The sequence below is a fragment of the Variovorax sp. P5_A3 genome, assembly GCF_056400665.1.
This window is the reverse complement of sequence record NZ_JBFUKW010000036.1, coordinates 1-51,030: the sequence shown is the minus strand read 5'-3', so window position 1 is coordinate 51,030 and position 51,030 is coordinate 1. Positions and strand designations below refer to the sequence as shown.

44 protein-coding genes are annotated in these 51,030 nt (G+C 65.8%); 27 read left to right on the top strand and 17 right to left on the bottom strand.

What is annotated here, in order from left to right:
* Nucleotides 1–77: 77 nt before the first annotated feature.
* Genes AC1D3B_RS33150 through fahA form a run of 4 tightly spaced genes read left to right on the top strand, consistent with a single transcriptional unit; the run spans nucleotide 78 to nucleotide 4,546 of the window.
* Entirely contained in the window at nucleotides 78–1,757 is a 1,680-nt protein-coding gene (locus tag AC1D3B_RS33150; RefSeq protein ID WP_478194924.1) for an FAD-dependent oxidoreductase, read from the top strand.
* Between the two features lie 4 nt (nucleotides 1,758–1,761).
* Entirely contained in the window at nucleotides 1,762–1,953 is a 192-nt protein-coding gene (locus tag AC1D3B_RS33145) for a DUF2783 domain-containing protein (RefSeq protein ID WP_478194923.1), read from the top strand.
* 20 nt (nucleotides 1,954–1,973) lie between these two features.
* Nucleotides 1,974–3,275 (top strand): homogentisate 1,2-dioxygenase, encoded by a 1,302-nt coding sequence (hmgA, locus tag AC1D3B_RS33140; protein WP_478194922.1) that lies wholly within the window; start codon nucleotides 1,974–1,976, stop codon nucleotides 3,273–3,275.
* Nucleotides 3,272–4,546, top strand: a complete 1,275-nt coding sequence (gene fahA, locus AC1D3B_RS33135; RefSeq protein WP_478194921.1) for a fumarylacetoacetase — start codon at nucleotides 3,272–3,274, stop codon at nucleotides 4,544–4,546. The genes hmgA and fahA overlap by 4 nt, the downstream gene beginning before the upstream one ends.
* A 42-nt stretch (nucleotides 4,547–4,588) precedes the next feature.
* Here the strand turns inward: fahA and AC1D3B_RS33130 are convergent, their stop codons facing one another.
* Together AC1D3B_RS33130 and AC1D3B_RS33125 are read right to left on the bottom strand one after the other, a co-directional pair.
* Entirely contained in the window at nucleotides 4,589–5,035 is a 447-nt protein-coding gene (locus tag AC1D3B_RS33130) for an acyl-CoA thioesterase (RefSeq protein ID WP_478194920.1), read from the bottom strand.
* A gap of 44 nt (nucleotides 5,036–5,079) precedes the next feature.
* On the bottom strand, nucleotides 5,080–5,994 hold the full coding sequence (locus AC1D3B_RS33125; RefSeq protein WP_478194919.1) for a LysR family transcriptional regulator: 915 nt from the start codon (nucleotides 5,992–5,994) through the stop codon (nucleotides 5,080–5,082).
* A gap of 132 nt (nucleotides 5,995–6,126) precedes the next feature.
* Here AC1D3B_RS33125 and gtdA point away from each other — a divergent pair, with 132 nt between their 5' ends.
* The 6 genes from gtdA to AC1D3B_RS33095 all read left to right on the top strand — a co-directional run bounded on the left by gtdA (nucleotide 6,127) and on the right by AC1D3B_RS33095 (nucleotide 12,782).
* On the top strand, nucleotides 6,127–7,197 hold the full coding sequence (gtdA, locus tag AC1D3B_RS33120) for a gentisate 1,2-dioxygenase (protein WP_478194918.1): 1,071 nt from the start codon (nucleotides 6,127–6,129) through the stop codon (nucleotides 7,195–7,197).
* A 78-nt stretch (nucleotides 7,198–7,275) separates the two neighbouring features.
* Nucleotides 7,276–7,980, top strand: a complete 705-nt coding sequence (locus AC1D3B_RS33115; RefSeq protein ID WP_478194917.1) for a fumarylacetoacetate hydrolase family protein — start codon at nucleotides 7,276–7,278, stop codon at nucleotides 7,978–7,980.
* 25 nt (nucleotides 7,981–8,005) lie between these two features.
* Entirely contained in the window at nucleotides 8,006–9,226 is a 1,221-nt protein-coding gene (locus AC1D3B_RS33110; RefSeq protein WP_478194916.1) for a 3-hydroxybenzoate 6-monooxygenase, read from the top strand.
* A 48-nt stretch (nucleotides 9,227–9,274) separates the two neighbouring features.
* Nucleotides 9,275–10,258, top strand: a complete 984-nt coding sequence (locus AC1D3B_RS33105) for a Bug family tripartite tricarboxylate transporter substrate binding protein (RefSeq protein WP_478194915.1) — start codon at nucleotides 9,275–9,277, stop codon at nucleotides 10,256–10,258.
* 76 nt (nucleotides 10,259–10,334) lie between these two features.
* The gene (locus AC1D3B_RS33100) at nucleotides 10,335–11,309 is read left to right on the top strand and encodes a Bug family tripartite tricarboxylate transporter substrate binding protein (protein WP_478194914.1); all 975 of its coding nucleotides are present in this window, start codon (nucleotides 10,335–10,337) and stop codon (nucleotides 11,307–11,309) included.
* Nucleotides 11,310–11,435: 126 nt separating this feature from the next.
* Complete coding sequence (locus AC1D3B_RS33095; RefSeq protein WP_478194913.1) at nucleotides 11,436–12,782, top strand: FAD-dependent oxidoreductase; 1,347 nt, start codon at nucleotides 11,436–11,438, stop codon at nucleotides 12,780–12,782.
* A gap of 12 nt (nucleotides 12,783–12,794) precedes the next feature.
* Here the strand turns inward: AC1D3B_RS33095 and AC1D3B_RS33090 are convergent, their stop codons facing one another.
* Nucleotides 12,795–13,685: a hypothetical protein gene (locus tag AC1D3B_RS33090; RefSeq protein WP_478194912.1), complete on the bottom strand. Its 891-nt coding sequence runs from the start codon at nucleotides 13,683–13,685 to the stop codon at nucleotides 12,795–12,797.
* 177 nt (nucleotides 13,686–13,862) lie between these two features.
* Between AC1D3B_RS33090 and AC1D3B_RS33085 the strand changes: the two genes are divergently transcribed.
* A complete protein-coding gene (locus AC1D3B_RS33085; protein ID WP_478194911.1) occupies nucleotides 13,863–14,780 on the top strand; it encodes an acyl-CoA thioesterase in 918 nt (305 codons plus the stop codon).
* 30 nt (nucleotides 14,781–14,810) lie between these two features.
* On the top strand, nucleotides 14,811–15,923 hold the full coding sequence (locus AC1D3B_RS33080) for an NADH:flavin oxidoreductase/NADH oxidase (RefSeq protein ID WP_478194910.1): 1,113 nt from the start codon (nucleotides 14,811–14,813) through the stop codon (nucleotides 15,921–15,923).
* A 9-nt stretch (nucleotides 15,924–15,932) separates the two neighbouring features.
* Here the strand turns inward: AC1D3B_RS33080 and atpE are convergent, their stop codons facing one another.
* Nucleotides 15,933–16,175 carry a F0F1 ATP synthase subunit C gene (gene atpE / locus AC1D3B_RS33075; RefSeq protein ID WP_478127401.1) on the bottom strand — a complete coding sequence of 81 codons (243 nt, stop codon included), beginning with the start codon at nucleotides 16,173–16,175 and terminating at the stop codon, nucleotides 15,933–15,935.
* A gap of 247 nt (nucleotides 16,176–16,422) precedes the next feature.
* Between atpE and AC1D3B_RS33070 the strand changes: the two genes are divergently transcribed.
* Both AC1D3B_RS33070 and AC1D3B_RS33065 read left to right on the top strand, forming a co-directional pair.
* Nucleotides 16,423–17,064, top strand: a complete 642-nt coding sequence (locus AC1D3B_RS33070; protein ID WP_478194909.1) for a toll/interleukin-1 receptor domain-containing protein — start codon at nucleotides 16,423–16,425, stop codon at nucleotides 17,062–17,064.
* A 6-nt stretch (nucleotides 17,065–17,070) separates the two neighbouring features.
* Nucleotides 17,071–19,203, top strand: a complete 2,133-nt coding sequence (locus AC1D3B_RS33065; RefSeq protein ID WP_478194908.1) for a KGGVGR-motif variant AAA ATPase — start codon at nucleotides 17,071–17,073, stop codon at nucleotides 19,201–19,203.
* A gap of 20 nt (nucleotides 19,204–19,223) precedes the next feature.
* Here the strand turns inward: AC1D3B_RS33065 and uvrA are convergent, their stop codons facing one another.
* Nucleotides 19,224–22,277 (bottom strand): excinuclease ABC subunit UvrA, encoded by a 3,054-nt coding sequence (gene uvrA / locus AC1D3B_RS33060; protein WP_478194907.1) that lies wholly within the window; start codon nucleotides 22,275–22,277, stop codon nucleotides 19,224–19,226.
* Nucleotides 22,278–22,323: 46 nt separating this feature from the next.
* Nucleotides 22,324–23,694 carry a chloride channel protein gene (locus AC1D3B_RS33055; protein ID WP_478194906.1) on the bottom strand — a complete coding sequence of 457 codons (1,371 nt, stop codon included), beginning with the start codon at nucleotides 23,692–23,694 and terminating at the stop codon, nucleotides 22,324–22,326.
* A gap of 292 nt (nucleotides 23,695–23,986) precedes the next feature.
* Here AC1D3B_RS33055 and AC1D3B_RS33050 point away from each other — a divergent pair, with 292 nt between their 5' ends.
* The gene (locus tag AC1D3B_RS33050) at nucleotides 23,987–24,616 is read left to right on the top strand and encodes a response regulator (protein WP_478194905.1); all 630 of its coding nucleotides are present in this window, start codon (nucleotides 23,987–23,989) and stop codon (nucleotides 24,614–24,616) included.
* A gap of 142 nt (nucleotides 24,617–24,758) precedes the next feature.
* Complete coding sequence (locus AC1D3B_RS33045) at nucleotides 24,759–25,400, top strand: response regulator (protein WP_478194904.1); 642 nt, start codon at nucleotides 24,759–24,761, stop codon at nucleotides 25,398–25,400.
* Between the two features lie 8 nt (nucleotides 25,401–25,408).
* Here the strand turns inward: AC1D3B_RS33045 and AC1D3B_RS33040 are convergent, their stop codons facing one another.
* The gene (locus AC1D3B_RS33040; RefSeq protein WP_478194903.1) at nucleotides 25,409–28,435 is read right to left on the bottom strand and encodes an ATP-binding protein; all 3,027 of its coding nucleotides are present in this window, start codon (nucleotides 28,433–28,435) and stop codon (nucleotides 25,409–25,411) included.
* A gap of 232 nt (nucleotides 28,436–28,667) precedes the next feature.
* Between AC1D3B_RS33040 and AC1D3B_RS33035 the strand changes: the two genes are divergently transcribed.
* Both AC1D3B_RS33035 and ydiK read left to right on the top strand, forming a co-directional pair.
* Nucleotides 28,668–29,096 carry a LapA family protein gene (locus AC1D3B_RS33035; RefSeq protein WP_478194902.1) on the top strand — a complete coding sequence of 143 codons (429 nt, stop codon included), beginning with the start codon at nucleotides 28,668–28,670 and terminating at the stop codon, nucleotides 29,094–29,096.
* Nucleotides 29,097–29,158: 62 nt separating this feature from the next.
* Nucleotides 29,159–30,229 carry an AI-2E family transporter YdiK gene (gene ydiK / locus AC1D3B_RS33030; protein ID WP_478194901.1) on the top strand — a complete coding sequence of 357 codons (1,071 nt, stop codon included), beginning with the start codon at nucleotides 29,159–29,161 and terminating at the stop codon, nucleotides 30,227–30,229.
* Between the two features lie 91 nt (nucleotides 30,230–30,320).
* On the opposite strand, the gene AC1D3B_RS33025 is transcribed toward ydiK, so the two are convergent.
* Together AC1D3B_RS33025 and AC1D3B_RS33020 are read right to left on the bottom strand one after the other, a co-directional pair.
* Complete coding sequence (locus AC1D3B_RS33025) at nucleotides 30,321–30,977, bottom strand: ChrR family anti-sigma-E factor (protein WP_478194900.1); 657 nt, start codon at nucleotides 30,975–30,977, stop codon at nucleotides 30,321–30,323.
* Nucleotides 30,974–31,903 carry a sigma-70 family RNA polymerase sigma factor gene (locus AC1D3B_RS33020; RefSeq protein ID WP_478194899.1) on the bottom strand — a complete coding sequence of 310 codons (930 nt, stop codon included), beginning with the start codon at nucleotides 31,901–31,903 and terminating at the stop codon, nucleotides 30,974–30,976. Before AC1D3B_RS33020 ends, AC1D3B_RS33025 begins: the two co-directional genes overlap by 4 nt.
* Between AC1D3B_RS33020 and ssb the strand changes: the two genes are divergently transcribed.
* Together ssb and AC1D3B_RS33010 are read left to right on the top strand one after the other, a co-directional pair.
* Entirely contained in the window at nucleotides 31,897–32,400 is a 504-nt protein-coding gene (gene ssb, locus AC1D3B_RS33015; protein ID WP_478194898.1) for a single-stranded DNA-binding protein, read from the top strand. The genes AC1D3B_RS33020 and ssb overlap by 7 nt on opposite strands.
* Before the next feature lie 376 nt (nucleotides 32,401–32,776).
* Nucleotides 32,777–33,418, top strand: coding sequence for a response regulator (locus AC1D3B_RS33010; RefSeq protein WP_478194897.1), 642 nt, complete (start codon nucleotides 32,777–32,779; stop codon nucleotides 33,416–33,418).
* Here the strand turns inward: AC1D3B_RS33010 and AC1D3B_RS33005 are convergent.
* Nucleotides 33,388–35,913 carry an ATP-binding protein gene (locus AC1D3B_RS33005; protein ID WP_478194896.1) on the bottom strand — a complete coding sequence of 842 codons (2,526 nt, stop codon included), beginning with the start codon at nucleotides 35,911–35,913 and terminating at the stop codon, nucleotides 33,388–33,390. The genes AC1D3B_RS33010 and AC1D3B_RS33005 overlap by 31 nt on opposite strands.
* Before the next feature lie 204 nt (nucleotides 35,914–36,117).
* Nucleotides 36,118–36,573 carry an outer membrane lipoprotein gene (locus tag AC1D3B_RS33000; RefSeq protein ID WP_478194895.1) on the bottom strand — a complete coding sequence of 152 codons (456 nt, stop codon included), beginning with the start codon at nucleotides 36,571–36,573 and terminating at the stop codon, nucleotides 36,118–36,120.
* 377 nt (nucleotides 36,574–36,950) lie between these two features.
* On the opposite strand from AC1D3B_RS33000, the gene AC1D3B_RS32995 reads away from it, so the two are divergent.
* On the top strand, nucleotides 36,951–37,178 hold the full coding sequence (locus AC1D3B_RS32995; protein ID WP_478194894.1) for a LapA family protein: 228 nt from the start codon (nucleotides 36,951–36,953) through the stop codon (nucleotides 37,176–37,178).
* A gap of 48 nt (nucleotides 37,179–37,226) precedes the next feature.
* Entirely contained in the window at nucleotides 37,227–37,604 is a 378-nt protein-coding gene (locus AC1D3B_RS32990) for an SHOCT domain-containing protein (protein WP_478194893.1), read from the top strand.
* A 19-nt stretch (nucleotides 37,605–37,623) separates the two neighbouring features.
* Here AC1D3B_RS32990 and AC1D3B_RS32985 read toward each other — a convergent pair whose 3' ends face one another.
* On the bottom strand, nucleotides 37,624–39,192 hold the full coding sequence (locus AC1D3B_RS32985; protein WP_478194892.1) for a phospholipase D family protein: 1,569 nt from the start codon (nucleotides 39,190–39,192) through the stop codon (nucleotides 37,624–37,626).
* A gap of 75 nt (nucleotides 39,193–39,267) precedes the next feature.
* Between AC1D3B_RS32985 and AC1D3B_RS32980 the strand changes: the two genes are divergently transcribed.
* On the top strand, nucleotides 39,268–40,266 hold the full coding sequence (locus tag AC1D3B_RS32980; protein WP_478194891.1) for an LLM class flavin-dependent oxidoreductase: 999 nt from the start codon (nucleotides 39,268–39,270) through the stop codon (nucleotides 40,264–40,266).
* Here the strand turns inward: AC1D3B_RS32980 and AC1D3B_RS32975 are convergent.
* Both AC1D3B_RS32975 and AC1D3B_RS32970 read right to left on the bottom strand, forming a co-directional pair.
* Complete coding sequence (locus AC1D3B_RS32975; protein WP_478194890.1) at nucleotides 40,178–41,788, bottom strand: WS/DGAT/MGAT family O-acyltransferase; 1,611 nt, start codon at nucleotides 41,786–41,788, stop codon at nucleotides 40,178–40,180. The genes AC1D3B_RS32980 and AC1D3B_RS32975 overlap by 89 nt on opposite strands.
* Nucleotides 41,785–43,521 (bottom strand): long-chain-fatty-acid--CoA ligase, encoded by a 1,737-nt coding sequence (locus tag AC1D3B_RS32970; protein WP_478194889.1) that lies wholly within the window; start codon nucleotides 43,519–43,521, stop codon nucleotides 41,785–41,787. Before AC1D3B_RS32970 ends, AC1D3B_RS32975 begins: the two co-directional genes overlap by 4 nt.
* Nucleotides 43,522–43,640: 119 nt before the next feature.
* Between AC1D3B_RS32970 and mnmA the strand changes: the two genes are divergently transcribed.
* Nucleotides 43,641–44,756, top strand: coding sequence for a tRNA 2-thiouridine(34) synthase MnmA (gene mnmA, locus AC1D3B_RS32965; RefSeq protein WP_478194888.1), 1,116 nt, complete (start codon nucleotides 43,641–43,643; stop codon nucleotides 44,754–44,756).
* A gap of 107 nt (nucleotides 44,757–44,863) precedes the next feature.
* Here the strand turns inward: mnmA and AC1D3B_RS32960 are convergent, their stop codons facing one another.
* Genes AC1D3B_RS32960 through AC1D3B_RS32950 form a run of 3 tightly spaced genes read right to left on the bottom strand, consistent with a single transcriptional unit; the run spans nucleotide 44,864 to nucleotide 48,479 of the window.
* On the bottom strand, nucleotides 44,864–45,325 hold the full coding sequence (locus tag AC1D3B_RS32960; protein WP_478194887.1) for an NUDIX hydrolase: 462 nt from the start codon (nucleotides 45,323–45,325) through the stop codon (nucleotides 44,864–44,866).
* 2 nt (nucleotides 45,326–45,327) lie between these two features.
* Nucleotides 45,328–47,754 carry a CHASE2 domain-containing protein gene (locus AC1D3B_RS32955; protein ID WP_478194886.1) on the bottom strand — a complete coding sequence of 809 codons (2,427 nt, stop codon included), beginning with the start codon at nucleotides 47,752–47,754 and terminating at the stop codon, nucleotides 45,328–45,330.
* A complete protein-coding gene (locus AC1D3B_RS32950; RefSeq protein WP_478194885.1) occupies nucleotides 47,751–48,479 on the bottom strand; it encodes a response regulator transcription factor in 729 nt (242 codons plus the stop codon). The genes AC1D3B_RS32955 and AC1D3B_RS32950 overlap by 4 nt, the downstream gene beginning before the upstream one ends.
* A 269-nt stretch (nucleotides 48,480–48,748) precedes the next feature.
* Between AC1D3B_RS32950 and AC1D3B_RS32945 the strand changes: the two genes are divergently transcribed.
* The 3 genes from AC1D3B_RS32945 to AC1D3B_RS32935 all read left to right on the top strand — a co-directional run.
* Nucleotides 48,749–49,879, top strand: a complete 1,131-nt coding sequence (locus AC1D3B_RS32945) for a Re/Si-specific NAD(P)(+) transhydrogenase subunit alpha (RefSeq protein ID WP_478194884.1) — start codon at nucleotides 48,749–48,751, stop codon at nucleotides 49,877–49,879.
* A gap of 41 nt (nucleotides 49,880–49,920) precedes the next feature.
* Nucleotides 49,921–50,253, top strand: a complete 333-nt coding sequence (locus AC1D3B_RS32940; protein WP_478194883.1) for an NAD(P) transhydrogenase subunit alpha part 2 — start codon at nucleotides 49,921–49,923, stop codon at nucleotides 50,251–50,253.
* A gap of 2 nt (nucleotides 50,254–50,255) precedes the next feature.
* Nucleotides 50,256–51,030 (top strand): NAD(P)(+) transhydrogenase (Re/Si-specific) subunit beta (locus AC1D3B_RS32935; RefSeq protein ID WP_478194882.1); only part of this gene is annotated, 775 nt, incomplete at its 3' end.

The following is a 51,030-nucleotide window of genomic DNA, read 5'->3' as shown; positions in this document are numbered from 1 at the left end:
GCTCGATGGTGGCGCTGCGTGCCCCCATCCCGGCCTTCCCCCAGAGGGGGAAGGAGAAAGACAAGGAGACGGAGACCGTGGAAACACTTGCATCAGGCACGGCGCAGCCCGACTACCAGTCGCTGCGCTTCGACTACCGCCGCCACGCGGACCAGGACGCCGCATCGCCGGCCCGCCATCCCGTCGTGGTCGTCGGCGCGGGCCCGGTGGGCCTCGCGCTCGCGATCGACCTCGCGCAACGGCACATCCCGGTGGTGCTGCTCGACAACGACTGCACGCTCTCGACCGGCTCGCGCGCCATCTGCTTTGCCAAGCGCACGCTGGAAGTCTTCGACCGCCTCGGCTGCGCCGACCGCATGGTGGCCAAGGGCGTCTCGTGGAAGGTCGGCAGGGTGTTCTTCCGCGACGAGCAGGTCTATGACTTCGACCTGCTGCCGGAGGCCGGGCACGAGCGGCCGGCCTTCATCAACCTGCAGCAGTACTACGTCGAGGGCTACTTGTCCGAGCGCGCGGCCGAACTGCCGCTGATCGACCTGCGTTGGAACAACAAGGTGGTCGGCGTCGAGCAGGCCGCGGACCACGCCCTGCTGACCATCGAGACGCCCCAAGGCAACTACCAGATCGCCGGCGACTATGTCGCCGCCTGCGACGGCTCACGCTCCAACCTGCGGCAGTTGCTAGGGCAGGAAGCGAAGGGCCGCGTGTTCCGCGACCGCTTCCTGATCGCCGACGTGACCATGGACGCCGACCTGCCGACCGAGCGTCGCTTCTGGTTCGATCCGTCCTTCCATCCTGGCCAGAGCGTGCTCCTGCACAAGCAGGCCGACGGCATGTGGCGCGTCGACTTCCAGCTCGGCTGGGACGCCGATCCGGTGGAAGAGCGCAAGCACGAGAACATCATTCCGCGCGTGCGGGCCTTGCTCGACAGCATCGGCCACGAGGAGGTGCAGTTCAAGATCGGCTGGGCCAGCGTCTACACCTTTGCCTGCCAGCGCATGGAACACTTCCGCCACGGGCGCGTGCTGTTCGCGGGTGACTCGGCGCACGGCGTGTCGCCCTTCGGCGCACGCGGCGCGAACTCCGGCGTGCAGGATGCCGACAACCTCGCGTGGAAACTCGCCGCCGTGCTCCGGCACGAAGCGCCCGACGCGCTGCTCGACAGCTACGCGAGCGAACGTGAATACGCGGCCGACGAGAACATCCGCCACTCGACCCGCGCCACCGACTTCATCACGCCCAAGAGCGAAGTCAGCCGCCTCTTCCGCGACGCGGTGCTCGAACTCTCCAAGCGCCACGCTTTCGCGCGCGCCCTGGTGAACAGCGGCCGCTTGTCGATCCCGAGCACGCTGCATGGCTCTTCGCTGAACACGGCCGATGTCGATGCCTTCGCCGGCCCGGTGGTGCCCGGCGCACCGGCCACCGACGCGCCGGTCATGCGCGACGACGGCAGCGCCGGCTGGCTGCTGCGCGAACTCTGCGCGGCGCCATCCGAAGGCAGGACGTGCTTCACCGCCGCAGTCTTCGGCGAAGGCGGTGCCGCGGAGCGCAGCCTGCGCGCGCTGGCACAAGCCGACGTGCCGCTGCACATCGTGCGTGTCGCCGCCACCGGCGAGGGCGAGCTCGCCGCGAAGCGCTACGACGCGCAGCCCGGCACCGTCTACCTGCTGCGCCCCGACCAGCACGTGTGCGCGCGCTGGCGGAATCCCACCCCCGAAGCCGTGCGCGCGGCGCGCGACCGTGCGCTGGCAAAGGCATGAAGCGATGGACCTGATCACCACCCCCAACCTCGACGCGCCCGACGATTTCTACGAGGCGCTGATCGAAGCGCACCAGGGCCTGTCGACCGAAGAGAGCCACGCCTTCAACGCGCGCCTGGTGCTCGTGCTGGCCAACCACATCGGCACGACCGCTGTGCTGCGCCAGGCTTTCGAGGCCGCCGCGCCATCCCGCTGAAATCCAAGAGAGAGGACACCATGACGAATGCATCCGCCGATCTCCGCTACCAGAGCGGCTTCGGCAACGAGTACGCCACCGAGGCCGTCCCCGGCGCCTTGCCGCAGGGCCGCAACAGCCCGCAGCGCGCGCCCTTCGACCTGTATCCGGAACTGATCTCGGGCACCGCCTTCACCGCGCCGCGCCACGAGAACCGACGCACCTGGATGTACCGGCGCCAGCCCTCGGTGGTGTCCGGCCGCTACAAGGCCTATGCGCAGGCAAACTGGAAGACCGGCGCCGATCGCGAGATCGCGCTGCCGCCCGAGCCGCTGCGCTGGGCGCCGATTCCGCTGGACAACGCCGACGTCGATTTCATCGATGGCGTCCATACGCTGGCCGCCAACGGTGATGCCGAGGCGCAGACCGGCGTCGCTGCGCACGTCTATCTTGCGAGCCGGTCGATGGAGCGCCGCGCAGTGGTCAATGCCGACGGCGAGATGCTCTTCGTGCCGCAGCAGGGCCGGCTGGTGATCACCACCGAGATGGGTGTGCTCGAAGTCAAGCCCGGCGAGATCGCGCTGGTGCCGCGCGGCGTGGTGTTCAAGGTTGCCTTGCCCGACGGTCTGTCCCGCGGCTACCTCTGCGAGAACTACGGCGCGCAGTTTCGTCTGCCGGAGTTGGGTCCGATCGGTTCCAACGGCCTGGCCAACTCGCGCGACTTCCAGGCCCCGGTGGCAGCACTCGAGGATGCGAGCGTCGGCTACGAGCTGGTCAAGAAGGCGAGCGGACGCTTCTGGTCGGCGCCAACGAAGCATTCGCCCTTCAACGTCGTCGCATGGCACGGCAACCTGTCGCCGGTGAAGTACGACACGGCGCATTTCATGACCATCGGCTCGATCAGCTTCGACCATCCGGACCCGTCGATCTTCACCGTGCTCACCTCGCCGAGCGACACGCCCGGCACGGCCAACTGCGACTTCGTGATCTTTCCGCCGCGCTGGCTGGTGATGGAAGACACCTTCCGTCCGCCCTGGTACCACCGCAACCTCATGAGCGAATTCATGGGGCTGGTCTACGGCGAATACGACGCCAAGCCCGGCGGCTTCAAGCCCGGGGGCGCGAGCCTGCACAACTGCATGGTGCCGCACGGCCCGGACGAGGAAGCCTTCGACAAAGCGAGCCACAGCGACCTCAAGCCGCAAAAGCTCGACAACACGCTGGCCTTCATGTTCGAGAGCCGCTACCGCTTCATCCCCACCGAGTTCGCGATGCAAAGCCCCGCGCTCGACGACAACTATGCCGACTGCTGGGCCGGCCTCAAAGACAAATACAAGCCATGAACACATTGAACGCAACCCACGACCCCAAGCTGCGCAGTTGGGTGGCCTCGGCCAACGAAGCTGGCAACGACTTCCCGATCCAGAACCTGCCATTCGGCCGCTTCAGGCCCGCCGGAAGCAGCGAAGCCTTCCGCATCGGTGTCGCCATCGGTGATCAGGTGCTTGACCTGAAGGCCACGGGGCTCATCGATACCGACGACATGAACGTGCTGCTGGCGCAGAACACCGCCGAATGGCGAGCGCTGCGTGCCGCCATCTCTGAAGGCTTGCGCGAAGGCAGCGCCCAGCAGGCGGCCTGGAGCAAGGCCCTGTTCGCACAGTCAGCCGTCGACCTGACCGTCCCCTGCCGCATCGGCGACTACACCGACTTCTACACCGGCATCCACCACGCCACCACCGTCGGCAAGCTCTTCCGCCCGGACCAGCCGCTGATGCCCAACTACAAGTGGGTGCCGATCGGCTACCACGGTCGCGCATCGTCGATCGCCGCAAGCGGCCAGCGCTTCAAGCGCCCCCAGGGCCAGACCAAGGCGCCAGATGCCGAATCGCCGAGCTTCGGGCCTTCGAAGCGGCTGGACTACGAGCTGGAGCTGGGCTTCGTCGTCGGGCAGGGCAATGCGCTCGGCGAGCCGATCGCGATCGGCGATGCCGAACAGCACCTGTTCGGCGTGACGCTGCTCAACGACTGGTCGGCGCGCGACCTGCAGGCCTGGGAGTACCAGCCGCTCGGCCCCTTCCTGTCGAAGAACTTCGCGAGCACGCTGTCGCCCTGGATCGTGACGATGGAGGCGCTCGCGCCTTTCAGGGCGAAGTTCGAGCGCCCGGCCGGTGACCCCCAGCCTCTGCCCTACCTCGATTCGCCCGCCAACCGCGAAGCCGGCGCGCTCGACACCACCCTCGAAGTCTGGCTGCAGACCGCGAAGATGCGCGAAGCCGGCGAGGGCGCCGTGCGCCTCACGCGCGGCAACACCACGCAGGCGGCCTACTGGACGGCCGCGCAGCTGGTCACGCACCACACCGTGAACGGCTGCAACCTGCAACCGGGCGACCTGCTCGGCTCCGGCACGCTGTCGGGCCCGAAGGCGGACGAAGCCGGCTCGCTGCTCGAACTCACGATGGGCGGCAAGCAGCCGATCACTTTGCCCAACGGCGAGCGCCGCACCTTTCTGGAAGACGGCGACACCCTGAGCCTGCGCGGCTACTGCGAGCGCGACGGGGCGGTGCGCATCGGGCTGGGCGAAGTCAGCGGGACGGTCCTGCCCGCTGCCTGAGGAAGCGCGGCTCGCCAGGTCGCATTGCTTTTTGTTCCCCGTTCAGCCGGCGGCGGCCGCCCGGGAAGCTTCCAGGTGCGCCCGCGCCCGTTCGGCCAGCGCCATTTCACCCGGCGTGCCGGGCGTGAAGCTGTCGACGGGCAGCGTGCGCCCGTGCGAATCGACCGAGACGAAGACGACCAGGCACTCGGTGGTCTTCTGCATCTCGCCGCCCTTCATGTCGCCGCTGCGCACCTCGACCGAGATGTTCATGCTGCTGTTGCCCGTGTAGGCCAGCCGCGCCTCGACCTCGACCAGGTCGCCAATCATGATCGGGCGGTGGAAACGGATGCTGCCGATGAAGACGGTCACGCAATAGCGCTTGGACCAGCTGGTCGCGCAGGCGTAGCCGGCTTCGTCGATCCACTTCATGACGGTGCCGCCGTGGACCTTGCCGCCGAAGTTGACGGTGCTGGGTTCCGCAAGGAAGCGCAATGTGATCGAAGACATGAGATGCCTGGGCGATGAGTTGATCGGTGGGGCGCCCGTGCCAATTATGCGAGCGCCGCGCCAGTCTTTGGCCCAAAGAGTTGCGACACCGTGCGCCGCAGCCACGCGTTGCCTGCGTCCGCGTGGAAGCGCTCGTGCCAGTGCTGCTTGACGGCGTAGGGCGGCAGCGCGAAGGGCGGGTCGAGCAGCCGGACCGGCTCCTGCGTCACCAGCACCTCCCCGAGGATGCGCGGCACGATCACGATCATCTCGGTATGCGCCACGATCCGTGCCACGCTCAGGAAGCTGGACAGCCGCGCCACCACGTTGCGCTCCAGCCCCAGCCGGGTAATCGTCTTGTCGACGATGGTGTGGCCCGTGCCGGAGGACGAGATCACCGCGTGCGCCTCGGCCTCGAAGCGCTTGCGCGTCAGGCGTGCGCCGATGCGTGGATGGTTCCGCGCCACCAGGCAGACGAAGTTCTGCATGAACAGCGTCTGCTGATAGAAGCCCGCGTCGAGCTGCGGCATGAAGCCCACCGCCAGGTCGACCTCTCCGTCCTCCAGGCGGCGCCCGCTTTCGGTGGAGATGATCTCGGTCTCGATGTGCACGCCCGGGGCGACGCGCCGGAGGTGGTCCAGCAAGGCCGGCAGCAGCACCACTTCGCTGATGTCGGTCATGCAGATGCGGAAGTTGCGCCTCGCGTCGCCCGGATCGAAGGCGCTTCGGCTGCCGCGCGCCTGGTCGAGCTGCGAGAGCACCTCGCGCACGTGGACGACCAGCCGCTGGGCGTAGGGCGTGGGCTGCATGCCTTGCGCCGTGCGCGCGAAGAGCCGGTCGTCGAAGTGCGCACGCAGCTTGTTCAGCATGGTGCTGGCCGCCGCCTGCGCCATGCCCAGGCGGTCGGCGGCCTTCGAGACGCTGCCGGTCTTGTAGACCTCGTCGAACACGGCGAGCCATTCGAGATCGAGCTTGGACATCGGATTTCCTTCGGAAGTACGCCGCCCATTATCGAAAAACGATATTCCGGGTATTGGGTGCAGGTCTTGAACAAATAGTGGGGGCGTCCAACAATCGGCGCATCGACGGCCCACCGCCAGGAGACAAGCCCCATGAATACCGCCCAGAAGGCAGCGCACACCGACGCCGCCGAACGCCGTGCCTACTACGACCGGATCCGTCCGCTCAATCTGACGCCCCTCTGGGAATCCCTCCATGCGCTGGTGCCGCGGGAGCCCCAGACGCCGTGCGTGCCCGCGCTGTGGCGCTACGACGAGATTCGCCCGCTGCTGATGGAATCGGCCGAACTCATCACCGCCGAGGAGGCCGTTCGCCGCGTGCTGGTGCTGGAGAACCCGGCCATCCCGGGCCGCTCGTCGATCACGCAGTCGCTCTATGCCGGGCTGCAGCTCATCATGCCGGGGGAAGTGGCGCCCTCGCACCGCCACGTGCAGTCCGCGCTGCGCTTCATCGTCGATGGCAAGGGGGCGTACACCACCGTGGGGGGCGAGCGCACCACCATGTACCCGGGCGACTTCATCATCACGCCGTCCTGGGCCTGGCATGACCACGGCAACGAAGGCATCGAAGGCGTGAGCGAACCGGTGGTGTGGCTGGACGGCCTCGACATCCCGATGATCCGCTTCTTCGACGCCGGCTTTGCCGAGAACGACGACGCCAAGGTGCAGCATGTCGCGCGACCCGAAGGCCACAGCCTGGCGCGTTTCGGCCACAACATGGTGCCCGTGCGGCACGACCACGGCGCGCCGACCTCGCCGATCTTCAACTACCCCTATGCGCGCAGCCGCGAGGCGCTCGCACAGTTGCAGAGGCAGGAAGCGCCGGACGCCTGGCTCGGCCACAAGCTGCGCTACATCAACCCGCTGACCGGCGGCTCGCCGATGCCGACGATCGCGACGAACCTTCAACTGCTGCCGGCCGGCTTTGCGGGCAAGACGCACCGGGCCACCGATGGCGCCATCTACAGCGTGGTCGAAGGCCGCGGCGTCGCGAAGATCGGCGGGCAGCGCTTCGCCTTCGGACCGCGCGACACCTTCGTCGTCCCGTCGTGGGCGCCGCTGCGCCTGTCGGCGAGCGAAGAGACCGTCCTGTTCAGCTTTTCGGATCGACCGGTCCAGCAGGCCATGGGCGTGCTGCGCGAAGCCTTTCTCGACGAGGGTTGAACCGCGGCCGCCGTCGGCGGCCTGCCTTTCGCCTTGCTTTTCTTGATCAATGTGCCGCAAGTCGCGGCAGGAGTTCTCATGTCTTTTGTTGTCTCCCCTCCGGCCGTTGTCGGTCTTCCTATCGCCGGCTCGGCCGATCTGTTTCCCGTCCGCCGCGTGTACTGCGTGGGCCGCAACTATGCGGCGCATGCACGCGAGATGGGCTTCGATCCTGACCGCGAGCCGCCCTTCTTCTTCTGCAAGCCGAACGATGACGCCTCGATCGTGCCGGTGCCAGCCGGGAAGACCGTGAGCATTCCGTATCCCGGCCAGACGGCCAACTACCACTACGAGGCCGAACTGGTCGTGCTGATCGGCCAGGGCGGTCGCGACATCGCGATCGACGACGCGGCCAAGCACATCTACGGCTACGCGGTCGGCCTCGACATGACGCGTCGCGACTTGCAGATGAAGATGCGCGAGCAGGGCCGGCCCTGGGAGATCGGCAAGGCCTTCGACTTCTCGGCGCCGGTGGGCGTGGTGCGACCGCGTGCGGCGATGGGCGAGCTGAAGGACGGCGAGATCGTGCTCGAAGTCGACGGCGAGGTCCGCCAGAAGAGCAATATCCGCAACCTGATCTGGTCGGTGAGCGAGGTCATCGCCAATCTCTCGACCCTCTTCGCGCTGCAGCCTGGCGACCTGATCTTCACGGGCACGCCTGAAGGCGTGGGCGCAGTGAAGCCCGGGCAGACGATGAGCGTGCGCATCGACGGGCTGGAGTCGATCGCAGTCCGCGTCGACTGATATCTCGCCACTGGAGGCACACATCATGCGTTCGACATCCAAGGCAAGACCCACCGTGCTGCTGGTCGGCGGCGGCATCGGCGGCATGGCGGCTGCACTGGCGCTCGCGCGCCTTGGCATGTCGATCGATCTGCTGGAGCAGAGCGCGGCCATCGGCGAGATCGGCGCAGGGCTGCAGCTCGGACCGAACGCCTTCGCCGCTCTGGATGCGCTGGGCGTCGGCGAAGCGGTTCGGCGCGGCTCCGTGTTCACCGACCGGCTCGTGATGATGGATGCCGTCGACTGCAGCGAGGTCGCCTCGGTGCCGGTGGGCGAGGCCTTCCGCGCGCGCTTCGGCAACCCGTATGCCGTGAGCCATCGTGCGGACCTGCACGGCGCGATCCACGAGGCGGTCAGGCAGCATCCGCTGATCCGCTTCCACACCTCGGCGCAGGTCGAAGCGCTCGACATCGGCAATCGCGGCGTGACTGCTGTCACGCGCGACGGCCGTCGATTCAGTGCGGATGCGATCGTCGGCTGCGATGGCGTCAAGTCCGTGGTCCGCGCGAAGCTCATCGGTGATGCGCCGCGCGTGTCGGGCCACGTCGTCTACCGCGCGGTGGTGCCGGCAGCCGACATGCCGGAGGACCTGCGCTGGAACGCGCCCGTGGTCTGGGCTGGACCCAACTGCCATCTGGTGCACTACCCGCTGCGCCACGGCGAGCAATACAACCTGGTCGTGACCTTCCACAGCCGCGATCGCGAGCAATGGGGCGTGAGCGATGGCAGCAAGAAGGAAGTGCTGTCGTACTTCGAGGGCGTGCACGCGCGGCCGCGCCAGCTGCTGGACCGCCCCACGTCGTGGCGTCGCTGGAGCACCGCCGACCGCGATCCGGTGGCGAACTGGAGCGAGGGCCCCGCCACGCTGCTGGGCGATGCGGCCCATCCGATGATGCAGTACCTCGCGCAGGGCGCCTGCATGGCACTGGAGGATGCAGTGACCCTCGGCAAGGCCGTCGAGGCCTGTGACTTCGACCTGCCTGCGGCCTTCCGCCTCTATGCTTCGGCACGCATTCCGCGCACGGCGCGCGTAGTGCTGTCGGTGCGCGAGATGGGGCGCCTCTATCACGCGAAGGGCGTCGAGCGGCTCGTGCGCAACAGCCTGTGGACCGGCCGCTCGCCGGAGCGCTTCTACGACGCGGTCGAATGGCTTTATGCGTGGAACCCGGCGCAGTGTCTCGCCGATGCCCAGCTCGCAAGCGCCTGACAACGATACTTGCGCACACCCCCTATCCAACCCGGAGACAAGCCCTTCATGAAATCCATCCTCTCGCTGATTGCCGGCACCGCCGCAGCACTGCTGGCCGTGACTGCATCCGCGCAGTCGCCGGCCTCGGACTTCCCGAGCAAGCCCGTCACCATCGTCACGCCCTTTGCCGCCGGCAGCGGGCCCGATGCGGTGCTGCGCCTGGTCTCGGACAAGCTGGGCCGGCTGTGGAACCAGCGCGTGCTGGTCGACAACAAGCCGGGCGGCGGCGGCTTCATCGCCATCGAGCAGGCGCGTCGCGCGGCGCCGGACGGCTACACGCTGCTGCAGCTCGACAGCGAGCACATCGCGGCGCTGCCGCACCTCTACAAGTCGCGCAATTTCGTGACCCTGCAGCATTTCGATCCGGTGGCGTCGCTGTTCCGCACGCCCTTCTTCGTCGCGGTGCCGACCGATTCGAAGTGGAAGAACATGACGGACCTCATCGCATCGGCGAAGGAAAAGCCGGGGCAGGTCAGCTACGGATCGTGGGGCGTCGGCAGCCCCGGCCATCTCGGCGGCCAGCAGCTCGAAGCCCTGACCGGCACGCACATGCAGCACGTGCCTTATCGCGAGGTGTCGCAGCTGTTTGCCAACGTCGGTTCGGGCGAGGTGCAGTGGAGCTTCGCGAGCCTTCCGTCGAGCCAGGGCATCTACAAGGCCGGCAAGCTGCGCTACATCGCGATCGCGGCGCCCAAGCGCATTCCGCAGATGCCGGACGTGCCCACCATGGCCGAGGCCGGCGGCCCTGCCAGCCTGGATGTGAATTCCTTCGTGTCGCTGCTGACGCCCAAGGGCGTGCCGCCGGCGATCAAGGCCCGCATCAACGCCGATGTTGCCAAGGTCATCGCCGACCCCGAGATCCGCGCGCGCTTCGACACCTTCGCCTTCGAGCCGCTGGCGTGGTCGCCGGAGGAGATCGAGCGAAATGCCGAAGCCAAGTCGAAGATCTACGGCGAACTGGTTCGCCGGGGAAACATCAGCCTCGATTGATGCCATGACGTCTTGTTACACGCGGGGCTTATCCTTCGTTTCCTCCCTTTCGACTTTTCCCCGCTTCATTTCCCCTATGCACGCATCCAAGAGAGTCCTCCTGATCGCTGCCTGCGGCCTGGCCGCGGGCGCGTTGCCGATGATCGCCTCGGCGCAAGGCACATGGCCCACCAAGCCGATCCGCCTCGTCGTCGGCTTCCCCGGCGGATCGACGCCCGACATCGCGGCGCGCACCATCGCCGAGCCACTGTCCAAGGCGCTCGGACAGCCGGTGGTGGTCGACAACAAGCCCGGCGCATCCGGCAACATCGCGGCCGACCAGGTGGCCAAGGCGACCGACGACCACACCCTTGGCATCGTCATCAACGGCAACCTGACCTCGTCGAAGATGCTGTACCCCAAGCTGCCCTACGACCCGGCGAAGGACTTCACCTACCTCTCGCTGATCGCCACCGCGCCGCTGGTGCTCGTGTCGCAAAACAGCCTGCCCACCGGCACCGCCTTCTTCGACGCGGCGCGCAAGGGCGGCGACAAGTGGAGCTACGGCTCGGTCGGCGTCGGCTCGGTCGGCCACCTGGGCATGGAACTGCTCAAGAGCAAGGTGCCGGGGCTCAAGGCCGAGCACGTGCCTTACCAGGGCAACCCGCAGGTCATGACGGACCTCATCGGCAACCAGATCCAGATGGCGCTCATCCCGCCTGGCGTGGCGCTGCCACAGATCAAGGCCGGCAAGGTCAAGGCCGTCGGCCTCACCAGCGGCCGCAGCACCTTGGCACCGGACGTGCCGCCGCTGTCGGATGCAGGCGTGCGCGATTTCAACCTCGAGGTGTGGACGGCGCTGCTCGGCCCCGCGAACCTTTCGAAGACCGCGCAGGACCGCATCTCGAAGGAACTCGCGATCATCATGAAGTCGCCCGAGGTGCGCCAGAAGCTGTTCGAGCAAGGCTGGCAGGCGGTGGGGACTTCGCCGGACGGCATGCGTGCGCGCGTGAAGGAAGAGTCCGCGATCATGAGCAAGATCATTTCCACCAACGGCATAAAACTCCAGTAGCTGGCTCGCCCCCAGGCTTGCTCACTTCGTGTAGCCGCCCACCCCCTGCCGGGGGCAACACCGGCGGCCCGGCGAAGCCGGTTCCGGGGTGTTCCCCGAAAGCGCAGGGCCTATGGAACTGTTGATATGAATTCGATCATTCGTGAACCTGCGCGCGATCTGCCGGTCTTCGGCGAGTACGACGTCGTCGTGGTCGGCGGTGGGCCGGCCGGCATCGCGGCGAGCGTGAGCGCTGCGCGCCATGGGGCTCACACGCTGCTGGTCGAGCGCTACGGCTTTCTTGGCGGCATGGGCACTGCCGGCGGCGTCACCAATTTCGCGGGCCTCTATGGCAAGCGCAATGGCGAGATGACGCAACTGGTGCACGGCGTCGCCGACGACCTGCTTGCGCGCATCGATGCGATGGGTGGCCTCAACAAGCCGCAGGATGGCATGCAGGGCCGCATTCGCGTTCGATCCTACGACACCTCGGTCTACAAGTGCGCCGCCGATCAGTTGCTGCTCGATGCCGGTGTCGACTTGCTGTTTCACGCCCTGGCTTCAGCCGTCGTGATGGAGGGCAGCCGCATTGCCGCGCTGGTGGTCGAGACCAAGTCGGGACGGCAGGCGATCCGAGCGAATGCCTTCGTCGACGGCAGCGGCGATGCCGACGTCGCGGCCTTCGCAGGCGTGCCATTCGCGGTCGGCGACGGCCATGGGAGCGGGCTCTTTCCGTCCACCATGTTCCGCGTCGGCCATGTCGATGCGCCGCGCGCGCTGGCAGCCGTGGGCGAATTCAAGGCCATCAACGACCTGATGGCGAAGGCGCGCGAGCGTGATCCGGAGGCATACCGCTTCCCGCGCGAAGGCGCGATCCTTCGCCCGCAGATCGATCCGCGCGAGTGGCGCGCCAACGTCACGCAGATCCGCAACGCCGAGGGAGGCGCGATGAACGGCGTCGATGCGCGCCAGCTCAGCGACGGCGAGATCGAAGGCCGCCGCCAAATCGGCGAGTACTTCCGCTTCCTCAAGGCCGAGGTGCCGGGCTTCGAGCAATCGGCGATCGTGGAGATTGCACCGCAGGTCGGTATCCGCGAGACGCGTCGCATCGAAGGCCTCTATGCGCTGACGGGCGAGGACATCCTGTCATCCGCGAGCTTCGACGACAGCATCGGCATCAACGCCTGGCCGATGGAGATGCATGCCGCGGGCAAGATCGAATGGGCTTTCCCGCGAGATGACAAGCGCACCTACAACCAGTTGCCCTGGCGGATGCTGGTGCCGCGTGGCGTGGACAACCTGCTGGTGGCAGGGCGCTGCGCGTCGATGACGCACGAAGGCCAATCCGCGGCGCGCGCCAGCGGCGGCTGCTTCGTGATGGGCCAGGCCGCGGGCACTGCCGCGGCGACGTTGGGTAGCGGGAGCTTTGCGGCGTTCGATGTCGCCAAGCTTCAGCAGACGCTGGTCGCCGACGGCGCGGATCTTGACCGTTGAGAAGTCGCTCCGCTACGCCGAACGAATGCGGGTGAAAACGACGTCGCGAACACCGTGGGACAAAAGCGCCTGCCCCTTCATGGTCTTTCGATCACCCGCTACGTCAAGGTGGAAGCTGTCGAGTGAGTAGGAAGACGAAGCCCCTTGCTGGACATAGGTGTAGCTGACGCCGACCAGCGAAATGGCCTCCGCGTCAATGGTCGCGCTGAGGGTCTCTTCCACGATGGTTTGCTTTCCAGATCTCTCGTACTCGACAGTGAGGGAGGCCACGAAGGAGCTTCCGTGCGATGCCGGAATGACCAGCGTCGCCCTGTGCTCGATCTGGAGTCGCACGCTGGTCCATTGGCCTTGCCATACGCCGCCGACGTTGAGCGAGGGCGCCGCAAGAGCTGCAGACTCCATCGGGCCTTGCGGCGCAGTCGGCATGGTCGACTCGACCTTGATGTCATTCAAGTGGGCCCCCAGGCCGGCACTCTCGATGACCTTGCCGATGGCCTTGGACAGATCGCCGCGCAGATCTGGCCCCCACTCGGGATTGTTTGTGTCGTAGAACACGTAGCGCAGGGCCTTGAGATCGAAGGGAACGTCTTCCTGGTTCCGGGTGAGCAGGATGATGGGTTTGCCGATTGCGTGTGCCAGGCCTACCTCGTACATGACATTCGGATTGCGACCGGAAAGCTCGGCGACGACGAGTCGTGCTTCGCGGATGGATGCCCAGATGTCTTGGACGATGGATTGCTGCGCATAGATCTCGTCGCCTCGGATGCAAGTCAGGCCGGCGCCTTCAATGGCGGGACGAATGACGGTGTCGTACTGTTTGCCGAAAAGGGGGTGGAACGGCATCACGACGAAACATGAATTCTTGACCTCGCCAAGACGAACCACGACGCGACTTTGAGCCAAGTGAGTCTCCTGGTTGAGGAATCGAACAGGCGATGTCATCGCAATTTGCCTGAATGGCGACGGTTCGGCAAGGCGGCGTATTGGCAGTAGCGGCTACTGACAGCCGCGGGACACCACCGCGGCCGTCTCTTTGCTATCGTTGCAGGCTCTCCCAGCGCCTGCAAACGCAGTCTCCCGATGACCGATTCCGCCACCGCCGCCCGCCTCGTCGACGAACTCGTCGAACTGATGCGCCTCGAACCGCTCGGCAACGACCGTTTCCTCGCCCAGAGCGAGGACATCGGCACGCCGGCAGTTTTCGGTGGGCAGGTGCTCGGGCAGGCGCTGATGGCGGCAAGCCGGACCGTCGCGGCCGATCGCCCGGCGCACTCGATGCACGCCTACTTCCTCCTGCCCGGAGAGCACGCACCCATCGAGTACGCGGTCGACCGCGTGCGCGACGGCCGCAGCTTCACCACGCGGCACGTGGTCGCGCGGCAGGGGGAGCGGATCATCTTCGAGATGTCCGCGTCATTCCAGACGGTCGACGTTGGCATCGACCACCAGCTTCCGATGCCAGAGGCGGCCGGCCCCGAGGGCTTGCCGAGCGAACTGGACCAGCGCATCGCCCTCGGCGAGCGCCTGCCAGAGCGCTGGCGGGTCAAGGGCCTGCAACCGCACGGCATCGAGTACCGCCGCGTCGAGCCCGACGATCTGCTCGCGCCCGACCCACGCCCCCCGGAAAGCGCCATCTGGATGCGCGCCATCGCGCCGCTGCCGGACGATCCCAACGTGCACCGTGCGCTGTTGGCCTATGCGTCCGATCACGGCCTGCTGCGCGCTGCCATGCTGCCCCATGGCCTGAGTTTCATGAGCGGCAGGGTGCGCCCCGCCAGCCTCGACCATGCGATGTGGTTCCACCGCGATTTCCGGATGGACGACTGGCTGCTCTACAGCCTCGACTCGCCGAGCGCGAGCGGCGCGCGCGGGCTGTGCCGCGGCAGCATCTTCACCCGCGACGGCCGGCTCGTGGCGTCGACCGCGCAGGAAGGCATGCTGCGCATCCTGCGCGAGGGAAGCCCCTCGTCGAGCGCGGGGGGCGCGGCACCGATATAACGGGGACCTCCACCTCCACGGTTGCCGCCCATGAGTGTCCTGTTCTCGCCCTACGCCCTGGGGCCGCTTCAGCTTCGCAACCGGATCGTCATTGCGCCCATGTGCCAGTACTCGGCCGAGAACGGCAGCGCGGGCGACTGGCACATGATCCATCTGGGGCAGCTCGCGCTGTCCGGCGCCGGCATGCTCACCATCGAGGCGACGGCGGTGGAGGAGGCAGGGCGCATCACCCTCGGCGACCTTGGCCTGTACACCGACGACAACCAGGCGGCGCTGGCGCGCGTGCTGGCCGCCATCCGCCGGTACTCCCGCATTCCGGTCGCCATCCAGCTCGGGCATGCGGGGCGCAAGGCATCCAGCCGCGTGCCGTGGGAAGGCGGGCAATGCCTGACGCCCAGCGAAGGCGCGTGGCAGACGGTGGCGCCGTCCGCGATCCCGCATGCGCCGGGAGAGCCGCCACCGGTGGCGCTCGATGCCGAAGGGCTGGCAAGCGTGAAGGCGGCCTATGTGCGTGCGGCAGAGCGTGCGGACGCCCTGGGCCTCGATGCGATCGAGCTGCACGCCGCGCACGGCTACCTCCTGCACCAGTTCCTGTCGCCGATCTCGAACCGGCGCGACGATGCCTACGGCGGCTCGCTCGAGAACCGCATGCGATTTCCGCTGGAAGTGTTCGAGGCGGTGCGCGCCGCCGCGTCACCACGGATGCCGATCGGCGTGCGCATCTCGGCCACGGACTGGGTCGACGGCGGATGGGATGTCGAGCAAAGCATGGTGTTCGCGAAGGCGCTCGCGCAGCGCGGTTGCAGCTTCATGCACGTGTCCTCGGGCGGCGTGTCACCGATGCAGAAGATTCCGCTGTCGCCGGGCTACCAGGTGCCGCTGGCCGCGCGCATCAAGGCGGCGGTCGGCTTGCCGACCATCGCGGTGGGTCTCGTCACGGAACCTGCGCAGGCCGAGGCCATTCTCGCTGAAGGCCAGGCCGACCTGGTGGCGCTGGCCCGCGCGATCCTGTTCGAGCCGCACTGGCCGTGGCGTGCGGCCGCCGAACTGGGGGCACAGATCGACGCGCCGCCGCAGTACTGGCGCTCTCAGCCGCGCGATCTCAAGGCGCTGTTCGGCGACGCCCGCATCGGTCAGCGATGAGCGCATGCGTCAGCCCCTGAAGGGGTTGGCGGTCGCGAACCAGAGGCCGATGCCGGTCGCGATGATGAAGGCCCCGTCGGTCACGCCCGCGATCAGGAAGAACAGGGTCTGCAGCGTGTCCTTGAGCTCCGGCTGACGCGCCGTGCCTTCGAGGAGCTTCGACCCGACGATGCCGATGCCGATGCATGAGCCCACCGCCGCGATGCCGATCAGCAGGGCCACTGCGAGGGGGAGGATGTCGAAGCCGTTCATGATTCGCTTTCTCTGGTTTCAGTGGGCCGGAGGTCCGGCCCGGTTGCTGCCGTCACCCCGTCGGTTTCGGCCTGACACCACTGTCGCCGGATGGGTGCGCGCGGTCGATGACCTCCGAGGTGATGGCGCCGCGCCGCGCGCCTCTGCCGAAAGTCGGGTTGCGCTTGCCGAAGGTCGTGTTGTCGTCCCGAAATGAAGGGACTATCCTGTCCCGGCCTCCACCTTTCCCCTTGCGGGGTCGCGCGCAATGTCCAGTGGATTCAAGTACGCCTGCTTCATCAGCTACAGCCACGGCGAACAGGCGCTCGTCAAGACGTTCATCGATCAGTTCAAGGAAGCGCTGAAGGCCTACCTTGAACCGTACATGGAAGAAGAGGTGTACGTCGACAGCGACCGCCTCAAGGCAAGCTACATGTACAACGAGGCGCTCGCGCAGGCCATCTGCCAGAGCGTCTGCATGGTGGTGGTCTATTCGCCGGTCTACGAGCGCCGTCCCTACTGCGGCCGTGAGTTCGAGGCCATGGTCCGGCTGGAGGCGCGGCGGTTGTCGCTCCTCGCCGATGGCGAGCCGCGCGGGCTGATCATCCCGGTCGTGCTGCGCGGCTTCAAGGATTTGCCGGCGCGCATCCAGCAGGGGCGGCAGGCGATCGATTTCTCGCACTTCACCCTGGCCACTCAGGAGATGAGTCGCAACCCGGATTTCGTTGCGCGCATCCAGGAGATCGCCCAGCAGATCTACGAGCACTTCAAGGCCTTCAGCACGGCCGGCGACGATCCCTGCAAGGAGTGCATGGCCTTCAGTCTGCCGGCGGAAGCCGATGTCGCGCCCTGGCGGCCGATGGCCGCGGCGAAGGCGGCGGCGTGGCAGCCCAGCTTTCCGAACCGCTAGACGGACATGACGAGCGCCGCACCAGCGCGGACCCCCGGCAGCATCATCACCTTCTATTCGTACAAGGGCGGCACCGGCCGCACGATGGCGCTAGCCAACACGGCCTGCGTGCTGGCCGAGCGCGTGAGCGGCGATCCCGGCGAGAAGGTGCTGGTGGTGGACTGGGACCTGGAAGCGCCCGGCCTGCACCAGTTCCTTCCGGCACGGCTGCGATCGCGGGGTCCCGCGCTCGACACCGGCCTCGGCGCCGAACGGGGCCTGATCGATCTCTTCATCGCGATCCGCGAGGCGCTGCCCGAGGCGCAGCCGGCGTCCGCGGATGAAGCCGAGGAGGCCGTGGAAACGGCGATGTCGCGCATCGATGTCGGCGACTTCATCGGCGACACCGAGGTGCCGAACATCCACATCATCCGCGCCGGGCGCAACGACGACGGGCTGTACTCGCGCCGGGTCAACACCTTCGACTGGGAAGGGCTGTTCAAGCGCGCCCCGGGCATCTATCGCAGGGTCGCGGAGGCGCTGGGCTTGCGCTACCGCTACGTCCTGGTCGATTCGCGCACCGGCGTCACCGACATCAGCGGCATCTGCACCTCGCTGCTGCCCGAGAAGCTGGTCGTGGTCTTCACGCCGAACCGCCAGAGCCTCACCGGTGTGCGCGAGCTGGTCGTGCGCGCCACCTCGTACCGGCTGGGCTCGGACGATCTGCGGCCGTTGCTGGTCTATCCGCTGCCCTCCCGCATCGAAGTCTCGATGGAGCGGCTCAACGCGCATTGGCGCTACGGCAACCTGGATGCGGGCGTGGCGGGCTACCAACCGATGTTCCAGAACCTGCTGAAGGACTGCTATGCGCTGAAGAACTGCGACCTGGGCGCCTACTTCGACGATGTACAGATCCAGCAATCGGCGGATGTCGCCTATGGCGAAGTGATCTCGGTCCGGCAGATGAGCAGCGAGCGACTCTCGCTCGCGAACAGCTACCGGGTCTTCGTCGACCGCTTGCTGGCGGACATCCCGCCGTGGATGGCGCAGGACTCGCCGGTCACGATGATCGTGCCGCGGGGCAGTTCGCCGATCACGACGTCGATGCCGCAGGCACCGTCGTCCGTGCCGATGTCGGGTGGCTTCGCTCCGCTGCCGCCTCAGCCGCCGATGCCTGTGCAGGCGGGAACGGTCCCGGTTGCCGTGCCGCCATCGGGCAGCATGGTGGCGGACGATCCGTTCGCCGATCCGCAGCCGGCGTCGCTCGCGCCCCCGACGCCGCCGGCGTCCAGGGGCAAGCGCGTCTTCATCAGCTACGCGCCGCCCGACATCGCCCACGCGCGAAAGGCCGACCTGATGCTGCGCCAGCACGGGTATGAAGTCTTCCTCGATCGCGACATCAAGCCGGGGGTCAATTTCCAGAGGGCGATCGCGGACGCGCTGGACGCATCGGACGTCGTGATCGTGCTGTGGTCCAAGGCCTCGGTCGGGTCGGACTTCGTCAAGCTCGAAGCGAGCGAAGGCGGGCGACGCGGCGTGCTGGTGCCCGTGCTGCTCGACGGCGCCTACCCTCCGCTGGAGTACCGGAACTACCAGGCCATCGATCTCTCGCGCGACGGCCGGCGCGACTGGGATGCACTGCTGTCGCAGGTGGAAAGCGTCGCCGAACGCAAGTTCGTCTCGCAGCCTGGTGGGGCGGTGCTGGCCTCTGCACCGCGGTCGATGGGTTGGTGGGGGCTGGCGGCGTCGATCGCCGTCTCGGCGGTGATCATCGTGGGCGCGGGGGTCCTGCTGTCCTCGCGTTCAGGCCAGCGCGGAGAGGCGTCGTATCCGTCCGCCTCCCCGAACAACTCCGCGCAGGTACCGAACGCCGTCGTGCCAGTGGTCGTCCCGGATTTCGCGGGCCTGGACATCCGCAGGGTGGTGCAGCTCGCGGACGAACGCGGACTCGGCCTCGTCGTGATCGATGCGGCGACAGGTGCCGTCGATCCGACGCCGCCGCCGCCGGGTTCGGTGATCGGGCAGTTGCCTGTGCCGGGTAGCCTGGTCACGGCCGGCACGAGGGTGAATGTGCGTGTAGGCACTGCGGGCCCGCAGGAGCAGAAGACGGTGCCGGCCATTCCGCCCCAGGCGCCGCCGGCCAACTATCGGAAGCAGTAGCCGCGGCCCGTGCCGGCCGGTCAGCCGGGCAGCAGCCGCTTCAGGTAGCGCCCGGTGTGGCTCGCCTCGTTCGCGGCGATGTCTTCCGGCGTGCCGACGCCCACGACCGTGCCGCCGCCCGCGCCGCCTTCCGGACCCATGTCGATCAGCCAGTCGGCAGTCTTGATCACGTCGAGGTTGTGCTCGATGACCACGATGGTGTTGCCCGCATCGCGCAACTGGTGCAACACCTTCAGCAGCAGTTCGATGTCGGCGAAGTGCAGGCCGGTGGTCGGCTCATCGAGGATGTAGAGCGTGCGGCCGGTGTCGCGCTTGCTGAGTTCGAGCGCCAGCTTGACCCGCTGTGCCTCGCCGCCGGACAGCGTGGTCGCGGCCTGGCCCAGCTTGATGTAGCTGAGGCCGACGTCGAGCAGGGTGCGCAGCTTGCGCTCGATGGTGGGCACGGCCTTGAGGAACTCGTGCGCGGTCTCCACCGTCATGTCGAGGATCTGCGCGATGTTGCGGCCCTTGTACTGCACCTCGAGCGTCTCGCGGTTGTAGCGCTGGCCGTGGCACACCTCGCAGGGCACGTACACGTCGGGCAGGAAGTGCATCTCGACCTTGACGACGCCGTCGCCCTGGCAGGCCTCGCAGCGGCCGCCCGCGACGTTGAAGCTGAAGCGCCCGGGGCCATAGCCGCGCTCGCGGGCCGTGTTGGTCTCGGCCATCAACTCGCGGATCGGCGTGAAGAGGCCGGTGTAGGTCGCGGGATTGCTGCGCGGCGTGCGGCCGATCGGCGACTGGTCGACGTTGATGACCTTGTCGAAATATTCGATGCCTTCGATCGCCTCATGCGCTGCCGGCTCCTCGTGGGCGCGATAGAGCGTGCGAGCGACCGCGGTATAGAGCGTGTCGTTCACCAGTGTCGACTTGCCCGAGCCCGAGACGCCCGTCACGCAGGTCAGAAGACCGACGGGGAAGGCCACGTTCACGTTCTTGAGGTTGTTGCCCGACGCGCCGATCACGCGGATCTCCTGCAGATCCGATTGCGATGCGAGATGCGCCGCCTCCCGCGCCGCGCGCCGTTCGGCGGCCGGGCTTTGCGGAAAGCGCGATGGCTTCCTGCCTTCATTGAACGCCGGCTTGGCGACGACCGGCAGCCACGGCGTGCGGCGTGCTGGCACCGCGATCTTCTTGATGCCCGAGAGGTACTGCCCCGTCAGTGAATCGGGACTGGCGGCGACCTGCGCGTAGGTGCCCTGCGCCATCACCCGGCCGCCATGGACGCCCGCGCCCGGACCCATGTCGATCACGTGGTCGGCCGCATGGATCATGTCTTCGTCGTGCTCGACCACGATCACGCTGTTGCCGATGTCGCGCAGATGCTTGAGCGTGCCGATGAGCCGGTCGTTGTCGCGCTGGTGCAGGCCGATGCTGGGTTCATCGAGCACATACATCACGCCGGTGAGGCCGGAGCCGATCTGCGAGGCCAGGCGAATGCGCTGCGCCTCGCCGCCCGACAGCGTCTCGGCGCTGCGGTCGAGGCTCAGGTAGTTGAGCCCGACGTCGTTCAGGAACTTGAGCCGGAGGCCGATCTCGCGGACCACCTTGTCGGCGATCTCGGCCTTGGCGCCGCGAAGGTGCAGCTTCTGGAAGTACGCGAAGCTCTCGCGCAGCGTCGCGCGGCTGATCTCGTAGATCGCCATGCGCTGCGGCTCGGGGCCGGTGTCGTCGACCAGGAACACGTTGCGCGCCTCGGGCCGCAGCCGCGTGCCTTCGCAGTCGGGGCAGGGCTGCATGTTGCGGAAGCGCGAGAGGTCCTCGCGCACCATCGTCGAGTCGGTCTCGCGGTAGCGCCGCGCCATGTTGGGGATGATGCCTTCGAAGGGGTGCTTGCGCACCAGCTTCTTGCCGGCCTGCTGGCCGCTGTCCATCACGTACGTGAACTTGATCTCTTCCTGCGCCGAGCCGTGCAGCACGGTCTGCTGGACCGAGGCGGGCAGCTCCTCGAAGGGTGTGTCGACGTCGAACTTGTAGTGCTTCGCCACGCTTTCGAGCATGCTGAAGTAGTAGCCGTTGCGTCGGTCCCATCCCTTGATGGCGCCGCTCGCGAGGCTCAGGGACGGGAAGGCGACCACGCGCGCCGGGTCGAAGAATTCGCGATGACCGAGGCCGTCGCAGCTCGGGCATGCGCCCACTGGCGAGTTGAAGGAGAACAGCCGCGGTTCGAGTTCGGCCAGCGAGTAGTGGCAGATCGGGCAGGCGAACTTGGCGTTGAAAAGGTGCTCGTGCGCCGGCTTGGGCGCCGGCGCCGATTCGGGCTCGCTCGCGGGTGCGTCCATCTCGAGCGCGATGGCGCGGCCGTCGGCCAGGCGCAGCGCGGCTTCGAAGCTCTCGGCCAGGCGCTGCTGCATGTCGGGCCGTGCACGCAGGCGGTCGATGACCACGTCGATGTCGTGCTTCTCCGTCTTCTTGAGCTTGGGCAGGTCGCTGTATTCGTAGGTCTGGCCATCGACGCGAAAGCGAATGTAGCCCTGTGCCTGCATCTCGGCGAAGAGTTCGACGAACTCGCCCTTCTTCTCGCGCGCGACCGGCGCCAGGATCATGAGGCGGGGCTCGTTGGGGATGGCGAGGACGGCATCGACCATCTGGCTCACGGTCTGCGCCTGCAGTGGCAGATGGTGATCCGGGCAATAGGGCGTGCCGGCACGGGCGTAGAGCAGCCGGAGGTAGTCGTGGATCTCGGTGACCGTACCCACGGTCGAGCGCGGGTTGTGACTGGTAGCCTTCTGCTCGATGCTGATCGCGGGCGACAGGCCCTCGATCACGTCGACGTCCGGCTTGTCCATCAGCTGCAGGAACTGCCGCGCATAGGCTGAGAGGCTTTCGACGTAGCGTCGCTGGCCCTCGGCATAGAGGGTGTCGAAGGCCAGGCTCGACTTGCCCGAACCCGACAGGCCGGTGATCACCACCAGCTTGTTGCGCGGGATGTCGAGGTCGACGTTCTTGAGGTTGTGCGTGCGCGCGCCGCGGATGCTGATGCGTTGCTGCGCGAGCACGGCGCCGAGGTAGGCGTCATCGGTGGGGGAATTCACGGGCGGTCGGTCCTGGGCAACCGGACATGATAAGTCCCCGGCGATTTCAGGGCACGTGGGTGGATTCGTCGCCTGCCGGCGCCTTGTCGTGGCGCACCGGCACCGGAGAGCCGATGGCCGAGGAAAGCATGTGCGCGGCCAGGGTCGCATAGAGCGGCCGGCTCAGCATGCGCGAGATCAGGCTGGCCAGCATCGCGCAGGCCATGAGACTCAGCACCATCGAATGGCCGTCAACCATCTCCATGACGATGATGAAGGCGGTGAGAGGGGCCTGCGTGACCGCGGCGAGGAAGCCGGCCATGCCCATCGCGATCAATGCCGGCCCCAGCGCGGGGCTTGCGAGCTGCGCAATGCCGTCTCCGATGCCGGCGCCGATCGACAGCGCGGGCGCGAAGATGCCGCCCGGCACACCGCACCAGGCGGTGATCCAGGTCGCGATGAACTTGAGCAGTGTCTGGAGCGGCGTGAATTCCTCATGGCCCGCCAGCATCTGCTTGACGGTCTCGGAACCCGACCCGAACGTGGCGCCGTCGCTGACGACGCCGATCACAGCCACCAGGAGACCTCCGACTGCGGCGAACCTGATCGGCCATCGTGCGCGCAGGCGGTTCAGGCGCTGGGGCGCGCCGGTCAGCGAGGCGGCCAGCAGTCTGGAGAACAGTCCGCCGCCGACGCCTGCCACCACGGCCACCAGCAAGCCGGGGCCCATGGCTTCCCAGCCGAAACCAGACACCTTGATGACGCCGAAATAGCTCAGGTTGCCGAAGACGGAGACAGCCACAAGGCCTGCCAGAACGATCGCCGTGATGATCAGGCCGCTCGCGCGCGCCTCGATGCGCCCGGAGAGTTCCTCGATCGCGAACACCACACCCGCCAGCGGCGCATTGAAGGCCGCGGCGATGCCGGCCGCACCGCCTGCGAGCAGGAGTCCGCGCGAGTCGATCGTGGTGGCGGGTGACAGCCAGCGGCGCGCATGGTGCATCACGCCGGCGGCGACCTGCACGGCCGGCCCCTCGCGGCCGATCGAGAGACCCGCGGCGAAGCCGGCCACGGCGAGACAGATCTTGGCGACCGTGAGGCGGAGCGAGACGAATCGGCTGCGTCTTTCGGGCGGCATCGCGGGATCCAGTGCCGCCATGACTTGCGGGATGCCAGAGCCTGCGGCGGCGGGAAACCATCGGCGTGTCGCCCAGGCAATCGCGGCCGTGACCGCAGGCATCCACAGCAGGACCGCCCACGGATAGCTCTTGTACAGGCCTTGGAACAAGCCGAACGCCCATTCGCTCGCAATGGTGAACGCCACCACGAACAGTCCCGCGGCCACGGCATAGCCCAGGACGATGGCGCGGTCGAGCCATACGCGTCCGCTCGACAACTCGGCGCGCAGGTTCTCGAAAAAGTCGGGTTCGTGGTTCATCGAGTCAGGCGATTGTCCCCTTCGGCTGTTGCAAGCCTGCAACTTCGAAAGCCCGACTGGGGAAGATTCTTGGAACCGGCCTCAGAAGAATCTGAAAAGGGCACCTGACAGCGCCCGGTGAGGCCAATTTCAGTACGTCCTCGCTATGCTTCGACGCCTGCGAGCCATGTCTTGCCCCACGGAGGTGTCCATGCCCAAGTCAAAAGGCCACCGGATTGATCGGAACTGAATCGATCGCCTCTGCGGGATGCACGACATGGATCAGTTTCTTTAGATCCAAGGGGAAAACAATATGCACTCAGTCGTCCTGGTTGACGATCATCCGGCCATTCGGCTGGCCGTCCGATCTGCTTTGGAGGCCACCGGCCATTTCAAAGTCGTAGCCGAGGCCGCCGATGGTCCATCGGCACTCGCCACCATCCGTGAACACGAACCCGAACTGGTGATCCTCGACGTCGACTTGCCGCGTTTGAACGGACTCGATGTCATCGAACGCGTGACGAAGCTACAGCGTCAGACGAAACTGCTGGTCCTGTCGGGCCAGCAAGAGGCGATCTTCGGCGCCCGGGCCGTCAAGGCGGGCGCGAATGCCTTCATCAGCAAGACGGAAGACCTCGAGCGGGTGGTGCAGGCCGCCTACACCGTGCTTGCCGGCTACAGCATGTTCGCGACGTCCGTCCTCAAGGCGCAATCCGGCCTGGGTGACGGCAAGCCCGGGACCCTGATCAAGAGCCTCTCCGACCGCGAGCTGACAGTGCTGCAGTACCTTGCGCGCGGCCTGAGCAACAAGGAAATCGCCGACACGCTGCTCATCAGCAACAAGACCATCAGCGGCTACAAGACCAGGATCTTCGAAAAGCTGAGCATCTCGACGCTGGTTGAACTGGTCGATTTCTCGCGCGCCCATCAGTTGGTGACCTGAGCGGCCTCGAGCGATTCCGTCCAAACCAATGGAATTGACACTTGTTGACGTTCGGTCGGATAGTCCCTTCCGCCTCGAACCCGAGTGGGCTTTGTGCGCACGAGGGGCCTCAGTGTGGCTAGTGAAGGACGATCGGATTTCCATGGCGCTGCGCTTGATCATTGCTGACGACCATCCATTCATTCGCGCTGGCGTGAGGATGCTGCTCGAAGAAAGGGGGGGGATGACGATCGTCGCCGAGGCGGATTCTCCGGACAAGCTTCTATCGGTATTGCGTGAAACGGCCGCCGATCTGCTCATCACCGACTTCTCGATGCCCGGCGGTCAAGCAGCGGATGGACTCGCGTTGCTCCAGCGCATCCGGCGAGACCATCCCAAGCTGCCGTTGATCGTTCTCACGATGATCTCCAATGCCGCCGTGCATGGGACCGTCCTCGAGACCGGCATACGTGGCCTGGTCGACAAGGCTGCCGGCATGGCCGAGATTTCCTTGGCGATCCAGGCGGTGCAACAGGGTCGCACCTACATCAGTACGACCTTTCGACAGAACCTGTTCGAAAGCCAGTTCAACCTGAAGGACAGCGAGACTGCCAAGCTTTCTCCGCGCGAAGTCGAAGTGCTGCGTCTGTTCGCATCCGGCATGACCGTGACGGCCATCGCCGAGCGCTTGTCACGCAGCATCAAGACCGTAAGTCGGCAGAAGTCGGATGCCATGGTAAAGCTGGGTCTCAAGAGCGATCTCGACATCTACACCTATGCGCGGGAGCACGGCATGATTTCGTGATCGCACGCTCAGGCGTGCAGGCGCGTGAATTCCGAGGCGCGTGAGAGCACCGACGACACGTCCCGCCTTGCGAGTTCGTAGAGGTCGCGGACTCTGTCCTCCGAGGCATCGTCGGTTCCTTCAAGCCTTTCGATCGCCTTCAACCGGGCTACCGCTTCGGTTTCGTCGAGTTGATGGCAGGCTGAACTCAGCCTGTGTGCCAGTTGTCGCAGCGCTGCATGATCGCCGGCTTCGTAGGCCTGATCCATCGCCTTCAGGTCTTCCGCCGTCGTCGTCACGAAGATGTCGACCAAGCTCGCGACCTTGCGCAGATCGCCAGCGCAGAGTGCCGTCAGACCTTCGTAAGCGGGTTCGGAATCGGCCTGCGGGGCCTCGGTCCCGCTCGCCGGGACCCGCGCGACGTCAGACCTCGACGGTCCAGCCATGACTTGCATCAGCATCTTGCGAAGGTCGTCGACCTGCAGCGGCTTGGACAGGTAGGCGTCCATCCCGAGAGCGAGGCAGCGCTCCGCCTCGCCCTGCAATGCACTCGCAGTCAGCGCGACGATCGGCAGTCTCGGCAGACCCAGCTTTGCCTCGCGATCGCGCACGCGCTTCGTCAGTTCGTAGCCGTCCAGAAATGGCATTCGGCAATCGGTCAATAGCATTGAATAGTCCGCCTCGGGCGAGACGAGTCTTTTCCACGCCTGTTCACCGTCTTCCGCGCAATCGCATTCGTAGCCAAGCTTGGCGAGTTGCCGCGTGATGACTTCGCGATTGATCGGATGATCCTCTGCGAGCAGTACCTTGTGACTGGAGTCGCGCGAAGTCACCCCTGACCCGGTTTCGATGGGTGTCTCGCCTTCGTTGAGGTCAGCACCCCTGTCTGCCGAATGGGCCTTCGCGGAATCGACGCCAGGAGCCGATGGATGCAAGGGCAAGGTCACGACAAATCGGCTGCCGGCATTCAGGCGACTCTCGCACTCGATGCGGCCCTGCATCAGTTCGATCAACTGCTTGACGATCGTGAGCCCCAAGCCGGTGCCGCCATAGCGCCGCGTAGTGGCGGCATCGGCTTGCCGGAAGGGTTCGAAGAGTGACTTGGTCATTCGCGGATCGATGCCGATGCCGGTGTCCTGTACCGCGAGTTCGAATTGCTTCTTCGACAGCCGCTTCGCCTGCACTTTCACTCCGCCCTGATGAGTGAACTTGACCGCATTGCTGATGAGATTCGTCAGGACCTGCCGAATCCGCACAGAGTCGCCCACGATGAACGACGGGAGATGCGGATCGATCTCGATGTCCAGCCGGATCCCCTTGCGCTCCGCCTCCGGCGCCAGCGTTGCGCACAGGTCGTCGATGAGTTCGTCCAACGACAGGGGGCGGTGCTCCAGGTCGAGCATGCGTGCCTCGATCTTCGAGAAGTCGAGGATGTCGTTGATGATCGTGAGCAGGGCTACCGACGACTCCCGGCTTCGCATCAGCATGCCGCGCTGCTCTTCGGTCAGTGGCGTATCGATGACGAGATCGATCATTCCGAGCACGCCGTTGAGAGGCGTGCGGACCTCGTGGCTCATCATGGCGAGGAAGTGCGCCTTGGCCTCCACGGCGGAGCGCGCTTCCTCGGCCTTGGCCACCAGGTCTGTCTTCAGAGCCTCTTCGTTCGTGACGTCCTTGGCGATGCCCGTGAAGGAGACGACGGCGGTGTCGCCGTCGACATGCCTCGACATGCTGCCCCGCACATCCAGCGTCCGGACGAGGCCATCGCGGCTGCAGACGCGGAAGCGGTCCTTGTATGCCGCGAGCCCGCGGCGAAAGGTCAGGTCGATCCGTGCAGCGACGCGCTTGCGATCCGTCGGATGCAGACGCGTGAAAAGATCGCGATAGGTCACGACCGAATCCGGGCCGTGTCCGTAGAGTTCCCGGAACTTCAGGTCTGCCGTCACCACGGTGTCGAGAAACGCGGGGTCGGTGAGGTACGAACGCTCGGGCAGGAGCGTGAGTGACCGCCAGACGCCCAAGCCACCGACACTCAGGGCCAGTTCCAGGTTGCTTCGCGACAGCTCGAGTTCGGCAAGTGCCTCATCGGCACGGGACTTCGCCTCGCCGAGTTCGAGTTCGTCCCTGCGTCGCTCGGTGATGTCGCGATTGACGCCGACTAGGAAGTCATTGCTCCCGCGCACCCGGTCCGGCGAGATGAACCCTTCGATCCATCGCTCACCGTCCGTTGGATCGATGACCCGGAACTCGGAGGCGACGACCTCTTGCCGGATGCGAACGAACTCGATGCTCGCCCTGACATCGCCGACGTCGTCGGGGTGGATATTTGAAAAGACCGCAGACACGTCCCGTTCCGTCGTCTTGATGCCGAGGTTCCGGCGGGCGCGTTCGTCGGCGCGGATTTCGCCGGTCGCCAGATTCCATTCCCAGAAGCCCATGCGAGCCGCTTCGAGCGCGATGGCCAGGCGCGCGCTGGCATCCTCGAGCTGACGCTGGGTCGCCTTGTCCTCGGTGACATCGATCGCGACCGCGACGATGCCGCGAAGCCTACCGTGGCGATCGTGGACCGGCCGCTTGCGCGACTGCATGGTGCGAACGACGCCGTCGATCACGATGTCCTCTTCGTAGGTGCGAGCCGACCCGGATGCGATCAGTTCACGGTCCTGAGAAAGAAAGCGCTCGTGGAGATCAGGTCCGAAGAGCTCCTTGTCGGTCTTGCCGAGGGCGGTGCGCGAGTCGATGTGGAAAGCCTTCTCGAATTCCGCATTCAGCGACCGGTACCGGAAGTCGGTGTCCTTGAAGAAGAGGATGTGCGGGACCGCATTGAGAATCGCGCTGAGTTCATCGTCCCGACGCTGGATCCGCCGCGACCGGGCGAACTGCAGGAGGGCCAGGGCGACGATGCAGACCGATCCCAGGGCCATCCAGAACCAGTGCAGCTCGATGGACATCGGTTGTCCGAAAAAGTAACTCGCGACGCCGAGCAGACAGGTCAGCGCCATCGTGGCGACGCTTCCATCGAGTGCCTGCGTGAATCGACTGACCCTCGTGGGCATGAGACCTCCGAATCCGGACAAAAAAATGCAGCAGCGAGACTAGTCGATCCGCTTTCGGAGCACCAACGCTTCAATTGACGCTTCCCGGACCACGATTCGAAAGTTCGTGCGCAGATCCAGCGCCCTCTCGTAGACGCCGCGGTACGGAGTTTCTAGAGTCCGGCGTCGCCAGGTCCATTTCGGTCCGGCTTTCCACAACTGATGAAGGTATGCAATGGGAATAAGAGCAGGCGTGTTGGTCGTTGTCGTGCTGCTGATCGCGGGTCTGGCCACCTTGAACTGGGGTGTCCTCGCTGCGCCGGCTGCGATGTCGATCGGGTTCATCGAAGTCACGGCGCCTCTGGGGCTTGTGATGCTGGGACTGACCGCGCTGCTGGTCGTCGTATTCGCCACCTACTTCGTGCATCTGCAGGGCTCGCTCCTGCTCGAGACGCGTCGGCACACAAAGGAGATGCAGGCCCAGCGCCATCTCGCCGACAAGGCGGAGGCTTCGCGTTTCACCGACCTGCGCAACTTCCTGGAGTTGCAGGACAGGGTCCGGATGGAGCGCACTGCCGAGCGCCATGCCTCGCTTCTGGCGCGGGTGGAACAGGTCGATACAGCGATCAAGCTGCGCTGCGAGGCCCTGGAGCGCGCGATTTCCGCCCGCCCGGTGGCCTGATGCTTAACGGCGAGGCTCGCGTCAAGCAAACTGTGGGTTGTCCAAGAAACTGGTGACCCTCCATGACCGAACCCCGCTCCGACCTTGCCAAGATCACCTTCGGCGTATTGAGCATCGTCCTGCTCATCGGCTCGTCTCTCTGGATCCTCCGCCCCTTCCTGGGTGCCACGATCTGGGCGGTCATGGTGGTGGTAGCCACCTGGCCCGCACTGCTTTGGTTCGAGGCCCGGCTATGGCGGCGTCGCAGCCTCGCGGTACTGGTAATGATGTTGATCCTGCTGCTGCTGTTCGTGCTGCCGCTGACCATGGCCATTTCCACCATCGCGGCCAACGCGGACGAAGTCGTCGACTGGTTCAAGCTTCAGATCAGCCAGGGCCCACCCGAATTGCCCAGGTGGGTGGGGGGACTGCCCTTCGTCGGTCCCAAGCTGACGGTGGCCTGGGACGAACTCGTGGCTTCGGGCGTGGCCGGTGTCGAGGCCAAGGTCACGCCCTATGCCAAGCAAGTCACGGGCTGGCTCTTCTCGCAGGCCGGTGTCGTGGGCGCGCTGACGCTGCAGTTCGTCCTGACCGTGGTGATCGCGGGGGTGATGTACGCACAGGGTGAATCGGCGGCAGCCGAGGTTCTGCGTTTCGGCCGCAGATTGGGGGGCGCCCGCGGGGAAGGCGCCGTCGTGCTGGCCGGCAAGGCGATCCGCGGGGTGGCGCTGGGCGTGGGTGTCACGGCCATCGTCCAGGCGGTGGTGGGCGGCATCGGCCTCGCCATTGCCGGTGTGCCATTCGCCGCACTGCTCACGGCGGTGATGTTCATGCTGTGCATCGTCCAGATCGGGCCGACGCTGGTGCTCGCGCCGGCGGCAGTCTGGGTCTTCTGGCATGGCTCGACCGCCTGGGGCGTCTTCCTCGTCGTGTGGACGCTGATCGTCGGCACCATGGACAACTTCCTGCGTCCGATGCTCATCAAGCGCGGCGCCGACCTTCCCCTGCTGCTCATCTTCGCCGGTGTCATCGGTGGATTGCTCGGCTTCGGCCTCGTCGGTATCTTCGTGGGACCGGTCATGCTGGCCGTGTCGTATACGCTGATCGACGCGTGGCTCAATGACGCCGACGAGCCTGCCATTCAGGGAAAGTGATCTAGCGGTGCCCCGGCCTGGCGGCTGGCCAGGGGCTCGCATGCCTTCATTCCCGGCCTGCCGCGCAAGACGCCGTCATGAGACGGCACCCCTACATGCCTACCAGCGCTCCCAGAACGCGCGCCACAGCGCCATCGAACAGCACCCTGCCTTGAACCGAGGCGAGGCAGATGCATTCCCCGGCAGCCTGTACCGTGGGCTGGTGCCGGATGCTGCCGTCCGTTTCATCGAAGTCGCCCGGGCCGAACAAGGCGCGGCCATCGTGGAAAGTGCCGTAGAGGACTTGCGTGAGTTCGGAGTCGCTGTGCGTGTGCTGCGCCAGCATCTTCCCCGCACCGATGCGAAGCAGGAAGACGTTGGCCGCGTCATCGCCGGGCAGCGTCACGCGGCTCCAGCGCATCCCCGGCCCGAGCCAGCGCCAGGGCGTCGACGCGCAGCCTCGCATCGCGCGGGGCCAAGGCAGGCCACCGGGCAGTTCGGCGCGCATGCGGGTGCCGGTACGCCGAGGCATCCTGGACGGCTCCGGCGCGTCGATCGCGGCCAGGGTCCGCGCCAACGCCTGCGATTCGAGGACCTCGGGCGCCAGCGTCTCCAGCATGGCGCCGCCGACCGTTTCGAGCAGGCGCACACGCTCCCGGCAGTGCGCGCAACCCTCCACATGGCTGGCCACGAGAAGGGAATGTCCGCCGGAGAGGCGGCCTGCGGCGAACGCCAGAAGCAGATCTTCGGCTGGATGGTGAAGGATCATGGTTCGAACTCGTCGAGCAAGCGACGCAAATGATTCACGGCAAGCCGCACCCGCGACTTGACCGTGCCGAGCGGAATGCCCAGTTCGCTCGCGATCTGGGCATGGGGATGCTCTTCGAAGAAGGAAAGGCGCAGCACCTGGGCCTGCTCCTCGGGCAAGCGTCCCAGTGCCGAGCGCACGCCGGCTTCGCGCTGCCGAACATGGGTTTCCTCGTCGGGGGACGGTTGGGGGCCGGGTACCGCGTCCCAATCGAGCTCGTCCATGTCGACCGGCACCGGTCCGTGATGCCTGTGGTGGTCGACACAAAGGTTGCGCGCGATGGTGAAGATCCAGGTGGAGACACTGGCCCGGGCCGGATCGAACTGCGCCGACTTGCGCCAGACGCTCACCATCGTTTCCTGGGTGAGCTCCTCGGCAAATCCCTCGGCGCTTCCGGAGCGCATCAGGTAGGCCTTCACGCGGGGTGCGAAGTGCTTGAAGAGCGCAGCAAAGGCTTCCCGGTCACCGTCGAGCGCCACGGCCCTGGCAAGCGCGTTCAGTTCCTCGATGGTCGGCATCGCTCCCCGGCCCTGGTGAGGTGTCACAACCGACAGGTAAGGCGATCGCGACCGCGTTTGCGACGCGGCCTCGGCCGATGACGGTCGGACGGTGTTCATGCGGCTCTTACGCAGAGCGAGCGGGATTAGATCACGGCGGTCGAAATAAGAGATCCAGGCGGGCGGGCGCCCCGTACCGATTTCATCCGGCATTTCATCTTTCCGGGCGGCATGCTGCCATCCCCGGCGGCAATGCAAATGCATGCCGACGACGTCGGCCTCTGCACCCTCACACATGCCGAGGTCCAGCCCGCCTGAGGCGAGGTAGACTTGTTGGTTCAATCCTTCGTTCTTGGACTTCTGGAATCTCAGGGGCAGCGCATATGGCATCGGTCAACAAAGTCATCCTCGTCGGCAATCTCGGACGCGATCCGGAAACACGCACGTTCCCGAGCGGCGACCAGGTGTGCAACGCGACGCTGGCCACCACCGACAAGTGGAAGGACAAGCAAAGCGGCGAAATGCGCGAGGCCACGGAGTGGCACCGCCTCGTGTTCAATGGCCGACTCGCGGAAATCGCCGCTCAATACCTGCGCAAGGGCTCGCAGATCTACGTCGAAGGCCAGATCCGCACGCGGAAGTACACGGACAAGGACGGCGTCGAGAAGTACGCGACCGACATCCGTGTGGACCAGATGCAGATGCTCGGCAGCCGCCAGGGCCAGGGCGCGCCTTCGGGCGACGACGACGGCGGTTACTCGCAAGGTGGCGGCGGCTATTCGCGTCCGCCGGCGGCAGCGCCCCGCGCGCCTGCGCCGGCAGCGCGCCAGGCACCGGCCAAATCGTCGTCGGGCTTCGACGACATGGACGACGACATTCCGTTCTGACCGTCGCTATCGCGATCCCGTAACGCGACGGAGCAGGGCCCCTCGTACTGCTCCCGAAATCATCTCGGCTCGGCCCGGCTCGGCCCGGCTCGGCTCGGAGCGCGTTCGCTTCTCCTCGCTCGTCCGCCGCGATGTCGAGGGTGTTGCACCTGCTTCCTTGTGGCTGGTAGGATGTGTGGTTTTCCACAGTAGATGAAGGTATTCATCTGCGTGATGCCACGGCAAATCAATCCTTCTCGGATCCGGCTAGGATTGCCTCACCCGCATTCGGCATCACGCATCTTTTGCGCGCATGGGAAGAGCGATCGCCGTCAGATTGAGCGTTCAGCTTTCATTTCCCGAATCCCCCCGATTTCCAAGAGACAGTTTCTTTTTCGTGACATTGCGTATTGCCGTTGCCGATGACCATCCTCTGATCCGCAGTGGGGTTCGAATGTTGCTGAAGCAAAGAGGCGACATCGCGGTGGTCGCCGAAGCCGATTCCACGGATTCGCTATTGGATGTACTCACGGAGGTACCGTTGGACCTTCTGGTCACGGACTTCTCGATGCCGGGCGGACGTGTGGCTGACGGGCTCAGCCTGCTTCTTCGTCTTCGACGCGACTATCCGGCGCTGCCCATTGTTGTCCTCACGATGATGGGCAACGTGGGCGTCCACGGCAGCATATTGGAAGCGGGAATCCGTGGCCTGGTCGACAAGTCCTCCGACATGACGGAAACCCTTCTTGCCATCGATGCCGTTGCCGGAGGCCGAGAGTACATCAGCGTCGCGTTTCGGCGAGGCCTTTTTCAGAATCCGCAGAAAATCAATGGTGACATCTCTGCCTCGTTGTCGACTCGGGAAGTCGAGGTGCTTCGGCTCTTTGCGACCGGTTTGACGGTGTCCGGCATTTCCGAGAGGCTGTCTCGCAGCGTCAAGACAGTCAGCACTCAAAAGACCGTGGCCATGTTGAAGCTTGGTTTGAGAAGCGACTATGACATTTATGTCTATTCGCGTGAGCACGGACTGAATTCCTGATCTGCGGAATTCCCGTACGCGTGCATTGCACGCGCCAGTGCCGAAGCTGTGTCGCGCCGCGCGACCGCAATGACCGCTTGATCGATCTTTTCGAGTCGTTCCATCGTTTGCAATGAGGCGACTGCCTTCGTTTCATCGAGTTGGCGGCAGGCTGAACCCACGCGGTGGGCCAATTGACGGAGGACGGTCAGGTCGCCTGCCTCCGCAGCACGATCGAGGGCTTGAAGATCCTGTGAAGTAGCGACCGCGAAGGCGCGTAGCAACTCTGCCATGTCGCGGGCGTCACCCCTGCACAGTCTGCCGAGCGTCGAATAGCCGTGGATTGGCCCGGATGGCACGGCTTGCGGAACGTCAATCGGCACCATCGCTGCGTCGCCCATTGCTCGATCGGTCGGCAGGGCCCTGATCAGGGCGTCGCGCAGGTCACGGGTCCGCAATGGTTTGGGCAAGTAGGCATCCATCCCGAGCGCGATACAGCGCTCGGCATCGCCGTCCAATGCGTTCGCGGTCAGAGCAATGATCGGCAATCTCGGCAGGCCGAGTCGTGATTCGACATCGCGCAAACGCCTCGCCAGCTCATAGCCGTCGAGCCGTGGCATGCGACAGTCCGTCAGCAGCATCGCGTAACTCGCGCCTGGTGACCGGAGTTTTTCAAAGGCCTGCTCGCCATCTTCCGCAGAGTCGCACTCGAAGCCGAGCCTGGCGAGTTGCCGCGTAATGACTTCGCGGTTGACCGGATGATCCTCCGCGAGCAGGAGCTTTTGCCCTTGGCCGATCGGCACGATTTCTCCATCGGCAAGGTCGCCGGAATCCTCCGCCGTCGCCGGCTCGATGCCGGCTTGGCAGGGGTGCAAGGGCAGCGTCACGGTGAAGCGACTCCCGCAGCCCGCTTCGCTTTCGCATTCGACCTTGCCTTGCATCAGGTCGACCAGTTGCTTCACGATGGTGAGGCCCAGCCCTGTGCCACCGTAGCGGCGCGTCGTGGAGATGTCTGCCTGTGTGAACGGGTCGAAGAGCGTGCCCATGGCCTCCGGGTCGATGCCGATGCCGGTGTCTTCCACGATCAGTTCCAGCAGCCCGTCCGGACCTGGGCGGGCGTCGACCTTCACACTGCCGCACTCGGTGAACTTGACGGCGTTGGCGACCAGGTTGATCAACACCTGTCGCAGGCGCACCGTGTCGCCGAAGATGTGCGCCGGCAAGCGGGCATCGACGTTGAAGCTCAGACTCGTGGATGTGCGAAACATCTCCGCCGTGAAATTCGCGCAGACATCCTCGATGAGAGTCGCGAGTTGAAGCGGCCGGTTCTCGATCTCGAGCTTGCGCGCACGAATCTTCGAATAGTCGAGCAGATCGTTGATGATCGTGAGCAGTTCCATCGAAGACTCGCGGCAACGTTCCAGCATCGCGCGCTGCTCATCGGCAAGATGATCATCGAGCACCAACTCGATCATCCCCAGCATGCCGTTCAGCGGCGTGCGGACCTCGTGGCTCATCATCGCGAGGAATCCGCGCTTGGCTTCCACGGCCGACCGGGCCTCCTCGGCCTTCGCCACCAGGTCCGTCTTGAGCTTCTTGTCCGCGGTGATGTCGCGGTTGACGCCGACCACATGGACCTTGCCGGAGCGCAAGCGCCTCGGTGACGCGAATCCTTCCACCCAACGCTCCGCGCCTGCATCGTCGGCGATGCGAAACTCGACCGCAGCCGCTTGCCGGCGCTCACGCGAATGCGCCATGCGGCGCTTGATGGCTTCGACGTCGTCAGGATGCACCCTGGCAAACACGGAAGACAGATCGTGCGCGCCGTCATGCAGGCCCAGGATCTTCCGGGCGCGCTGGTCGACATGGACTTCGCCGCTCGTCACGTTCCATTCCCACGTGCCCATGCGCGCGCCTTCCAGCGCCATGTCGAGCCGCGCGTTCGCTTCTTCGAGGCGATGCTGCAGCAGCTTCTGTTCGGTGACGTCGATCGCGACACCGACCAGGCCATGCAGCTTCCCCCAGCGGTCGTAGACCGGCCGTTTTCGTGACTGGATGCTCCTTGGCACGCCGTCGATCTGAATCTCCTCGTCGTACGTGCGTGACTCGCCCGAAGACAGGAGTTCCTCGTCCTGCGCGACGAAGCGCTCGAAAAGATCGGGTCCGAAGAGCGCGCTATCGTCCTTGCCGATCGCCGCATCCATATCGATGCGGAACATGCGTTCGAATTCGGCGTTGATTGCCTGGTAGCGGAGGTTTCGATCCTTGAAGAAGAGGATGTGGGGCACCGCGTCGAGGATCGCGTTGAGCTTGTCCTCGCGGCGCTGAAATTGGCGGGTGCGGGCGATTTCGCCGATCGCCAGGGCCATGATGCCCAGCGCTGCGAGCGCCGCGCAGATCCAATGCGGATCCACGTCGGCCGACAGGCCGGAGAGGCAGGCCGCCGCCACGAGAAGGCAGGTCGACGGCAAGATGAAGGTGCGCCCTTTCAGGGCACGGAAGATGGCGGCAATCACGTCGAGTCGCTTGCACTCAGGCGAACGAGGTTTGCGCGGTGCGGTTCAGGTCAGGCAGCGGCTGATCGTACGTATCCCAGGGTTCGCGAATATCGGAATCGTCCGAAAGACAATTTCAGATCCGCCTTGAAGGGCAACAGCCACGGGACCAGCAGGAAGCTCACATGACGGAATCGGGCGTCGTCGCGCTCCCGCGCGATCAGCTCATTGCGCCTGGGGGAGGACGCGCGCGGCGTCGCCCTTGCCTTCGATGTAGACACGCTGGCCGACACGAAGACCAGGCGTGGCGGGCTGCGTCACTTCGACCAGGACGCCGCTGGTCGTGCGAACGAAGATCTCCTGGCCCGCTACGGGCTGGTCGTACCTTCTCGCGACCTCGGCCCCGCCGAGCGTGCCACCGATGGCGCCGACGACCATCGCCACATCGCGCCCGGTGCCTCCGCCGATCAGGCTTCCGATACCGACGCCGGCGAGGCCGCCCAGCACGGCTCCGACCCCCGTGTGTTGCGAGGTCTGGATCTGCGTCGGCGAGATCTGCTCGATCACACCCTGTCGCAGCGCCATCGAATCGGACTGCGAGCCCGGTGCTGCACACGCCGCGAGCAGCAGGGCCAGTGCAAAGGCCGCGAAGCGGGAGAGAAGTTGTGTTGTCGTTGTCATGGATCGATCTCCTTCGTCAAGGTGAAGAATGATGACATCGCTCGCGGGCATGACGGTTGCCCGAACGTGCAGACGCGATTGCCCTTTGGGGCAGCAGCATCCGCGCGGCCGGACAAAAAGAACAGGGGCGGGAGCGGCTCTGCGCAGCGCGTCCTGCGACCTGTGCAGACTTGACAAAGACCAAAACGCCAATGATGCTAGGTCGCGCCTGTGATGGGGCCGCCTGTGAGTGAACAGACATCGAACCCGGACCTCTGACGCCAGATTGGATCTCTGACCCGGCATGACCACTCCCCAGGCCGGCAACTCTCGCGCGGTGCTCTCTCCGATCGCCGCCTTCCCCGCACGTCCCCCCTTGTTCGTTCTGGAGGAAACCCATGCACCGCTATGTCTACATCGTCCTGATCGCGATCCTTGCCGGCATCGTGATCATGTTCAAGTTCCAGAATCTGGAGACGGCGACGGTGTCGCTCTTTTCCATGAGCGTCACGCTGCCGATCTCGGTGCTCGTGTTCGTCGTCTATGTGCTCGGGATGTTCACGGGCGGTTTCGTCCTGGGACTGCTGCGCTCCTGGACCAACAAGGCGACCGCGCGACCGCGCTGACATCGCCGATACCGCTTTTCAAACGCAATAACTACGAGAGGAAGTGAAATGAGCAATTTCTGGGATCTGATTCTGTTGATGCTGTCGACCTTCGTGTTGATCGCATACCTCCTGATCCTCTTTCAGATCGTCGTCGACCTGTTCCGCGACTCGGAGCTGGGCGGCGGGTTCAAGGTGTTGTGGCTTATCGGGCTGATCTTCCTGCCGGGGCTGACCGCCATCGTCTACATCGTCGGGCGCGGCAGAGGCATGGCCGAGCGACAGCGGGCCAGCATGCAGCGCGCCAAGTCCGACACCGATGCGTACATCCGCGAAGTGGCGGGCAAGTCGCCCGCGGAACAGATCGCGGACGCCAAGGCGCTGCTGGATGCGGGCACGATCAATCAGGACGAATTCGCGAAGCTGAAGGCCAAGGCCCTGGCCTGAATTCGCCGCGGCGCCGGGCTCAGAGAAGGTCCTCGGGCACCAGCGGGTTCAGCAGGAGCCGCTGCAGTGCGTTCCATGCCGACACGCCCGGCTCTACTTCGATCGCGTGGTCGTCGTCCTCGTTCGGCGGAGTCCACGCGAGTGCGCCGCCTTCGGGCTCCAGCCTCACCCGGAAGGCTTCCGCTTTCATCGCCTCGACGAAGCGCAGGGCCTGCCTCGCCAGCATGGGACTGTCGACGGCGACCCCAAGCTCGGTGTTCTTCCGCGCGGAGCGGGGGTCGAAGTTGAGCGAGCCCAGCAGCACGATGTCCTCGTCGATGACGGCGAGTTTCGCGTGCAGGCGGCCGCGCGACGAGCCGCCACCGAAGACGGGCTTGCTGTCCTGCGACGACGGCGCGGTGCTCGCGCTGACCTCGTACAGATCGACGCCCGCCTTCACGATGGCGGGTCGATACCGCGCGTAGCCGAAATATACAAAGGTGGAATCGGTCGAGGGCAGTGAATTGGTCACGAGCACCATGCGCACGCCTTTGCGCTCCAGGCTCTGCAGCACGCCCATGCCGATCTTGGTCGGGACGAAATATGGCGATGTCACCACCAGTTCCGAACGCGTCCCGAGCAGCTGGCTCATCGCGCCCGTCATCAGGCTGCTGGACTCCACTTCCTCGGGCGTGTCGACACGCTTGGAGGGGCGGTCGGCCACCGCATAGGCCAGGCCGGGCACCAACGTCAACCGGTTCGCGTCGAGTTCCTTGCTGACAGGTTCCTGGTCGAGAAGGTCTTTTTCTGGAAGGTCGAGTGCGATCGGTGCCGCGTCCGGCGGCAGCAACTGTTGCAGCAGCGAGGAATAGGCACGGCGGTCGCGCGACCCCGCGAAGTACGCCACCGGAAAGGACTCGTCGCTGTTCCAGTAGCGATCGAAAAGCATCGCCAGCTGCGGCACGACGCGGCCTGCCGCAATCGCATCGAGGTCGATGAAGTTGGCGACCGGATTGCGGGCGAAGTATTCATCCGCGATGTTGCGACCGCCGATCATGGCCAGCGCACCATCGGCGATGAGCAGCTTGTTGTGCATGCGGTGGTCGAGCCGGGGAAGATCTCCGAGCGAACTCACGATGCGTCCCGTCAGGCTGGCGCGGGCGCAGCAGAAGGGGTTGAAAAGGCGGATCTCCAGGTTCGGCACGCCGGAGAGGGCATGCAGCAGCTCTTCCGCGCGCGCGGTGTTCAGGTCGTCCAGAAGCAGGCGAACGCGAACGCCGCGCTCGGCAGCATCCTTCAGGGCACCGAAGAGCGCGCGACCCGAGGCGTCGTTGTCCCAGATGTAGTACTGCAGGTCCAGCGACTGCGTGGCGCGCGCGATCAATGCCAGCCGTGCATCGAGCGCATAGGATCCGAGTGGCAACAGACGGAAGCCCGATTGGGCGCCGGCCGGCAACTGCTCCGCCGCCAGCCGCGCGAGAGGGCTCTTGTCGGGCGACGCCGGGAGGCTGTATGAGGCGGGCCGCTGGACTGTGGCCGGAAGTGAGCCGCAACCGACCAACGCAAGCAGCAGGAGAATTGCCAGGAACCTGATCGCACGCAATGTCATGTGCCGAGACTACCCGTTGCCGGGCGAATGTCCCTTCGCGGCTTGAAGCGATGGGATCCGGGCCAAGATAGCGTCATGACACCGTTTTCGATCCTCGATCTTTCTCCCATTACCGAAGGCGGCGACGCCGCGCAGTCGTTCCGCAACTCACTCAGCCTGGCACAGCATGGCGAGAAGCTGGGCTATCGCCGCTACTGGCTGGCCGAGCACCACGGCATGCCCGGCATCGCGAGCGCGGCAACGGCCGTGCTGCTGGCCCACATCGGCGCCGGGACCTCGACCATCCGTATCGGCGCCGGCGGGGTGATGCTCCCCAACCATTCGCCGCTGGTCATCGCCGAGCAGTTCGGTACGCTGGAATCGCTCTACCCGGGCCGCATCGACCTCGGGCTCGGCCGTGCGCCGGGATCCGACCAGCGCACGGCGCAGGCGCTCCGGCGCGACCTGCAGTCCGATGCAGACCGCTTCCCGCAGGACGTGATCGAGCTGATGGACTTCATGTCAAAGGAGCCCCGGCAGCCGGTGCATGCCGTGCCCGGGATGGGGCTCGAGGTGCCGGTGTGGATCCTCGGTTCGAGCACCTTCGGCGCGCAGCTTGCGGCCCATCTGGGCCTGCCCTATGCCTTTGCGTCGCACTTCGCGCCGCAGCAGTTGATGCAGGCGATCCGGATCTACCGCGAGACCTTCAAGCCGTCCGCGCAGCTTGCCAAGCCTTACGTGATGCTCGGTTTCAACGTGTTCGCCGCCGAGACGGACCAGGAGGCGGAGTTCCGTGCGACCTCATGGCAGCAGGCCTTCGTGAACCTGCGCAGCGGGCGGCCCGGACGCCTGCCACCGCCGGTCGAGGGCTATCGGCAGCGCGTGGGTCCGGCCGAGAACGCCTTGCTCGATTCGGTACTGTCCTGCTCGGCCGTCGGGTCGCGAGACACGGTGAAGGCCAGGCTGCAGGAATTCATCGACCAGACGGGCGCGGACGAGTTGATGATCACCTCGCAGGTCTTCGACCATCAAGCCCGCTTGCGTTCTTACGAGATCGTGGCGGAGCTGTCTTCGATGGTGCGACCTGCTTCTTAGCCGCCGGCTTGCGCTTGGCTGCCGGTTTCGTGGGGGCCGCTGCGGGCACCTCGGCAGCCTTGGGTGCCGCTGCCTTCGGCTTCTCGGTTTCCGATTGCGTCTGGCCCTCGCGTTGCAGAACCAGCGACAGCAGCTTCTTGTGTTCCGCGACCACATAGTCGGCCAGGTCCGCTACATCGGGCACCGCGCGCCGGCATGCTGTCAGGCCGAACTCCAGCGATCCGTTGTAGCTCTGTACCGTCATGTTGAGTGCGAGTCCGTGTCCCGGGATCGACACCGGGAAGTAGGTCGCCAGCTTGGCACCGGCGAAGTAGAGCGGGAACGAAGGCCCCGGCACATTGGAGATCGCCACGTTGGCGATCGGCGGCAGCTTGTCGGCGAGGCCGGAGCGCCCATAGAGCGACGCCAGCCCCGACACGATCGAAGGCATGCCCAGGGACGGAAAGTCCATCGGTATGGCCGCCTTCACGTTGCCCGTGAGCTTCTTGCCTTCGCTCGACGACTCGTGGATGGCAGCCAGCCTTTCGACCGGATCCGAGATGTCGGTGGCCAGGCTCACCAGCATCGTCGACACTTGGTTGTTGAGATCGGTATTGCCTTCGCTGCGCAGTGACACGGGCACCGCCGCGACGAGCGGCTTGTCGGGCTTGCAGCCATAGTCCGCCAGGTAGCGCCTGAGCGCCCCCGCGCAGATCGCCAACACCACGTCGTTGAGACTGGTGTCGGTGGCCTTCGACATCCGCTTGATCTCGGCCAGCGGCACGGACCGGCCCGCAAACGAGCGCTGGTTGGTGATCGACACATTCAGCGGCGTCTTCGGTGCGGTCTTCAAGCCCTTGGGCAGTTCGAAGGTCCGCTTGCCGGTGGCCTCGGACACGGGCATCAGCACGCTGGAGATGGCCTTCGCCGTCGCCGGGATCGACTGGATGAGCTTCACGTACTGCTGCACCGTGTTGTTGAGCGCCGCACTCGCCAGCTCGGCCATGCCGAGCTGGGCCGAATCGCGCCGGCGCGCAGGCCGCGGCGCCTTGACCACCGAGGGCGTCTCCGAAATGTCGAACAGCGCCTTGGCCACGGCCACGCCCGCCTGGCCGTCGATCGCGGCGTGATGCATCTTGCTGTAGAGCGCCACCTGGCCTGTCTGGAGGCCTTCAATGATGTAGATCTCCCACAAGGGCCGGCTGCGGTCGAGCAGTGTCGAATGCAGGCGGCCGACGAGGCGCTCGAGCTGCGCCATCGTGCCCGGCCTTGGCATGACCACGTGGCGGATGTGATGGTCGAGGTCCAGGTCGTCGTCGTCCACCCAGACCGGGTTCGCCAGGTCGAAGGGCATCATCGCCAGCTTGCGCACGAACACCGACGCGAGGTGCAGCCGGCCGCTCAGGTACTTCTTGGCGTCCTCGGCGAAGTCGCCCTCGTAGTCCGCCGGAAGGTCGAGCAACTGCAGGCTGCCGACGTGCATCGGCGATTCGGGTGTTTCGAGGTGCAGGAACGATGCGTCCATGCCGCTGAGATGAATCATGTCGTGCTCCTTGCGGCAGCTGCCTGGTTTCGCCTGCGCTCTTCCTCGTCGACCAGGTCCTTCTTCGACAGCTTGCCCACGGCGGTCTTGGGAAGCTCGTCGCGGATCTCGATGGCGCCCACCATCTCGTGCTTGCCGAGGCGATCCTTGAGGAACAGCTTGAGCTCGTCGAGCGTGAAAGCCGGCGCGCCTTCCTTCAGCTTGATAAAGGCCTTGGGCGACTGGCCACGGTACTCGTCGGGAATGCCGATGACGCACACCTCGGCGATGCCCGGGTGTTCGTACATCGCTTCCTCCAGCACGCGCGGGTAGACGTTGTAGCCGCCGCACAGCAGCATGTCCTTGGTCCGGTCGACGATGTAGAAGAAGCCGTCCGCATCCATCTTTGCCACGTCGCCGCTCTTGAAGTAGCCGTCGGGCGTCATCGACGCCGCAGTGGCCGCCTTGTTGTTCCAGTAGCCCTTCATGACGTTGGGGCCCTTGATGCACAGCTCGCCTGGCTCGCCGATGGCGACCTCCTTCGAGGGATCATCCAGGCTCATCAGCTTTAGGTGGATGCCCGGCAACGGCATGCCGCAGGAGCCGTCCTTTCGAATGCCGCGCGCGGGCGTGAAAGTGCCGGTCGGCGAGGTCTCGGTCATGCCCCAGCCCTCGTTGAGATGGCAGCCGGTGAGTTCGAAGAAGCGGTGCTCCACTTCCACCGGCAGCGGCGCGCCGCCGGAGCCGCAGAACTTCAGCGAACGCAGGTCGGTCTCGAGGGCCTTCGGGTGGTTGATGATCGCCGTGAACATCGTCGGCACGCCGGGAAACACCGTGATCTTCTTGGCCGCGAGGTCGCGCATCACTGCGTCGAGATCGAAACGCGTGTGGAGCACCAGCAGCGCCCCCAGTCGGATGCCGAGCATCATGTTGACGCTGAGCGCATAGATGTGGAACAGCGGCAGCACGGCCAGCACGCGCTCGACGCCATGGTCCAGGATCGGCGGGTTTCCGCCTGTCGATGCGAGGTACTGCGCACAGGCTGACGACAGATTGGCGTGCGTGAGCATTGCGCCCTTCGGCAGCCCGGTGGTGCCGCCGGTGTATTGAAGGACGACGACCTCGTCATCGACCGAGCGCACGACGTGCGGCTGGTAGCGACCATCGTTCTCCAGGAGGCGCATGAAGGACATGTGCCGGTCGTCGGTCGGCACGGCCGCCAGCTGGCCCGCGCCCTGCAGGTGCGCCCGGACCGCCTCGCGGGCGGCGCCGTAGTCCGTGAGGCTGCCGACGATCAGCTTCTTCAGCCGCGAGTTGCCGATCAGGCGCGCCATCTGCGGATAGAGCGTGGCGAGGTCCAGCGTCACGAGGATGTCGGTCTGGCTGTCCTCGATCTTGTGGGCCAGCACCCGCTCGGCATCCAGCGGCGAATAGTTCACTACCGTCCCACCGGCTTTCAGGATCGCGAAGAAGGAGATGGGATAGTGCGGCGTATTCGGCAGGTACAGCCCGACGTGCACGCCGGGTTTCACGCCCAGCGCCTGCAGACCCTTGGCTGCGCGATCCACGGCTTGGCCGAATTCGCGATAGTTGATGACCTGGCCCATGAATTCGATGGCGGGCCGGTCGGGCCATTGCGCCACGGCCTCGTCGAGGATCTGCTGCACCGGCCGGCTGGGAATTTCGGCGTCCCATCGCATGCCGCTCGGATAGGACTTCGTCCAGGGCGTGGCGCTGGAGGGGGAAGGAACCATGGTTGTCTCCGGTTGGGCAGTCCATTGTGGGAGCCGGCCGGTGGCGATGGCGCCTTCGCCTCTCGGTGATTTCCCGGATGCGGGCAACGGCTTGCGGGTGCTGGGACAATCCGCACCCTATGAAAAAGCAGCGCATCGTGGTGGGCCTGAGCGGCGGAGTGGATTCCGCGGTCACGGCGCACCTGCTGAAAGAGCAGGGCCACGAGGTGGTCGGCATCTTCATGAAGAACTGGGAGGACGCTGACGACAGCGAGTACTGCTCGTCGAACATCGACTTCGTGGATGCGGCCAGCGTGGCGGACGTGCTGGGCATCGAGATCGAACACGTCAATTTCGCGGCGGACTACAAGGATCGCGTGTTCGCCGAATTCTTGCGTGAATACCAGGCCGGGCGCACGCCCAATCCCGACGTGCTGTGCAACGCCGAGATCAAGTTCAAGGCCTTCCTCGACCATGCGATGCGGCTCGGGGCGGAAAAGATCGCCACTGGCCACTACGCGCGAGTCCGCCAGAACGAAGCCACGGACAGGCACGAACTGCTCAAGGGCCTCGATCCGGCCAAGGATCAGAGCTACTTCCTGCACCGCCTTAACCAGCAGCAGCTTTCGAAGACTTTGTTTCCAGTCGGCGAACTGCACAAGACCGAGGTGCGCCGCATCGCGGACGAGATTGGCCTGCCCAACGCGAAGAAGAAGGATTCGACCGGCATCTGCTTCATCGGCGAAAGACCGTTCCGCGAATTCCTCAACCGCTACATCTCGAAGGAACCGGGCCCCATCCGTGACGAGCGCGGCCGGCAGATAGGCGAGCACCAGGGATTGAGCTTCTACACGCTCGGGCAGCGCCAGGGGCTCGGCATCGGCGGCATCAAGGCCAAGGGCGCGCAGCGGGGAGCAGGCGACCATTCGCCGTGGTTCGTGGCACGGAAGGACGTGGAGAGCAACGCCCTGTGGGTCGTGCAGGGCCATGACCACCCGTGGCTGCTGTCGCCGGCGCTTGAAGCCGACGATGCCAGTTGGGTCGCGGGCGAGGCGCCCGTGGCTGGTGCCTATGGGGCGAAGTCGCGGTATCGCCAGGCGGATGCGAGCTGCGATCTTCGCGATGGCGCCAACGGTGCCTTCCGGCTGGCGTTCGCGGAGCCTCAGTGGGCCGTGACGCCTGGACAATCGGCGGTGCTGTATGACGGCGAGGTCTGCCTGGGCGGCGGAGTGATCATGAACTCGCCGCGTTCCTAGGCTCGCCCCCAGGCTGCGCGCACTTCGTGTCGCTCCGCCAACCCTCTGCCGGGGGCAACACCGGCGGCCCGGCGGAGCCGATTCCGCGGTGTTTCCCGGATGCGCTGCTACACAGACTCGTGGATGTGTATCAGTTCTAGCGGGTGGCGCTTGCCTGCCAGGTAGTCTTCCACGCACTGCAGGAGCAAGGGGCTGCGATGTCGCGCGGCGCTGGCGCGGATCTCGTCGGCCGTCATCCACAGGGTGCGCACGATGCCGTGATCCAGAGGGCGGTGGGGCTCCAATGCGCCTAGCGTGCCGGTGAATGCGAAGCGCAGGTAGGTGATGTCTTCCGCTCCCCGCGTGCGCGCCATGTAGATACCGATCAGGGCCGTCGGCGCGAAGTGATGGGCGGTTTCCTCCAGAGTCTCACGCGCGCAGCCTTCGGCCGGCGACTCGCCCGGATCGAGATGGCCGGCCGGCGTGTTCAGGCGAAGGCCGTCGGCGGCTTCTTCTTCGACGAGCAGGAAACGTCCGTCCTGCTCGATCACCGCGGCGACGGTGACATTGGGTTTCCAGCGTTCTGCCATCTTCAGGATTCCTCGTGAGTCGCTTCAGTGCCGATATCGAGCGCCTGGAGCTCGGAGAGCGTCGGCTTCGGAAGCACCAGCGTGACGGTACACCCTGCATCCTCCGCGCTGTCGACCTCGATCGTGCCGCCATGGCGATGAACCACGGTTCGCACCAGCAGCAACCCGAGTCCGACACCATCGACGTCGGGATAGGCTTCGTGATTCAGTCGATGGAAAGGTTGAAACAGCTGCGACTGTAGCTCGACCGGAATGCCGGGCCCGTGGTCCCGGAACGCCACGCGCCAGTGCCGTTCGTCTTCCTGCACGCTGCATTCGACATCGGCGCCTTGCGGGGAATACTTGAGCGCATTGCCGAGCACGTTCGCAAATGCCCGTGCCAGCAGGTTGCGGTCGATGATGCACAACGCCTCTTCCGGTGCGTCGAGCAGCACGACACGCACCTGCCGCCGGCGCGCCCGCGCCCAGCCGTTGTCGATGGTCTGCTGGAGCAGCGTGACGAGGTCGAGCGCTTCAGGGCGGAACGGCTCCGCTTCCGCGCGCGCCAGATTCACGAAGCCGTCTGCCAGTTCGAGCGCGGTGCGCGCCTGGCGTTCGATGCGATCGAGGAGTGAGCCGTCGGCGAATGTCTCGGGCCGCTCGCGTGCGAGTTCGACGATGGTGATGATCGTCGCGTTGGGCTCGCGCGCATCGTGCGAGATGAAGCGCAACGCCTCGTCGCGCAGGCCCTGTGCCCGGCGCATTTCGGTGATGTCGACCAGCGAGACCATCCAGCCGGCGTGTTCGTTGCCGGCGTCGAAGAAGGGAACGCATCGCAGCAGCACGGCGTTGCCGCGGGCATCCTCGCCTTCGCCCGAGATCGGACGAAGCTCGTCGAGCAGCGCACCCCTCGGCATCATCGGCGCACCGTTGGTTCGCCAGCGGACGCCGGCCATCAGCCCATGGGCGTCCTGGCCCATGATGCCGCTCGGGCCACGCTGCCAGTAGCGTTGCGCCGCGACATTGGCGAGGACCACGCGGCCGTCGGTGCTCAGGGTGAGGGTCGGGTCGGGGAGGTGGTCGATGCCGTCGCGCACGAAGCGATGCACGTCCCGCATGCGGCGTGCGGCTGCCCAGGTGGCGTCCATCTGGCGGTCGAGGAAGTCGCCGACGTGGCGCTGTTCCGGAACGGGGCGACGGCCGACGTCGTGCAGCAGTTCCTCGGTACCGCGGCGCAGGGAGCGGAACGCCGCGGAAAGCCGCATGTGGCTCCAGAGCGGGTACAGCGCCAGCAGCCCCGCGACCCCCGCCGCCGGTGCGAACAGCACGTCGATCGACGGCTGTCCCAGGATGCCCATCTGCAGGGCCAGCATGGCGACGACGAGCGCGATCACGCCGATCGGCCTCAGCCACATCGCACCGAGAAGCGCCACCACCAGCGGCCCCAGGTTGAAGATCAGATCCTGCCAGGGCTTCGCGAATTTCACGTGCTGACCCGCAAGCGTTGCCTGCAGCATGTGGGCGAAGATCTCGACGCCGGGCATGAGGCCCGGACGATTGCGCGCCGAATTGGCATGCGCATCGCCAAGCTCCGGTGCTGTCGCGCCCACGAGCACGTAGCGGTTGCGGAACACATCGGGGGCCACGTTGCCGCGAAGCACGTCGATGTAGGAGATGGTCTGGAAGCGCGCCGGTCCCGGCGCGAGCATGATCACCTCATGGTCGCTGCGCAGCCAGTCGTGGGGGTCGTCATCGGTTTCAGGTGCGGAGGAATCGATGCGGAGCGATCGAGACGGTGGAGTGCGACCCTCCGCACGAGCGTCAGCGGCGTCGCGCAGCGCGACGACGAAATGCGGCCGCTCGCGCCCGGCAAATCCTTCGCGGAGAAAGGCGCCGCGTGCGAGGCCATCGCGGTCGATCGCGAGATGCACGTGTCCGATTCCACTGGCGGCGGCAGCCAGGGGCGGCGTGGGGAGCATTTCCTGCGGGCGCTGCCCGAAGGTCCGGAGGGCTGTCGGCAGTACCACGCAAGCGCTGTCGCGCATCGCGTCCGCGAGTTTCTCGTCATCGCCCGGATGGTCGGCATCGGGCTCGGCCGACAGCACGTCGAAGCCGATGCACTTCGGCGACTGGGCTGCGATGGCACGCAGCAGCGCGGCATGCTGCGCGCGCCGCCATGGCCAGGGACCGATCGCGTCGAGGCTCTTTTCGTCGATGGCCACGATCACGATGTCTTTCGAGGGCGTCGCGGCCAGCGCCGCGCGCGCGCTGTCCTGAAGGAGCCGGTCGGCGCGCGGCATCGGCCGGGTCAGGCTGAGCACGGTGACGAGCGAAACGAGGGTCGTCGCAAGCAGCAGCCAGGGACCGCGACGCCGCGCCCAGCCCCAACGTTCCGACGGCTGCGGCCGCGCCGTGTCCTCCGGCGCATGCCGCGGGCGGTCGGAGCTCATTCCGAATCGCTCGGCGAGTTGTAGAGGGGGGCGAGCAGCTCGGCGTCGATCGACTCCAGGCGATAGCCGAGTCCGTAGACGGCCGACAGCAGGAAGCCGTTGGATGGCACCAGGTCGAGCTTCACTCGAAGGCGCGAGATGTGGGTGTCGAGCGATCGAGAGGGCGACTCGGATCCCATGCCCCAGACGGCCTCGCGAAGATGTTCGCGCGACAGCAGACGGCCGAGGTTCTGAAAGAGGAACAGGGCCAGCTCGTATTCCCGGTGGCTCAGTTCAGTCGGCTTTCCGTGGACCCGCAGGCTGCGAGTCGACGGGACGAAGTGATAGGCCCCGAAGACGAGGTCGGACTCGTGCTTTGCAGGGTACGAACGGCGCAAGAGAGCCTGGACGCGAGCCTGCAATTCGGCCACTCGGATCGGCTTGACCATGAAATCATCCGCGCCTGCCGCCAGCCCCTCGACCATGTCACTCTCTTCGCGCCTGTTGGTCACGAAGAGAATGGGGAGCCGGCTGTTGAGGTCTTCGCGGATCCATCGCACCACGCGCGGCCCCTGTACATCGGGGAGGGCCCAGTCGAGGATCAGGAGGTCGTATGTTTGTTGACGGAGATCGCGCAACAGTGACTTTCCATCACCGAAGCCATGGCACTCGTGGCCAATACCTTCCATCGTGAGACGGATCAGCTCGAGCTGGACCGCCTCGTCGTCAAGCGCTGCTATTCGCATTCCATTCCCTGTATCTCGTTATGTGCGCGCCGAAGTCTGTCGATCGGTCACGCGGGGAGGGAGTGTAACGATCGACACAGATCTCGGCATAGTGATTAGTTCACGCGATCAATGGGTACATACCCCGATTTCGCTGTCGACCTAGTGGCGTGTGGCGCACCTGGGGACGCTCCGGCAACCCGTCCGAGGCGCGCCGAAGGTGCGTCTTGGGGGCCGCTTCTTCAGGTAAGCTCTGGCGCGAATTCCAATGCTGCCCTGAGGAGAAGTCCATGCTGATAGGCGTGCCGGCCGAAACTGCGCCAGGCGAAACCCGTGTCGCCGTCACTCCGGAGACCGCGAAGAAGCTCGTGGCCCAGGGCCATGTCATCCGTGTGCAATCGGGCGCGGGTGTCGCGGCCAGCGTCACCGATGCGGCCTATCAGGCTGCCGGTGCCGAGATCACCGACCAGGCCGGGGCCTTGGGCGCCGACGTCGTGCTCAAGGTGCGCTCGCCCAACGATCTCGAGATCGCGCTGATGAAGACGGGCACCGTCGTCATCGGCATGCTCAACCCCTTCGATGGACCCGGCCTGCAGCGCCTCGCGACRGCRGGCCTCACCGCCTTCGCGCTCGAAGCTGCTCCTCGCACCACGCGCGCGCAGAGCATGGACGTGCTGTCTTCGCAGGCCAACATCGCCGGCTACAAGGCCGTGATGATCGCGGCGGACAAGTACCAGCGCTTCTTCCCGATGCTGATGACCGCGGCCGGCACCGTGAAGGCGGCCAGAGTCGTGATCCTGGGCGTCGGCGTTGCCGGCCTGCAGGCCATCGCGACCGCCAAGCGCCTGGGCGCGGTGATCGAGGCGTCCGACGTGCGGCCTTCGGTCAAGGAGCAGATCGAGTCGCTGGGCGGCAAGTTCATCGAGGTGTCGTACGACACCGACGAAGAGAAGGAAGCCGCGGTCGGCGTCGGTGGTTATGCCAAGCCGATGCCCCCGAGCTGGCTGGCACGCCAGCAGGTCGAGGTCGCCAAGCGCGTCGCGCTGGCCGACGTCGTGATCAGCACCGCGCTGATCCCGGGGCGCGCCGCACCGACGCTGATCACCGAGGACATGGTCAAGTCCATGAAGCCGGGCTCGGTCATCGTCGACATCGCCGCGGGCAAGGGGCCGGATGGCGTGGGCGGCAACTGCCCGCTGTCGGAGGCCGACAAGACGGTGGTCAAGCACGGCGTGACCATCGTGGGCGAGACCAATCTCGCGGCCCTGGTTGCAGCCGACGCCTCCTCGCTCTATGCGCGCAACGTGCTCGACTTCCTGAAACTCATCGTGACCAAGGAAGGCGCGCTGAAGATCGACCTCGAGGACGACATCGTCGCGGCCTGCCGCATGGCGCAGGACGGCCAGGTCACCAAGAAGTAAGCGAAACAAGCCAACAGAGCGAACCGCGAGGAGAAGCAGCCATGGATCCCGTCTCACACACCGTCATCAACCTCATCATCTTCGTGCTGGCCATCTATGTCGGCTACCACGTGGTGTGGACCGTCACCCCGGCGCTGCACACGCCGTTGATGGCCGTCACCAACGCCATCTCGGCGATCGTGATCGTCGGCGCGATGCTGGCGGCAGCGCTCACCGAAACGGGTCTGGGCAAGACCATGGGCGTGCTGGCCGTGGCGCTGGCGGCGGTGAACGTCTTCGGCGGCTTCCTCGTGACGCGGCGGATGCTGGAGATGTTCAAGAAGAAGGACAAGAAGGCGCCTGCYGCCGGTGACGCCACGGCGAAGGGGCACTGATCATGTCGATGAACGTCGTCACGCTSCTKTACCTCATCGCCTCCGTCTGCTTCATCCAGGCSCTSAARGGCCTCTCCCACCCCACCACCTCSATCCGGGGCAACCTCTTCGGCATGGTCGGCATGGCGATYGCCATCCTGACSACSGCSGCGCTGATCSTGCAGCTCTCGGGCGGCAGGCTCATCGGCATGGCCTGGGTGCTGCTCGGGCTGGTGGTCGGCGGCGGCTACGGTGCCTATCGCGCCAAGACCGTCGAGATGACGCAGATGCCCGAACTGGTCGCGTTCTTCCACAGCATGATCGGGCTGGCGGCGGTCTTCATCGCGGTCGCCGCGGTGGTCGAGCCCTGGGCCTTCGGCATCACGCCGCTGCCGGTGGCGGCCACGGGAACGGTCAACACGCCCGAGGGCGCGATGATCGTCGACGGCTTCCTGCGCTATGGCATCCCCGCGGGCAACCGGCTGGAGCTGTTCCTGGGTGCGGCCATCGGCGCCATCACCTTCAGCGGCTCGGTGATCGCCTTCGGCAAGCTCTCGGGCAAGTACAAGTTCCGCCTGTTCCAGGGGGCTCCGGTGCAGTTCAAGGGCCAGCACATGCTCAACCTCGTGCTGGGCCTGCTGACCATTGCGCTCGGACTGGTCTACATGGCCACGGAGAGCTGGGCGGCCTTCCTCGCGATGCTGGTGCTGGCCTTCGTGATGGGCGTGCTGATCATCATCCCGATCGGCGGGGCGGACATGCCGGTGGTGGTGTCGATGCTCAACAGCTCAACAGCTA

What these genes read in the sequence shown, in the direction of transcription:
- AC1D3B_RS33145 (WP_478194923.1), top strand. Translation starts at nt 1,762, where the DNA reads ATGGACCTGATCACCACCCCCAACCTCGACGCGCCCGACGATTTCTAC.
- hmgA (WP_478194922.1), top strand. Translation starts at nt 1,974, where the DNA reads ATGACGAATGCATCCGCCGATCTCCGCTACCAGAGCGGCTTCGGCAAC.
- fahA (WP_478194921.1), top strand. Translation starts at nt 3,272, where the DNA reads ATGAACACATTGAACGCAACCCACGACCCCAAGCTGCGCAGTTGGGTG.
- AC1D3B_RS33130 (WP_478194920.1), bottom strand. Translation starts at nt 5,035, where the DNA reads ATGTCTTCGATCACATTGCGCTTCCTTGCGGAACCCAGCACCGTCAAC.
- AC1D3B_RS33125 (WP_478194919.1), bottom strand. Translation starts at nt 5,994, where the DNA reads ATGTCCAAGCTCGATCTCGAATGGCTCGCCGTGTTCGACGAGGTCTAC.
- gtdA (WP_478194918.1), top strand. Translation starts at nt 6,127, where the DNA reads ATGAATACCGCCCAGAAGGCAGCGCACACCGACGCCGCCGAACGCCGT.
- AC1D3B_RS33115 (WP_478194917.1), top strand. Translation starts at nt 7,276, where the DNA reads ATGTCTTTTGTTGTCTCCCCTCCGGCCGTTGTCGGTCTTCCTATCGCC.
- AC1D3B_RS33110 (WP_478194916.1), top strand. Translation starts at nt 8,006, where the DNA reads ATGCGTTCGACATCCAAGGCAAGACCCACCGTGCTGCTGGTCGGCGGC.
- AC1D3B_RS33105 (WP_478194915.1), top strand. Translation starts at nt 9,275, where the DNA reads ATGAAATCCATCCTCTCGCTGATTGCCGGCACCGCCGCAGCACTGCTG.
- AC1D3B_RS33100 (WP_478194914.1), top strand. Translation starts at nt 10,335, where the DNA reads ATGCACGCATCCAAGAGAGTCCTCCTGATCGCTGCCTGCGGCCTGGCC.
- AC1D3B_RS33095 (WP_478194913.1), top strand. Translation starts at nt 11,436, where the DNA reads ATGAATTCGATCATTCGTGAACCTGCGCGCGATCTGCCGGTCTTCGGC.
- AC1D3B_RS33085 (WP_478194911.1), top strand. Translation starts at nt 13,863, where the DNA reads ATGACCGATTCCGCCACCGCCGCCCGCCTCGTCGACGAACTCGTCGAA.
- AC1D3B_RS33080 (WP_478194910.1), top strand. Translation starts at nt 14,811, where the DNA reads ATGAGTGTCCTGTTCTCGCCCTACGCCCTGGGGCCGCTTCAGCTTCGC.
- atpE (WP_478127401.1), bottom strand. Translation starts at nt 16,175, where the DNA reads ATGAACGGCTTCGACATCCTCCCCCTCGCAGTGGCCCTGCTGATCGGC.
- AC1D3B_RS33070 (WP_478194909.1), top strand. Translation starts at nt 16,423, where the DNA reads ATGTCCAGTGGATTCAAGTACGCCTGCTTCATCAGCTACAGCCACGGC.
- AC1D3B_RS33065 (WP_478194908.1), top strand. Translation starts at nt 17,071, where the DNA reads ATGACGAGCGCCGCACCAGCGCGGACCCCCGGCAGCATCATCACCTTC.
- AC1D3B_RS33055 (WP_478194906.1), bottom strand. Translation starts at nt 23,694, where the DNA reads ATGAACCACGAACCCGACTTTTTCGAGAACCTGCGCGCCGAGTTGTCG.
- AC1D3B_RS33050 (WP_478194905.1), top strand. Translation starts at nt 23,987, where the DNA reads ATGCACTCAGTCGTCCTGGTTGACGATCATCCGGCCATTCGGCTGGCC.
- AC1D3B_RS33045 (WP_478194904.1), top strand. Translation starts at nt 24,759, where the DNA reads ATGGCGCTGCGCTTGATCATTGCTGACGACCATCCATTCATTCGCGCT.
- AC1D3B_RS33040 (WP_478194903.1), bottom strand. Translation starts at nt 28,435, where the DNA reads ATGCCCACGAGGGTCAGTCGATTCACGCAGGCACTCGATGGAAGCGTC.
- ydiK (WP_478194901.1), top strand. Translation starts at nt 29,159, where the DNA reads ATGACCGAACCCCGCTCCGACCTTGCCAAGATCACCTTCGGCGTATTG.
- AC1D3B_RS33025 (WP_478194900.1), bottom strand. Translation starts at nt 30,977, where the DNA reads ATGATCCTTCACCATCCAGCCGAAGATCTGCTTCTGGCGTTCGCCGCA.
- ssb (WP_478194898.1), top strand. Translation starts at nt 31,897, where the DNA reads ATGGCATCGGTCAACAAAGTCATCCTCGTCGGCAATCTCGGACGCGAT.
- AC1D3B_RS33020 (WP_478194899.1), bottom strand. Translation starts at nt 31,903, where the DNA reads ATGCCATATGCGCTGCCCCTGAGATTCCAGAAGTCCAAGAACGAAGGA.
- AC1D3B_RS33000 (WP_478194895.1), bottom strand. Translation starts at nt 36,573, where the DNA reads ATGACAACGACAACACAACTTCTCTCCCGCTTCGCGGCCTTTGCACTG.
- AC1D3B_RS32995 (WP_478194894.1), top strand. Translation starts at nt 36,951, where the DNA reads ATGCACCGCTATGTCTACATCGTCCTGATCGCGATCCTTGCCGGCATC.
- AC1D3B_RS32990 (WP_478194893.1), top strand. Translation starts at nt 37,227, where the DNA reads ATGAGCAATTTCTGGGATCTGATTCTGTTGATGCTGTCGACCTTCGTG.
- AC1D3B_RS32985 (WP_478194892.1), bottom strand. Translation starts at nt 39,192, where the DNA reads ATGACATTGCGTGCGATCAGGTTCCTGGCAATTCTCCTGCTGCTTGCG.
- AC1D3B_RS32980 (WP_478194891.1), top strand. Translation starts at nt 39,268, where the DNA reads ATGACACCGTTTTCGATCCTCGATCTTTCTCCCATTACCGAAGGCGGC.
- AC1D3B_RS32975 (WP_478194890.1), bottom strand. Translation starts at nt 41,788, where the DNA reads ATGATTCATCTCAGCGGCATGGACGCATCGTTCCTGCACCTCGAAACA.
- AC1D3B_RS32970 (WP_478194889.1), bottom strand. Translation starts at nt 43,521, where the DNA reads ATGGTTCCTTCCCCCTCCAGCGCCACGCCCTGGACGAAGTCCTATCCG.
- mnmA (WP_478194888.1), top strand. Translation starts at nt 43,641, where the DNA reads ATGAAAAAGCAGCGCATCGTGGTGGGCCTGAGCGGCGGAGTGGATTCC.
- AC1D3B_RS32960 (WP_478194887.1), bottom strand. Translation starts at nt 45,325, where the DNA reads ATGGCAGAACGCTGGAAACCCAATGTCACCGTCGCCGCGGTGATCGAG.
- AC1D3B_RS32955 (WP_478194886.1), bottom strand. Translation starts at nt 47,754, where the DNA reads ATGAGCTCCGACCGCCCGCGGCATGCGCCGGAGGACACGGCGCGGCCG.
- AC1D3B_RS32950 (WP_478194885.1), bottom strand. Translation starts at nt 48,479, where the DNA reads ATGCGAATAGCAGCGCTTGACGACGAGGCGGTCCAGCTCGAGCTGATC.